Below are 56,380 nucleotides of genomic sequence, written 5' to 3'. Positions count from 1 at the left end.
GTTCCTCGGCGCCGAAGCCGAGCGCGGCGGCGGCCTGGAGCGCCTCCGTTCCGTAGGTGTCCTCCAGCGGTGTCTTGAGGACCACTTCGGCGGGTGCGCCGTGCCGGGCGCGCCAGCGGGCGAGCGCCCGCAGCCGGTCGGTCTCCTCCCGGCCGGCCGTGACCGCTTCGGCCAGTTCCTTCCCGCCGTACCAGCGCCGCCTGGCCAGCACCGCCCGCCCCACCGAGACGCGGGGGCAGACCCGGGTGGCGTCACCCGAACCGCCCGCCGACGCGAGCCAGTCGCCGACGAAGTCCTCCATCAGCCGGCCGCCGCTGACCAGCCACGCCGCGATACGCACCGGGGCGGGCAGGAACTCGGGGTGGCCGCTGCCCAGGGTCAGCACCCGCAGGTCGCGGCCCTCGGCGTCACGGACGCACAGCGCGTCGGTGGCCGGATCGTGGGCGAGGCGCAGCGTGAACCAGCCGTCCGCGTCGATGCCGTGGGGCAGCACCCGGGCGTGCGCGTTGACGTTCAGCCGGTGCAGCCCGAGGTCCTCGGCGACCCGGCGGCCGTCCGCCCCGTACTGCCGCCGCAGCCGCTGTGCCAGATACGGCAGGGCCGGGCCGCCCAGCTCGCGGTCGGCGCCGAGGAACCGGCCGTAGAGCATGCCGTGCCCGGCGTACGCGTCGTTGTAGATCAGCCGGTCACGCCAGGGCTGCACCAGGACGCCGTAGGCCAACGGGTCCTGGCGGAAGCGGTCCGGGAGCGCGGCGACCAGGCCGCGGGCCTCCCGCGCGGTCAGGACCACGTCCCGGGCGTCGGGGCCCGCGTCCGTGAGCCTGCTCCGCATCCGGGCCAGGACGTCCACCCGCAGTCGGTGCAGCCGGCCGAGGGAGCCGTCGGCCGGGCCGCCGTCCTGGGGGATCTCGCCGTCCAGCGAACCGCCCCGCCGGTAGACCTCGGCGGCGATCCGTTCGGCGTGCTCGGCGAGCGGCACCTCGGCCCCCGCCCCGTACCACTCCACGAAGATCGCGGAGAGCACCGCGCGGATGTCGTGCAGCCGGTCGAAGACCGACAGGAGTTCCACCACCGCCGCCATGTCGTCCAGGGCGCCGTGCCAGGGGGCGGTGTCCACCGTCAGGGACGGCAGTACGTAGTCCTCCTCCACCAGGACCTGCGCGGGCCGGGCGGCGCGGTTGCTGAGGTCGGCGAGCGTGCCGCGCAGCCGGGTGAGCACGGCGGTCCGCCGCTCGGCCGGGGCGGCGGCGACCTCCGGGAGCAGCCCGTTCACCTCCGCCAGGAGCGGGGCGCTGGGCAGGCCGGGGCGGTCGAGCGCCGTACGGAAGGGCAGGTCGCCGTCCTCGGGGCCGTCGCTCAGGCAGAGGATTCCCGCACGCACGGCCCCCCGCACCGCGGTCAGCGCGTCCTCGGCCGGGCAGCCGAACTCCCCGGCCACCTCGGCCGCGACGGCGGACACCTGCCGGGCGCCCAGGGCGACGGCGTTCAGCATCGGACGCACCGGCCCCGCGACCGAGGTGGAGAGCCGGCGGATGAGGCCCCCGGAGGGCTGAAGGAACATCAGCTTCTCGCGCCCCGGCCCGAATTCGGAGGTCGGCGGCAGCTGCACCCAGTCCTCCGGCCGCACCGCCCGCCCCGGTTCGGCCTCGTACCTGAGTCCGCCGAGGACGTAGTGCAGCATGATCCGGTCCAGCCCGACGACCGGGACCGCGCCGTCGGGGGCCACGTCGTCGAGCGCGACGCCCCGTGGCCCGGGGCGGGCCAGCCCGACCGCGGTGAACCGGGAGAGCGGGCTGGTGCGGATCATGGCGCGGGTGACGTACTGGACCAGGCCGCGTTCGGACTTGCGCAGCCGGGCGGACAGCTTCCCCCCGCCCTCCAGGGCGGCGCGGTAGCGGTCGGCGCCGGCGGCCACCTCCGGTGCGACCAGGGCGAGCGAACGCCTGAGGTCGTCATCGGCGAGGAGCCCCGCCAGCCGCTTCCGCTCCCGGTCGGCGGCCTGCGGATACTCCCGGTCCAGCGCCTCGCGCAGCGCGTCCCGCTCGGAGCGGGCCGCCCGCCAGCGGGCCACCGCGGGCACCGGCTCGTCCCCGGTGCGCGGGGCGCGGTCGTTGTGGATGTCCCGGCGCAGTGCGATCAGGGGGCCGCGCCCGCCGGGGTCGGCGGTGGCGCCGATCAGCTGGTGCAGCTGCGCCGAGCAGACCTCCGCTGCGGCCTCGACCTCGTTCTCCGCGGCGCACACCTCGTCCAGCAGCGCGGCCAGTACGGGGTCCGCGAGCCGCGCCCTGGGCAGCGGGTTGACGCGCAGCATCCAGAGCGGTTCAGCGGCGGGGGCGTCCTCGCCCGTCGTCCCGGGCCTCACGCGACGGTCCCGGCAGTCCGGCCAGTGGCCGTCCGGGCCTGTGCCGTCCGGGCCAGGCGGTCGCTCCAGGATTCGCCCAGCACCTCGTCCACGGTCTCCGCGATGGCGTAGCACAGGTAGTAGCGGTGCATCGGGGACACGTCCAGCAGCAGCAGCTGCTGGTAGAACAGGTTGATCAACAGGCGGTAGGACGCGAACCAGTCGGTGGTGCCGGCCACGGCCCCGGAGGCGTTCACCGCGGTGTGGAAGTCGCTGCCCCGGTGGCCGGTGACGTCCTCCTGGCCGGGCGGTCCCATGGTGCGCCGGTCGAAGCCGCCCTCCCGTTCCTCCAGTGTCCGCAGGGTCAGCGTCTCCTGCGCGACGGCCGAGTCGAAGACCCCCATGCAGTAGCCGAACGCCTGACGCCAACGGGCCGCCGAGGGGCCACCGGTGTCCGCCAGGGTCTGCTCGACCAGGGCCCGCAGCAGCGGTGCGTCACCCGCGAGACGGCGGGCGAAGACCGGCCGCACGTCCTTGCGGGGCGCCGCCCAGGAGAGGAACGCCTCGGCGTGACTGCGCAGCGAGAACACCCCGAACGGGATACCGGAGTGGTGGGACGCCGCCAGCGCGACCATCGCCTCCGCCACCCGGGTGGGCAGGGTGCCCGCGCCCGAGGCGGCCTCCGCGACGGCCGCCGTCAGGGGCCGGTTGATCCGGGTCAGCGCCAGATCGCACAGGGCGTTCAGCGGTTCGGGCCAGGTGGCGGTCCGCGTGGCGTCCAGCCATTCGAGCCGGCCGTGCGGGCGCATCGGCAGATAGGGCGGCTCGACCCGCTCCAGCCTGCCGAACTCCCGTGCGCGGACGAGGTAGTCCTCCTCGCTCAGCTGCTCCTCAGGGACCAGCGGCCCGGCGTCCAGCTTCGCCGCGATGTCGTCCCAGGGCAGCACGGCCCCCGCCTCACCCCCGGCCGGCCGGGCCACCAGGTCCACATGGGGGCCGTGCAGCCAGCCCCGCCGCAGATACAGCACCGGGGCGTTCAGCTCCTCGTCGAGCGCCCGGACGGCGGGCAGGACGGCGTTCGCCAGCCACTGGGGATGGATGCCCCCTCGCGTGAAGAGCCGGACTCCGGTGGTGATGCCAGGGGCACGGGCCGGAATTGCAGCGGGTTCGGTATCCAGGTTCAAACCGTGTCACCTGCCGTGATCGGGGCGGTCGGGGCGAGCCGCCGCCGATCCTGCGTCGCCGCCGGGTGACCGGACAACGGCAGGGGGAGCCCGGCTGACATGCGTCACGGCTTTGATGACATTGATCACTTTCCGCAGGTGAGGAGTCGACGCGCGCGCGACGGCGGTGCATAGGATCGGCCGAATGCGCCGGCCGGACCGTGCGTCGTTGAACCAGCCCCGGAACAGAGGCCGGAGACGTCGACGCCCTGGTGCCTGCTACCGGACGGCCTCCGCCAAGTAACCCGCCAGCGCCCCGTACAGCGCCTCCGGCGCCTCCAGGTGTACGTCGTGTCCCGTGCCGGGGATGCTGACGGCCCTGGTTTCGGGGCGCAGGCGGAGCATCTCGGTGACCTCGTCGGCGGGGAGGAAGCCGGACCGGGCCAGGACGAGCAGGGTGGGGCACGTGACGCGGGTCCACGCGTCGTGGAAGGAGCGCTGGGCGTTCTCCGCCAGTGAGCGGACCAGGACGTCCCGGTCGAAGCGGGGCCACCAGCCGTCGGCGCGCTGTTCCAGGCCCGCCGCCCAGCCCGCGCCGAGGCTGCCGCCGCCGAAGAAGGCTGCCGCCGCCTCGGGGGAGGGGAACGGCGTCGGCCATGAGTCCAGCCAGTTGCCGATATGCGCGGGGAGGCCCGGGTTCGGGCCGCCGCAGCCGGCTTCCACGAGGGCCAGCGCGCCGATGCGGCCGGGGTGCGCGGCGGCGGTGAGCATCGCGGTGTGGCCGCCCATGGACTGGCCGACCAGGACGGGGCGGTCCAGGGCGAAGTGGTCGATGACGGCGATGACGTCCGCGATGTACGCGGCGCGGGAGACGTCGTGCGGGTGGCGTTCGGAGGCGCCGTGTCCGCGCTGGTCCACCGTGACGACGCGGTGGGTGGGGGCCAGCAGCTCGGCCAGCGCGTCCCATTCGCCCCCGTGCCCGGCCAACCCGTGCAGCAGCACCACGGGTTGGCCGGGTCCGCCCCGCTCACGGCAGGCGATCCGGGTGTCGTCCCGTACGAGCAGGTGTTCACGCCACGGCATGTCGGCTCCCCAAGTCCCCAAGGATCGGATGGCCTTGATCATGCCGGAACCATGGCGGGGATCTTCAGCTCTTCGGCCGGAGCAGGCCGCGCTCGTACGCCTTGCGCAGGTGCTGCGGGACCAGGTGGGTGGCGCCGTCGACGGTGACGGGGACCAGCGCCGGGGTGTCGGCCCGCCACTGGGCGCGGCGGTGACGGGTGTTGCTGCGGGACATCTTGCGTTTGGGGACTGCCATGACGGTCGGGCCTTTCGAGGGGAGGAACGGAGGAATGGAAGAGGGGATGTCAGACGGCCGGGTCGAGCAGGTGGTCGAAACCGGTGGGCCGCGACCAGGCGTCGGGCCCGGACGTCAGCTCGTCGTCGGTGAGCAGGCAGGCGTCGAGCAGTGCGAGCAGCCGTGCCCGGTCGAGTCCCGGTGAGGTGAAGACGAGGTGCTGGCAGCGGTCGCCGTGTTCGGGGTGCCAGTCCAGCGCGGCGGCGGTACGGCGTTCGGCGGGCATCAGCTCCCAGGCGGCGTCCGGCAGCGAGGCCATCCACGGTCCCGCGTTCTCCACGCACAGCGCGCCGCCCGCCGCGTCCCAGGCGAGCAGGGAGTCGGGCCGGTCGGCGAGCCAGAACCGTCCGCGGCTCCGGGCCGCCGCGCAGCACAGGTCTTCCAGCGCCTCGTAGAGCCGGCCGGCGTGGAAGGGCCGGCGGCGCTGCCACACGAGCGTGCCGACCCCGTGCGCGTCGCAGTCGTGGGGGAGCCGGGCGCAGGCCGGATGCTGTGCGGCCGCCGCTGCCGCCACGTCGAACCCCGCCGTCGCCGCCGCGGCCAGACGGCCGGAGCGGACGGGAATCCGGGTCGCGGTGGGGTGGAGCTGGCGCAGCAGCGCGAGATCGTCCGGGCCGGTGCCGGGGCTGTCGGTGACGGCGAGTACGGGGGCGTACTCCAGCTGCCGTGCGAAGGTGTCGCCGATCGTGCGCCGGTCCGTGACGGCCGCGGCGAGACCGGCCTCGGCGAGGTCGTCGCCGTTGGACAGGCAGGGCAGGACGAGCGCCGGGTCCACGGCGGTCACCACGTTGGTGAGCCGGAAGACGCCGTGGCCGTGGGCGGCGACGACCTCGGCCATGGAGCGGGGCTCGACGGAGTCCCACAGTTCCACGACCGCGAGCCGGGTCGTGCCGTCCTCGGCCAGGCGCACCAGCTCGGGCACGAGGTCCTCGCGCAGCGCGCAGCAGGCGCAGTCGTTGACCAGGGGCGTGTCGCCTGAGGCCGTCTCGCCGTGGGCGTCGCGCACGCTGCGGCGTACGGTGCCCGCCGGGCCCGCGGACAGGTCGTGGTGCAGGGCGACGCCGCCGGGCACCTCGCGCAGCAGTCGTTCGACCGTCTCGCGCCGGGCGTCGCCGTGCAGTCCGGCGACGATCACCACGGACATCGGGTCCGGGGGCGTCATCGCCGGCCTCCGCCCTGTCCGTAGCGGCGCTCGAAGCGTTCGACGCGGCCCGCGGTGTCCAGGACGCGTGCGGTGCCGGTGTAGAAGGGGTGGCTCGCCGAGGAGATCTCGACGTCGACCACCGGGTAGGTGTGGCCGTCCTCCCAGTCGATCGTCTTCTCGCTGGTCATGGTCGAACGGGTCAGGATGGCGAAGCCTGCGGCCTTGTCGCGGAAGACGACGGGGCGGTAGGCGGGGTGGATTCCGTGCTTCATGGGTGGTCGGTCCCTGGGTGTGGGTGGTCGCGGCGGGGCGGGGGCGGGGTCAGCGTTCCTCGCGGAAGTCGACATGGCGGCGGACCACCGGGTCGAACTTGCGCAGGACCAGCCGGTCCGGGTCGTTGCGGCGGTTCTTGCGCGTCACGTACGTGTAGCCGGTTCCGGCGGTGGAACGGAGCTTGATGATCGGGCGTACTTCGTTGCGAGCCATGGCGGGTAGCATACGACAATGATTTCCATTACCGGTAAGCCGGTGACGAGAGAGAGGCAGAGCCCCCGCATGTCCGCCCACTGTCAGCTGACCGGCGCCGAGCCGGTCTTCGGCAAGAAGATCTCCCATTCCCATCGGCGCACCTCGCGCCGTTTCGACCCCAATATCCAGAACAAGCGCTACTGGCTTCCCGGCGAGGGGCGTTACGTCCGCCTGCGGCTGAGCGTGCGGGCCATCAGGACCGTGGACGTCATCGGTGTGGAGGCCGCGGTCGCCCGGATCCGGGCCCGCGGGGAGCGTGTCTGATGGCGAAGCAGAGCAAGATCGCGAAGAACGAGAAGCGGAAGCGGATCGTGGCCCGCTACGCGCAACGGCGCGCCGAGCTGAAGGCCGTCCTGGTCTCGCCCCGGACCACGGACGACGAGAAGGCCGCCGCGCGAGCGGAACTGGGGCGTCAGCCCCGTGACGCGAGCGCCACCCGCGTGCGCAACCGTGACAGCGTGGACGGGAGGCCGCGCGGCCACCTGCGCAAGTTCGGCCTGTCCCGGGTGCGCCTGCGCGAGCAGGCCCACGCCGGATACCTGCCGGGGGTGACCAAGTCCTCCTGGTGAACCGCCGGATGGGGGCGCCGTGCGTACGTTCGCACGGTGCCCCCGCCGGTCACCCGCCTCGGCTCCGGCCGTCCCGCTCCGCCCGCATCCTTCGCTGTACGCGGGTGCCCCGCGCCACCGCCCACGGCAGGGCGCGCAGGCCGAAGCGGGGGAAGGCGTCCGCCAGGCGGACCTGCGCACCCCGGCCGCGGGGGAGCGTCGTGACCGGGCGCGGGCGGTCCAGGACCTTGCGTACCGCGGCGACCACCTCCTCCGGTTCGAGCAGCTTGCCCGAGAAGGAGAGCGCCGACGCCGGGTCGTCCAGCTTGTCGTGGAGCATCGGCGTCCAGATGCCGTCCGGGCAGACGCAGGAGATGTCGATCTCCGTGAACCCGGCCAGACGCAGGTCGGCCAGGGTGCTCAGGCTGAAACCGATCGCGGCGTGCTTGGACGCCGCGTACACCGCCTCGCCCGGGACCGGGGTCAGTCCCGCCAGCGACACGATGTTGACGATGTGCCCGCCCGTCCCGCGCATCGCCTCGATCGCGGCGACGGTCCCGTTGACGGTGCCGAGCGCGTTGACCTCCAGCATCAGGCGGCGCACCTCGGGACTCTGCTCCCAGACCGGGCCCGTCACGAGCACGCCCGCGTTGTTCACCCATACGTCGAGGCGCCCCGCCTCCGCGACGGCGCGGTCCCGGGCCGCCGCGACCTGCGCCTCGTCGCGCACATCGACCGCCGCCCATGACACATCGGGCCCGAGGCCGGCCGCCGCCGACCGTGCCGCGGCCTCGTCCACGTCGGTGACCAGGACGTGGTGGCCGCGCTCGACCAGGGCGGCGGCGATCAGCCTGCCGAGCCCGCGGCCCGCCCCCGTCACCACCGCGCCCGCGCGTGCCGCGCTCACCGGAGGCCGCCCTCGGCATGGCCGGCCCCCGGCACCGCACGCTCCGGCGGCCGGGCCCCCGGCGTGGTGTCCGCTGCTGTCATGACCCACTCCCTCGCGCTCGTCGTCCGGCCCGCAGCATGCCCGCCGGGACGGGGCGGGATTTGTTCCGGCGCGACAATTCCCGGAAGACGGCGGGGCGGCGGCCCTCGGCCTCAGGAGGTACCGCGTGCCAGCCGGCGCACCTCGCTCGGGCTCGTGCCCCGCCAGCGCCGTACCGCGTGACTGAGGCCGGACTGGTCGGCGAAGCCCGCCATCGCGGCCACCTGGCCGAGGGGCAGATCGGTGGTCGTGATGTAGCGCAGCGCGAGGTCCCGCCGCACGTCCTCCAGGATCTCGCCGAAGCCGGTCGATTCCGCCGCGAGGCGCCGTTGCAGCGTGCGCGGGTGCATCGCGAGGAGCCGGGCGATGTGGCCGATGGCCGGGGGCGTGATGCCCACGGTCTCGATCAGGGCGCGCCGCGCGTGCGTGGCGACCCGGTCCTCCGGGTCCGTGTGGTGCCGGGCCAGATGGTCGACGGCGAGCCGGCGCACGGCCGCGTCGCCGCTGCTGAACTCCCGCTCCAGCAGGCGCCGTTCCACCCGCAGCGCGCCGGCCGGGCTCCCGAACCGCACGTCCGCGCCGAAGAAGCCGGTGTACCGCGCGACCGGCGACAGCGGCTGGTGCGGCAGCTCCACCGACCGCAGCCCGCGCAGGCCGCCCACCAGCGCCGCCGCCACCCCGTGGAACAGCCCGATGCCCAGCTCCATGGCCTGCGGGGAGTACGGGGACTCGCGGGCGTCCTTGCGGTAGGTCAGCGCCACCACCTCGCGGCGCCCCCTCGGGTCCGGCTCCACACCGATGCTCAGCGCCGGGCTGTGCACGAACAGGAACCGCGACGCGCACTCCAGCGCCTCGGCCACCGTGGACGACGCCTCGATCGCGGGCGCCAGCCGGCCCAGGATGCCGATGTCCTGGGCGCGGGCCAGGCGGAGACCGAAGTCGGGGCAGCGCAGATCGCGGGCCGCCGCGTCGAGCATCGCGTCGTGCCCGGTGATCGGCACCAGCTCGTCGTCGGAGACCAGCGCCCGCAGCGGAATGGCGAACCGCCGGGCCAGCTCGACCGGGTCGCCGCCCAGTTCCTCCACGAGGCGCGTGAAGCCGCGCAGACTGGCTCCCCGGATCATCGCTCCCACGCGGCGATGCTAAGGGCTGCCCGGTAATCCCTGGTGGGCGCACGACGCGGCCACGGCACCTCGCCGGGTACGGGCCCCTGGCCGGCCGTGCCACCGGGCCGCCTGGATAATCCGTGCGGTGAACGATCGTGTGCGGTTGCCGGGCAGGCTGAGGCTGCGTCCCTGGGAGATGTCCGACGCGTCCGCCGTGCGGGAGGCGTTCGCCGAGCCGGGGATGGAGCGGCAGGCCGACGCTCCGGTCGTCACGGTGTCCGACGCCGAGGAGTGGATCGGGCGGCGGCAGGATCAGTGGAGCCGGGAGGCCGCCTTCGCGTTCGCCGTCGCGGACGCGTCGGGCACCGCGCTCGGCGGCGTCTCCGTGAGCGGCCCGGACGCACACGCCACCGGCTGGGTCTCCTACTGGACCGGTTCCGCCGCGCGCGGCAAGGGGGTGGCGACCCTCGGCTGCCGGGCGCTCGCCGACTGGTGCTTCGCCGAACTGGGCCTCTTCCGGCTGGAGTTGGGGCACCGTACCAACAACCCGGCCTCCTGCCGGGTGGCGCTCGCCTCCGGGTTCGTCGCCGAGGGGCTGCAACGGCGCAAACTCGCGTACGACGGCGTCCGCTACGACGTCGAGACGCACGCCCGGCTCGCGACGGACCCGCGCCCGGCCCCGTAGGAAGCGGCCCGGTGGTCTGTCCGTGGCGGGCGCTACTGTCGCCGGCATGGTCGAACACGATGCCCTCCGCGCCACCCGCGACGCCTACGACGCCGCAGCCGTCCAGTACGCCCAGCTGTTCACCGACTCGCTCCGCGACGCTCCGCTGGACCGCGCGATGCTGGGCGCCTTCGCCGAGTACGTCGGCGCGGCCGGCGGCGGCCGGGTCGCGGACCTCGGCTGCGGGCCCGGCCACGTCACGGCCCACCTGGCGGGGCTCGGCCTTGAGGCGTTCGGCGTGGACGCCTCGCCCGCGATGATCGAGCTGGCGCGCACGGCGTGGCCGGAGCTGCGGTTCGACGTGGGGACGATGGCCGCGCTGGACATCCCGGACGGGACGCTGGGCGGTGTGCTCTCGCGGTGGTCGGTCATCCACACCCCGCCGCCCGAACTCCCGGCCGTTCTCGGTGAGTTCCAACGAGTCCTGGCGCCCGGCGGCCACCTTCTCATCGGCTTCTCCGCGACCGAGGGACCGGACCGCCCCACGCAGTCCTTCGATCACGCCGTCGCGCTCGCCCACCGCTGGTCGCCCGGCCACCTCGCCGGGCTGCTGCGCGCGCACGGGCTGAACGAGGTGGCCCGGATGGTCCGCGAACCCGGGCCCGAGGACCGGCGCCGGTTCCAGGAAGTGCACCTGCTCGCCCGCAAGGAGTAGGGCCTGTCCGGGGCGCCCGCGGCGTCGGGAACACCCCGGAAGGCACCCACTCGGCGACGCGCTGATGTGACGGCTGTGGTCAGGCCAGGGAGAGGAACAGCTTCTCCAGGCGGGCCCGCATCTGGTTCCGGTCCGCCACCGGCTGCTCGCCGTCGGCCATGCAGTGCTGGAGGCCCGTCGCGATGATGGCGAAACCGGCCCGGTCCAGGGCGCGGGAGACCGCGGCCAGCTGCGTGATCACGTCCTCGCAGTCCCGGCCCTCCTCGATCATCCTGATGATCCCGGCGATCTGGCCCTGCGCCCGCTTCAGCCGGTTGAGCACCGACTTCAGCTCATCGGCCGCCATGTCGAGCTCCACGGTTCCTCCCTCGGCATACCCCTAGGGGTATATCGTACCGTGTTCGACGCGCTACGAGTCTGCCATCAGGGGCGTCCCCGTACGGCGGACACCGCTTGTGGGGCGTCGGGTGCCGGGTGAGGGTGGCGGTGCCCGACGAATGCTGGAGGACCGATGGCCGTACGGCACCGCCTGATCGAACGCCCCGTGAAAGACGTCTGGAAGGTCCTCGCGGACGGCACGCTCTACAGCGACTGGGTGGTCGGAACCTCGGACTCGCGTCCCCGGCGGGGCGCCTGGCCGGAGGTCGGCTCCAGCATCACCTACACCCTCGGGCTGGGGCCGTGGTCCATGCAGGGCACCACCTACGTCCGGCGGTGCGAGGCCCCGCACGTGCTGGAGCTGGAGGCCGACAGCGGCCGGATCGGCACCGCCCGGATCGCCCTGGAGGTGCGCCAGTGGGGCGAGAACGCCCTGGTGACCCTGGACGAACACCCCCTGCGCGGCCCCGCGGGGAAGCTGCACAACACCGCCGCCGACGCCCTGATCCAGCTGCGCCACCGCAGCGTTCTCGCCCGGCTGGCCACAACGGTCGAGACGTCCCCGAAGGGCACGCGCGAAGCGGTCTGACCGGGCCGGCCCTCACCCCCGGCCCCGAGAGCACGTGGAGGCACCGATGCCGGACGCCGTGGTCATCGGCGCGGGACCCAACGGTCTCGTCGCGGCGAACCTCCTTGCCGCGGCGGGGTGGAGCGTGGAGGTCCTGGAGGCCCAGCCGGAGCCCGGCGGCGCGGTCCGCAGCGACCGCGGCGTGCACCCCGACTACGTCAACGACCTGTTCAGCTCCTTCTACCCGCTCGCGGCGGCCTCCCCGGTCCTCGGCGGCCTCGGCCTCCAGGAGGAGGGGTTGCAGTGGTCGCGCGCCCTCCGCGTCCTGGCCCACCCGCTGCCGGACGGCCGGTGCGCGGTCCTCGAAGGGCGGGCGCGTGACACGGCGGCCGGTCTCGACGCGTTCGCCGAGGGCGACGGGGCGGCCTGGCTGGAGCTGTGCGCCACCTGGGACCGGGTGCGGCGCGACCTGCTGGGCGCCCTGTTCACCCCGTTCCCGCCGGTGCGCCCCGCCGTCCGCCTCGCCGCCCGGCTCCGGGCCGCAGACGGCCTGCGGCTGGCCCGGACCCTGCTGCTGCCCGTGCGCCGCCTGGGCGAGGAGCGGTTCGGCGGCGAGGCGGCCAGGCTCCTGCTCGCGGGCAGCGCGCTGCACGCCGACCTCGGCCCCGAAGCGGCGGGGAGCGGCGGCTTCGGCTGGCTGATGTCGATGCTCGGCCAGACCTACGGCTTCCCGGTGCCGGTCGGGGGCGCCGGTGCCCTCACGGCGGCGCTGGTGCGGCGACTGGAGCGGTACGGAGGCGTCGTCCGCTGCGGTGAGCGCGTGACCGAGGTCGTCGTACGCGGCGGACGCGCCGTCGGCGTACGCACCGCGAACGGCGAGGCCGTCCCCGCGTCCCGGGCCGTGCTCGCCGACGTGTCCGCGCCGGCGCTCTACGGCGGGCTGGTCGACGCCCGGCACCTGCCCGGCCGGCTGCTGGACGACCTGCGCCGGTTCCAGTGGGACTTCGCGACGTTCAAGATCGACTGGGCGCTGAACGGACCGGTGCCGTGGACCGCGCGAGCGGCGGCCACGGCGGGCACCGTGCACCTGGCCGAAGGCGTCGACGGCCTCACCCGGTTCGCGGCGCAGATCGCCATGGGCCGGGTGCCCGACCGCCCGTTCCTCCTCTTCGGCCAGATGACCACCGCCGACGCCACGCGCTCACCGGCCGGCACCGAGGCCGCGTGGGCCTACACGCATGTCCCGCACCGCGTCAAGGGTGACGCGGGGGAGGACGGCCTGACCGGGCGGTGGGACCCGGGCGAGCGGGAAGCCATGGCCGACCGCATGGAGAAGGAGGTCGAGCGCTGGGCGCCCGGCTTCCGCTCCCGCATCGTCGCCCGTCGCCTCCTGGCGCCCCCCACCATCGAATCCATGGACGCCAACCTGCCCGGCGGTGCGATCAACGGCGGCACCGCGGCCGCGCATCAGCAACTGGTGTTCCGCCCGACCCCGGGCACCGGCAGGCCGGAGACCCCGGTGAAGGGCCTGTACCTGGCCTCCGCCTCCGCGCACCCGGGCGGCGGGGTGCACGGTGCCCCCGGCGCCAACGCCGCCCGCGCCGCGCTGCGGCGCACCCTGCGCCCGGGGCCACTGGCCTCGCGCGGAGGGAAGCGCTGAGGCACCGGCTCACCGGCCCGCGCCGGCCGCCCTGCCGGAAGCACCGCCGCGCAGCCGCCCGCAGCGCCCTGTCGGCCCCGTCAGGTCCTCTCCGCCGCCCGGCCGCCCGCGCCGAGCAGACCGGTGGCCGTGAACTGCGAGCGGTTCAGCTCCTTGCGGGTCGCCAGGGAGACCACCCCCGGCAGCGCGGCCCGGACCGCCTGCACGCCGCGCAGCCACCCCGGGACGTACACCGCCGGGGAACGCCGCTCGACCGAGGCCACCAGGCGCCGGGCCACGTAGGGCGCCGGGTAGGTCCTGCGGGCGGCCGGCGGCATATGGGCCCGCAGCTCGCGGAGCACCGGGTGCTGGTCGGCGTCCCGGATCATGTCGGTGTCGATCCAGTTGAGGTACCCGATGCCCACGGTGACGCCGCGCGGGGCGAGTTCGGCCCGCAGGGAGTGGGCGAGGGACTCCACGCCCGCCTTGGAGGCGCAGTACGCGCTCATCATCGGCGCGGCACCGATGGAGGCCAGCGAGGCGACCTGGAGGTAGTGCCCGCGGGTGTCCAGGAGCTGCGGCAGGAACACCCGCGCGGTGACCGCGCTGCCGACGAGGTTGACCTCGATCACGCGCCGCCAGCTCACCGGGTCGGAGTCCGCGAACGGGCCGCCCTCGGCCACGCCCGCGTTGGCGACGACGACCGAGACGGGGCCCAGCCCGCGGCGTACGTCCTCGGCGGCACGGGCCATCGCCGCGTCGTCGGTGACATCGACGGGCCAGTGCCCGGACGGCGTGGGGAGCGTGGCGGCCACCCGGGCGAGCACGTCCTCCTCCAGGCCGAGCAGGGCCACGCGCACACCCCGGGCGGCCAGCTCACGGGCCACGGCCTCCCCGAGGCCGCGAGCCCCGCCGGTCACCACGGCCGTGCGGCCGTTCAGCGGGTGCTTCCGGTCAGTCACGGGACTCCTTCGCGGTCCGGGGAGGGGGGCGTGCCCGGCGGTTCGGGGCCGGGTCCGCCCTCGTACCGGTCATGGTCACCCGCAGGCCGGGGATGCGCGCGGCGGGAGCGGCCGGAGCCCGCCCCGGGCATGGGGGTACGGGCCCGGGGCAGGAGGCGGGGTACCGCCGTCCGAGTCGCGGCGGGCGGTCGGCCCGTTCACCCTGGACGGGATGAGCACGCGCCGGTGGGAAGCGAGGACCTGCCCGCCCCGCCCCGTACGTGTCCGCACGTGTGCGCACCCTCATGGAGGATCCGGATGACGACAGCCGTCGCACCACCCGTTGATCTGGGAAGGCTGTGGACCCTGCCCGGGGTCTACGCACCGCAGGCCGACACCCACCTGCTGGCGCGGGCGCTGCACGCCGAAGAGCTCACCGCGGACATGGACGTCCTCGACGTCTGCACGGGGAGCGGCGCCCTCGCCCTGCTGGCCGCGCGGAGCGGGGCCGGCGTCTTCGCGGTCGACATCTCGCGGCGCGCCGTGATGACCGCCCGCATGAACGCCGCCCGCGCCGGACACCGCGTCCGGGTGCTGCGCGGCGACCTCACCGGGCCCGTCGCCGCACAGCGCTTCGACCTGGTGATGAGCAACCCGCCGTACGTACCGGCCCCCGGCGCGCGCCGCTTCCGCAGCCACGGCCCCGAGGTCGCCTGGGACGCCGGTCTGTGCGGCCGCCAGGCCCTGGACCGGATCTGCGACCACGCCCCCGGCCTGCTCCGGCCGAACGGCGTGCTGCTCCTCGTCCACTCGGGCCTGTGCGGCGTGGAGGTGACGCGGGACCGGCTGACGGCCAACGGGCTGCGCTGCACGGTGACGGCCCGCGCCGCCGTACCGTTCGGGCCGGTCATGACCCGGCGGCTGCCCTGGCTGCGCGCCCGGGGGCTGATCGGGGCCGGCGAGGACACCGAGGAACTGGTGGTCGTCCGTGCCGAACGAAGCTGACCGCCCCCGCCGCCTGACGGTCGAGCCCAACGGCCCGGTGCTCATCGAGGGGCCGGTGGAGATCGTCCGCGACGACGGCACGATCGCCGCCTCCGACCGGTTTCTCGTCGCCGTCTGCACCTGTCGCCGCAGCCGGACGTACCCGTGGTGCGACACCAGCCACCGCCGTCGTACGAAGCCCCCGGGCACCGGCCGGTCCGGCTGACCGGAGGCGGCCGGTGCCCACCAGGGGACGGGACTTCGTCACAACGCCGCGGGCTGCGGCTCCCCGTCCCGCTCGGCCGCCTCGTCCCCGGCCGGCGACGGGGCGGGGGAGCGGTGCGGACGGACGCCGATCATGCCGACGCCGGTCAGGACGGCGGCCACGGCGGCGGCGATGCCACAGATGAGGAAGGCGTTGCCGAAGCCGCTGCCCAGCGCGTCCAGGGCAAGGGACCGTGCCCCGGCGCCCGGGGTGCCCGGAGGCAGACTGTTGACGGCGATCGGGCCGCCCTCCGAGGCGATCTGCCGTGCCGCCCTCCGGCTCTCCGCCGGCAGATCCGCCCCGCCCAGCTTCGAGGAGAACGCCGAGGCCGCCTTGGACAGGGCGACCGCCCCGACGACGACCGGGCCGAGCGCGAAACCGAGATCCCGGAGCATGTTGGTCGTCGCGCTCGCCATGCCGGCCAGGTGCGGGGGCACGCTGTCCAGTGCCACCGCCGTCACCGAGCTCACGCACAGCGCGAAGCCGACGCCGATCAGCAGATCGGGCACCACGAACGCGGTCAGGTCGAGGTCGCCGATGTCCAGCCGGGTGCACAGCAGGCAGCCGACGGCCATCAGGACGAAGCCCGAGGTCAGCAGCCAGGCCGGGGCGACCCGGTGCAGCAGCCGGGAGACGACGGGGATGAGGAGGAAGGCCGGCCCCTGGAGCAGCAGGAACGGGACGGCCACGCGCAGCGGGTCCTGGTGCTGGACCGGACCGAGCCACATGCTCGTCGCGAAGCACGCGCCGAGGAAGGCGAGCATGCCGATCACGGCGACCACCGAGGAGACCGTGAAGGCCCGGTTCCTGAACAGGGTCAGGTCGAAGATCGGGGACTTGGCGCCCACTTCGACCAGGACGAAGCCGGCGAGGAAGCAGAGCCCGAGCATGGCGGAGAGCAGCACCGGCAGGGTCGTCCACCCGGCCTCGGGGCCCTCGACGGCGGCGTACAGCACAAGGATCAGGCCGATGGCGAAGGTGATCTGGCCCGGTACGTCCAGCTCGCGGCCCTCCGCCGACTTGGACTCCGAGGTCAGCGCCAGGGTGAGCACCACGCTCAGCAGGGCGAGCGCGACGAGCACCCAGAAGGAGCCGCGCCAGGAGCCCACCTTCGCGAACGCCCCGCCGATCAGCGGCGAGACGGCCGCGCCCGCGGACAGGAACCCGCTCCAGAGCGCGACGGCGTGGGCCCGCTCCCGGGGGTTGCGGGTGACCGAGGCGAGCATGGTGAGCGAGCCGGGGAACAGGGCACCCGCGCCGAGCCCGTTGATCGCCGCGCCCACCCACAGGACCTGTACGGACGGGGCGAGCGCGGCCACGGCGCTGCCGGCCGCGATGAGCGCGGCCCCCGTGGTGATCAGCCGCTTGCGGCCGAACCGGTCGCCGAGCACGCCGAAGGTGAACTCGAAGCACACCACGGCGACCATGAAGGCCGAGGTGATCCAGGTCAGCTGCGAGCCATGGGTGTGGAGGTCCTCCTGGAAGAGGCCGTTGAGGGAGGCCGGCAGCGCGTTGGCGACCTGCGCCACGAACACCGCGCAGCTGGTGGCAGCCAGCGTGGCCGCGTAGCCCGGCTTCCGGGCGGCCCCCGCGGTTGGGCCCTGGGACGTCGTCGTCCCGTTGTTCAGCGTCATTGCTTTCTCCCTGGCTGGGAAGGGGAATCGGTCCGCGCACGGCGGGACCTGGCTCCGGCGGACCGCCGGAGTGGGGGAGAGGGGGGAGAGCGCCGCAGCAGTCAGGCGCGTGCTGAGGAGAATGACATCTGCTTTACGCAACGTCAACGAAATGTTCGTGGCTTAAATTAGTTTCTCGCGACGTAAGCCGCGCGCCGGCCGCGCTCCCCCGCGGCCCGGCCCGTGGGCGGGGCCGGCGGCCCCGGCGGGCTCAGCGGGCCTCGGCCAGGTCCGCTTCCAGGGCCCGTGCCGCGAGACTCAGTGCGGCGACCAGGGACCGCAGGCCGTGCGGGTCGTAGCGCACGCTGGGCATCGAAACCGACAGGCCCGCCTGCGCCGACCCGTCCCGGTCGCGCACCGGAACCCCCACGGCGACGAGCCCGCGCTCGGAGCGCTCCTGGTTCACGGCGAAGCCGCTGCGGGCGATCAGGTCCAACTCGGTCCGCAGCCGGCCCAGGTCCGGCCGCTCCGCCGGGCGGTCGCGGTAGCGCGCGGGGGAGTAGATCTCCGCCAGTGCCGCGTCGTCGAGCCCGCAGAGCAGGAGCAGGCCCGCGGTGGTGCGGTGCGCGGGGAACACCATGCCCTCGCGGGAGCCGACCCGCAGCGCCTGCCCGCTTTCGACGCTGGCGATGAACCGGGTCGTGTCCCCGGTCCTGATCGTGAGGTTCGCGGTCTCGTCCAGCAGATCGACCAGACGCCGCAGATGGGGCAGTGCGGCCGTCCGCATCCGGGACACCCGCGACTGCGAGTGCGCCGCCAGTTCCAGGACGGGGCCCGCCCGGTAGACGCGGTTCTCGTCCTGCACGGCGAAGTCCCGGTACACGAGCATCGCCAGGAGCCGGTGGGCCGTGGACCGGGCGACCCCCAGCCGCTCGGCGATCTGCGAAACCGTGGCCCCGCCCTCCAGCTGAAGGATGGTCGCCGCCCGCAGGGCGTGGTCGACGCTCGCGACGGGATACGGGGGCGGCGTCTTGAGGGGCTTGTCCACCGGTCCTCCTGAGGTTCTCGGGGCGGCCCGCCGGCCGATCGGTTCTGCTCTCCAGAATCTACATGTCTTCTCTGCGCACACGACGCACGCTGACTCCGTGACTCAGCCCTCCGTTGCACAAGACCCCGCCCCGGGCTCCCCGGTCCGGCTACAGGCCGTTTCCGCCGTGGGCCAGCCCGAGGTCACCCCGGCGCTCCGCGAGCTGTACCGGGGCTTCGAACAGGAACTCCTCGTCCCGCTGTGGACCGAGATCGGCGACCTGATGCCCGCGCACCCGCGCTCCCGCGCCACCCCGCACCTGTGGCGGTGGGAGAACCTGCGGGAACTCGCGGCCAGGGCCGGCGAGCTGGTCCCGGTCGGTCGCGGCGGGGAACGCCGCGCCATCGCCCTGGCCAATCCCTCGCTGGGCGGCCGGCCCTTCGCGACGCCCACCCTGTGGGCCGCCATCCAGTACCTCATGCCGGGGGAGGACGCCCCGGAACACCGCCACACCCAGCACGCGTTCCGGTTCGTCGTCGAGGGGGAGGGCGTGTGGACGGTCGTCGGCGGTGACCCGGTCGCCATGCGGCGCGGCGACTTCCTGCCGCAGGCCGGCTGGAACCCGCACGCCCACCACAACGCCACCAGCGAGCCGATGGCCTGGATCGACGGGCTCGACATCCCGTTCCAGTACGCCAACGAGACCCAGTTCTTCGAGTTCGGCCGGGACGAGATCAGTGACGCGGAACGCACCACCCCGGACCGCTCACGCGCCGAACGCCTGTGGGGCCACCCCGGTCTGCGCCCCGTCTCCGCCGGCACCCCCGGGCCCGGCACCCCGCTGCTCGCGTACCGCTGGGAGCACACCGACCGGGCCCTCGCCGACCAGCTCGCCCTGGAGTCGGAGGGCCACCCCGGCACCGTCGGGCCGGGCCACGCCGCCGTCCGGTTCAGCGACCCGTCGACCGGTGCCGACGTGCTGCCCACCCTGCGCGCCGAGATGCACCGCGTCGCCCGTGGCACCGAGACCGCGCCGGTCCGCGAGACCGGCTCGTCGGTCTACCAGGTCTTCGACGGCTCCGGCACCGTCGCCGTCGGGGACAGCACCTGGTCCGTGACGCGCGGCGACCTGTTCGTCGTCCCCTCCTGGCAGCCGCTCTCCGTGCGCTCGGAGGCGGGCGCGAGCGACTCCGACTCCGGCGCCCTGGACCTGTTCCGCTTCAGCGACTCCCCGGTCTTCGAGGCCCTGCACCTCAGCCGCACCCATGTGGAAGGAACCACCCGATGAAGCTCGCCACCCTCCGTACCGGCGGAACGACCCGGGCCGTCCGGCTCGACGGTGACACCCTGGTCGACCTCGGCGCCCCGGACGTCGGCGCGCTGCTGGCCCGCGACGACTGGGCCGCGTACGCCGCCTCGGTCACCGCGCAGGACGCCACCACCTACGCGGCGGCCGGGGCCGCCTACGCGCCTGTCGTCCCCGGGCCCTCCAAGGTGATCTGCGTCGGGCTCAACTACCGCAACCACATCCAGGAGATGGGCCGGGACCTGCCCGAACACCCCACCCTCTTCGCGAAGTTCGCCGACACCCTGACCGGACCCGGCGACGACATCCTCCGGCCTCAGGAGACGGACCGGTTCGACTGGGAGGCCGAACTCGCCCTCGTCATCGGCCGGCCGGCCCGCCGGGCCCGGGGCCAGGAGGCCGAGCGGGCCATCGCCGGCTTCACCGTGCTGAACGACATCACCTGCCGCGACTGGCAGTTCCGCACCCGGGAATGGCTCCAGGGCAAGATGTGGGACGCCAGCACCCCGGTCGGCCCCTGCCTGGTCACCCCCGACGAACTGCCCGGCGGTGTGCGCCCCGCCCTCGGCATCCGGCTCACCGTGGACGGCGAGGTCATGCAGGAGGACACCACGGGCGACCTGCTCTTCGACCCCGTACACCTGGTCGAGTACGTCTCGACCGTGGTCCGCCTCAACCCGGGCGACATCATCGCCACCGGCACCCCCGGCGGCGTCGGGCACGCCCGCACACCGGGGCGCTACCTGCTCGGCGGTGAACACGTCGTCGCCGAGATCGACGGCATCGGCCGCCTGGAGAACCGCGTGGTCGAGGAGAGGGCCGCCTGATGCCCCGCACCTTCGAGGAGGCCCGCGGCTGGGCACGGCTCGGCACCGCCCTGTTCATCGAGGCCGCCGGCCCGGACGAGGACGGGCTGAACGCGCCGAGCGCGCTGCCGGGCTGGACCCGCAAGCACCTGGTCGCGCACGTGGCCGCCAACGCCGACGCCCTGGGCAACCTCGTCCACTGGGCGGCCACCGGCGAACGCACCCCCATGTACGCCTCCCCGCAGGAGCGCGCCGCCGGGATCGCGCGGGGGCCCGCAATGGGGGCCGCCGAGCTGACCGCCTGGCTGCGCGGGTCGGCGCGGGCCCTGGCCTCCGCGGCGGCGGCGCTCGGCGAAGAGCAGTGGCGCTCCGAGGTCGTGACGGCCCAGGGCCGTACCGTGCCCGCGACCGAACTGCCCTGGATGCGTGCCCGCGAGGTGTGCGTCCACGCGGTGGACCTGGGCACCGGGCCGGGCTTCGCGGACCTGCCGGCCGGCTTCCTCACCGCACTCTGCGACGACGTCGTGGCCAAGCGCGCGGGCGAGAGCGGCCCGGCGCTGGTCCTGGAGGCGCCCGGCACCCGCTGGACGCTTCCAGGTCCGGGCGAGCCGGTCGTGCTGACCGGTGACCTCCCCGCGGTCACGGCGTACCTCACCGGGCGCGACCACCCCCTGACCGCCCCCGGCGGCGGCCCCGCCCCGGCCCTCACCCCCTGGCTCTGACCCCCTCCCGCCCACCACGCGCCGGCCCCCTGCGGCACGGGCTTCCGCGACACGAGGAAGAGACGATGACGACCCCTGCGAACCCTCCCACCGGCGGCCGACCCGACGTGATCATCGTCGGGGGAGGCATCGGCGGCCTCAGCTCCGCGTTCGCCCTCGCGCGCAAGGGACTGCGCGTGCGCGTCCTGGAACGCGCGCCGGAGTTCGGCGAGGTCGGCGCCGGCATCCAGATCGCCCCCAACTGCACCCGCATCCTCCACGAGTACGGCCTTCTCGACGAGGCCAAGGAGCTGGGGGTGCTCCCGGAGAACATGGTGATGCGCGATGCCCTCGACGCCCGGGAGCTGACCCGGCTCGACCTGCGGGACCTGGAGCGCCGCTACGGCTTCCCGTACATGGTGATCCACCGCAGCGACCTGCACGGAATCTTCCTGCGTGCCTGCCGGCGGGCCGGGGTCGAGCTGCTCACGGACCGTACGGTCACCGGCTACGAGCACACCGAGGGCGGTGCCCGCGTCCGGCTCGCGGACGGCCGGACCGAGGAGGCGCCGGTCGTCGTCGCCGCCGACGGGCTCCACTCGGTGGCCCGGCGCGAGCTGGTCGGTGACGACGTGGTCAGCTCCGACTACGTCGCCTACCGGGCGGCCGTCCCGATCGGCCGGGTGCGCGACAACGGCATCGCGGAGAAGGACGTCACCGTGTACGTCGGCCCCCGCTGCCACTTCGTGCAGTACGCCCTGCGGGGCGGCGAGATGTTCAACCAGGTCGCCGTGTTCCGGTCGCCGAAGGCGGTGGCGGGCCAGGAGGACTGGGGGACGCCGGACGAGCTGGACGCGGCCTTCGCGGCCACCTGCGACCCCGTACGCAAGGGCATCCCGCTCATGTGGCGGGACCGCTGGTGGCAGATGCTCGACCGGGACCCGGTCGAGACCTGGGTGCACGGCCGGATCGCGCTGCTCGGCGACGCCGCCCATCCGCCCCTCCAGTACATGGCGCAGGGCGCGGTCATGGCCATCGAGGACGGCTGGGTCTTCGCCGAGCACGTCGCCCGGCAGTCGGGCGGGGCCGGCGGAGCACCGGACTGGGACGCCGTGCTCGCCTCCTACGAGGCGGTGCGCGTCGAGCACTGCCGCCGGGTGCAGTCCACCGCCCGCGACTGGGGCGAGCTGTGGCACCTGGACGGCGAGCAGCGGCTGCGGCGCAACGCGGTCATGCGGGACCTGGCCACCGACGACTACGGCTTCACCGACTGGGTGTACGGTCCCACCGCGCTGACCCCCGACGAGGAACCGGCGATGTTCACCCCGATCCCGCTCTCCTCGGCCCCGGCCCCCCTCGCGGGGGTGGACGCCCGATGAGGACGGCCATCGCCGCGACGGCCGACGAGGCCGTGGCGGGCATCGAGGACGGTTCGACGGTCCTGGTGGGCGGCTTCGGCCTGGCGGGGATGCCGTTCGACCTCATCGACGCGCTGATCCGGCAGGGCGCGGGCGACCTGACCATCGTGTCCAACAACGCCGGCAACGGGGACGTGGGCCTGGCCGCGCTGCTGGCGGCCGGCCGGGTGAGCAAGGTGATCTGCTCCTTCCCCCGGCAGAGCGACTCCTACGTGTTCGACGCGCTGTACCGGGCGGGCCGCGTCCGGCTGGAGGTCGTGCCGCAGGGCACCCTCGCCGAACGCATGCGGGCCGCCGGGGCCGGTATCGGCGCGTTCTACTGCCCGGTCGGGGCCGGCACGCCGCTGGCCGAGGGCAAGGAGACCCGGGAGATCGACGGGCGCGCCCACGTGCTGGAGTTCCCGGTGAAGGGGGACGTGGCCCTGATCGCGGCGCACCGCGCGGACACCCTGGGCAACCTCGTCTACCGGAAGACCGCCCGCAACTTCGGCCCGGTGATGGCCACCGCCGCCACGACGGTCGTCGCCCAGGTCACCGACATCGTGCCCGCCGGGCGGATCGACCCCGAGTCCGTGGTCACGCCCGGCATCTACGTCGACCGTCTCGTGCGGGCCGAGGCCCGACGACTGACCGTGCAAGGAGCCCGCTGATGACGGCCGCCCCCACCGCCCCCGCCGCTGTCGAGCACACCGGCCGGGGCCCGCTCACCACCGACGAGCTGGCCGCGCGCATCGCCCGCGACATCGAGCCCGGCTCCTACGTCAATCTCGGCATCGGGCAGCCCACCCGGGTCGCCGAGCACCTGCCGGCGGACGCGGGGATCGTCCTGCACACCGAGAACGGCATGCTCGGCATGGGGCCGGCCGCGGTGGGCGACGCCATCGACCCCGACCTCACCAACGCCGGGAAGGTGCCGGTCACCGAGCTTCCCGGGGCGGCGTACTTCCACCACGCCGACTCCTTCGCGATGATGCGCGGCGGTCATCTGGACGTGTGCGTGCTCGGCGCCTTCCAGGTCTCGGCGCGGGGCGATCTGGCCAACTGGCACACCGGGGACCCCGACGCCGTACCGGCCGTCGGCGGTGCGATGGACCTCGCCGTGGGAGCCCGGCGGGTGCTGGTGATGATGAGGCTCTTCACCCGCGACGGCGCCCCCAAACTCGTGCCCGACTGCACCTGCCCGCTCACCGGCACCGGCTGTGTCGCCCTCGTCTACACCGACCACGGGATCTTCGCCCCGGGGCCGGACGGGGTGCGGGTCCTGGAGACGTACGGCACCACGGTCGCGGAGCTGCGGGAGCGGCTGGAGGTCGACCTGCTCGGATGACCTGCCGGTTTTACGCGATGTCAGGGACGAACGCGCCGCGTAACGTACGGAGGCGGGGTGCCCGTACGGCGTACACCACCGCGTTAGGATCCGGGCATGGCGAACCTTCGTGAGGCCCAGAAGCGGATGACCCGCCGTCTCCTGCTGGAGTCGGGACTCGGACTCTTCAAGTCCAAGGGGTACGCCGCCACCACCGTCGACGACATCGCGACGGCGGCCGGCACCACACGGGTGACCTTCTACGCGTACTTCCCCTCCCGCAGCGATCTGATGAAGGCGCTCATCGACGAGCAGCTGAACGATGCCTTGCAGCGCGTCGGCTCCGCGGAGCACGGCTCCACGGCCCAGGACCTCGTCGCCACGGTCGCCGACGGCTCCCCGGAGGCGATCATGGCGTGGCTCCGGCGTACCGCCGAGAGCTGGCCGGAGATCCGTCCCATCATCCGGATCGGGCGTGACGCCGCGGTGGTCGACCCGGACCTCACCGACCTGGTCGAGCGCTGGATGGAAGAGGCCATCAGCGACATCGAGGACGGCTTGTCCAGGGCCGGCCGGCTGGAGCCCCACCAGCGCCATTTCCGGGGTGTCCTGGCGATGGCTCAGCTGGACTACGTGGCCCAGAACTGGGGCCGCGCCGACTGGAAGCTGACGCAGGCGCAGATGCTCGACGAGCTCGGCGCCAGCTGGTCCCGGCTGCTGAGCTGACCTCCCCCGTGTGACCTGTTCCGTACAGGTCCGACCCGCCCCGCGCAGGCAGCGCCGCGAGGGTTTTCGGCATGCCCCGAAAAGACTCCGGCCGGCCCGGAAAAGGCATTCGGGTGAGATCCGGGCAACTCTCAGTACATTATTTTTTCGCGATGTCGAATTCATTGACGGCATGTAAAGCAAATGGCTACCGTGCTTGCAGCCACAGGGTGCTTGAGCACCCCACCCGTACATGTGAGGGCAGGCATGAGCGTCAAGAGCAACACCGTGAACACCGTCCTCGGCCCCGTGCCGGCGGAGGAACTGGGTGTCGTCTCGGTCCACGAGGCACTGCTGTCGGTGGTGCCGGGCGCGGAGCACGCCTTCGACATCACCTTCGACCGCGCCGGGATCTTCGAGACCCTGGCCGCGAAGCTGCGGGACTTCCGCGCCCACGGCGGCGGCACGATCGTCGACAGCACCGGCATGTTCCACGGCCGCGACGTCCCGCTGTACGAGTCGCTGTCCCGGACGACCGGCGTCCACATCGTCGCCTCCACGGGACAGGGCCCGGAGGAACTGCTCGGCGGCTACTTCCTCACCCCGCAGACCAACCCGCCGACGCCGTGGCCGGCCGAGAAGTTCGCCGAGCTGTTCACCCGGGAAGTCACCGAGGGCATGGTCGTGCCCCGCGTGGAGCGGCGCGGCGCCGCCGGCCTGGTGGCCACCACCGCGACCCCGGCCGGCCTGACCGCCACCGACGAGAGCCTGCTGCGCGGCGCGGCCAGGACCGCCCTCACCACCGGCGTCCCGCTCTCCCTGCGCTTCGGCGGCGACGCGGTCCACGATCTCGGCATCGCCCTGGACGAGAAGCTGCCCGCCGACCGCGTCGTCGTCGCCGGACTCGACCGCCGCGACGCCGCGCCCGGCGCGGCCCACGACATCGCCCGCCGGGGCGCGTACGTGGCCCTGGACCACGTCGGCGTCCACGACGAGGCCCACCTCACCGACGCCGAACGGGCCGCACAGGTCGCCGGCCTCGTCCGGGCCGGCTTCGGCGACCGGATCCTGCTCTCCAGCAGCGCGACCGGGGTCGCGAAGGGCCACCCGGGCAACGGCCTTCCGTACAGCTACGTCCTGACCACCTTCGTCCCGCTCCTCGCGGGACAGGGACTGGAGCCCGAGGACACCCGGCGGATTCTCGTGGAGAACCCGCGCGCCCTGCTGACGGTGCGCTGAACGCGCAGCCGCGCACGACCATCAAGTCTCTTACTCAAAGGTGAGTGTTGTGTCGAGAGTGAACACCGTCCTGGGGCCCGTCCCGGCCGAGGAGCTGGGACTCGTCGCCGTCCACGAGCACATCGGCTACGGCATGCCCGGCTCGGAGCTGGACACGCGGTGGTGGAAGACGCCCGAGGAGCGGTACGAGGAGACCGTGCCCAAGCTCCGGCGCTTCCACGAGTACGGAGGCGGGACCTTCGTCGACGCCACCGGCATCTGCAACGGCCGGGACGTCGACTACTACAAGTCGCTCTCCGCGAAGACCGGCGTACACATCGTCGCCTGCACCGGCTTCGTCGGCGGCGACACCGCGCTGCCGCACTTCGCACGGGCCGGCGTCGACTACCTGACCCGGCAGTTCGTCCACGAGATCACCGTCGGCATCGGCTCCACCGGCAGCCTCGCCGGAGTCATCAAGGTCGGGGTGAGCCGAGGCGGCCGCATGACGGACCTGGACAAGCGCATCTACCGCGCCGCCGCCCGCGCCGCGCTCACCACCGGCGTGCCGATCCTGACCCACCTCGCCATCGACGCCGAGAACGCCGTCGCGATCTTCGCCGAGGAGGGCCTGCCGCTGGACCGGGTCCTGTTCGGGCACGTGGACGACGGGGTGAACGCCGACAAGACCCGCGACGTGTGGATCGCCGAGCAGGGCGGCCGCATCGGCTTCGACACCTTCGGCTACGAGACGGAGCTGCCGGACCCGCCGTTCTGGGCCCGGCCCCGGCAGGAACGGCTCGACCACTTCCTGCGGTTCATCGGCGACGGCCGGATCGGCCAGGTCCTCGCCTCCGCCGACGCCAACTGCAGCCCGCTGGGCTGGCCGGGCGTGAAGGGCCACACCGTCAACTACATCTTCGAGGACCTGATCCCCGACCTGCGCGCCGCCGGCCTCGACGAGGCCGACATCAAGACGATCTTCGTCGACAACCCCGCCGGCTTCCTGACCATCCAGAAGTAGAGAGAACCACCATGCAACTCTCAGACCTGAAGAACCTGAAGATCGCCGTCGTCGGAGCGGGGTACGGCGGCGCGGCGGCGGCCAAGGCGCTGAGCCTGCTCGGCGCGCACGTAGACGTGTACGAGCAGGCGAACCAGATCCGGGAGGCCGGCGCCGGCATCGGCCTGCGCCCCTCCACCATGAACCGCTTCCGCCAGTGGGGGATCTTCGACGCCATCGCGGCGGTCAGCTCGCCCAGCGAGCACTTCGAGATCCTCGGCCCCACCGGTGACCCGATCATGAAGGAGACCTGGCCGGCCGAGGGCGAGCAGACCCACACCCACCTCATCCACCGCGGGGACTTCATCGACGCGCTGCTCGGCGTCCTCCCCGAAGGCATGGTCCACCTCGGCCACAAGCTGGAGACCGTCCGGGACCACGGCGACCGCGCCGCCCTCACCTTCGCCAACGGCGCACGCGCCGAGGCCGACCTGGTCATCGGGGCCGACGGCATCAAATCGGTCGTCCGGCGGCAGCTGTTCAGCGACAGGGAACCGGTCTTCTCCGGCGAGCACGCCTACCGCGCGGTCATCCCGCTGTCCGACGCCCACGGCATGGTCACCGACGACGACCTGCGGATGTACATCGGCCGCGGCACGAAGATCTACCTGCTGCCGCTGCGCCACCGCGACCAGGTCTCCTTCGACATCACCGCCCTGTGCCCGGACGGCACCTGGGTGCCGGAGGTCACCAAGGACGACATCCTGGCGACGGTGCGCGGCTTCGACGAGCGCCTGGTGGACATCACACGCAACCTCGACATGGACACCGTCAACATCCGGGCCGTCTACGACATCGACCCGGTCGACACCTGGCACTCCGACTCCGTCGTCCTCGTCGGCGACGCGGCCCACTCGATGCTGCACCACCAGGGCCAGGGCGCGAACTCGGCCGTCGAGGACGCCGGGGCACTCGCCGACGCCCTGCGCGACGCGGACTCGGTGAAGGAGGCGCTGGCCCTGTTCCAGGCCACCCGCAAACCGGTCACCGACCAGCTCCAGGCGGTCTCGCGCCAGGGCTGGACCGCGGACGAGATCGAAGAGGTCTTCCCCGGCCAGCGGCCCTCGACCACCACGACGAAGGGCTGAACCATGGCACTGCACCCCGAGATCGCCGGCTTCCTCGCCCGCCTGCCCGCCCCGCCCGAAGGCCCGCTCGACCCGGCCGCCATGCGCGCCGCCGAAGAGGCGCACGTCGCGCCCCCCGCCGAACGCCTCCCGCTCCACTCGGTCGAGGACGTCACCGTGCCGGCCGCGACGGGCGGCGTACCCGTCCGGATCTACACCCCGGCCGCGTCCGGGAGCCACGGCGTCCTGGTCTACTTCCACGGCGGCGCGTTCTTCCTCGGCAGCCTGGAGACCCACGACCACATCGCGCGCTCCCTCGCGAAGGAGACCGGCCTCAAGGTCATCTCCGTCGGCTACCGCCGCGCCCCCGAAGCGGCCTTCCCGGCCGGCCTGGAGGACTGCTACGCGGTGGTGCGCTGGGCCGCGGGCGACGACACGGGCCTGGCCTGGGACGGCACGACGCTGGCCCTGGCCGGGGACAGCTCCGGCGGCACGTTCGTCGCCGCCGTCGCCGCCCTGGCCCACGACGACGGCTTCGACCGGATCACCCACCAGGTCCTCTACTACCCCTCGCTCGACCTGGACTTCGACACCGACCGCTACGGCTCGCTGCGCGAGAACGCGGTGGGCTACGGCATGGAGACGGCGGCCCTGAAGCCGTTCAACGCCTTCTACGTCGACAGCGGCGCCGACCCCGCCGACCCGCGCGTCTCGCCGATCAGGCGGACCGACCTGACCGGGCTGCCGCCCGCCCTCGTCGTCACCGCCGAGCACGACCCGCTGCGCGACGAGGGCGAACTCTACGGACGGCGGCTCCGGAGCGCCGGAGTGCCGGCCGTGGTGAGCAGGTACGAGGGCGCCGGGCACGGATTCGTCCAGCACTTCTCGTGGATCCCGGAGTACCACGAGGTCTTCGCCGAGACCCGGGAATTCCTCGGCCGGGACTGACCCGCCCGCCCGCGTACGAGCACGGAAAGAGAGCCATGACGACGCACGCAGCCGACGTCCACCCGCTGGTCTCGCCCTGGGGCCGGTTCGGTCTCTACAGCTTCTACATCGACGCACCCGAACCGGCCGTCGTCGACACCGGCATCGCCACCTCGCCCGCCGAGGGCATGGCGCCCGCGCTCGAAGCGATCGGACGCCGCATCGAGGACGTGCGCTGGATACTGCTGACCCACGGTCACATCGACCACATCGGCGGGGCGTTCGCCCTGTGGGAGATGACCGGGCGGCGCGCACGGGTGGTGATCCACGAGGCCGACGCCCCGATGCTCCGCTCCCGGCGGGCCCACGCCGACGACTACCTCGCGGGGCGCGGCCGGTATCTGAACGACCCCGAGGGCGAGGCGAAGGTGAGGGCCGCGACGCACGCCGTCATCTCCGGCGAGATGGAGCCCACCGTGCTCGTCAGGGGCGGCGAGACCCTCTCACTCGGCGGGGACGTCACCGTGTCGGTGCACGCGGTCCCGGGCCACACCCCCGGATCGGTCGCCTACGTCCTCGACGGGCAGCGCGCGGTGTTCACCGGCGACGCGGTGCAGGTCCACGGCGCCGCCAACGGCTTCCCCGGCTACACCGACCCGGCGGCCTACCGCGCGAGCCTGACGTACCTGCGCGACGAGATCCGCCCGCGCCACCTCTACCTCGGCCACCCCTACCGCAGGGCCGACGGCACCGCGTACGGCGTCGAACTGGACGCGGCGGCGGCCGAGGAGGCCCTGGAGCAGAGCCTCGCCGCCGAGGGCCGCGTCGGCGCGGCCGCCCGCGGCTGCCTGGCGGCCGGGCTGCGGGACACCGACTCCCCGTACTCGCCGTTCGCCCCCGCCGCCGGGGAACTCGGCTACACCGGCGACCCCACGCTCGAACCCTCGCCGTTCTTCACCTCCATGCACGGCTACCGCACCCAGCACGACGCGGCTTCGCAGGACAGGAGTTCCTCCTCATGACCGACTTCCGGACGATCCGCGCGGGCGGGCAGCGGATCGCCGTCCGCAAGGACCTGCGGGTCCCGATGCGCGACGGCGTCACCCTGGCGGCCGACACCTACAGCGGCCCCGACGACAGACCCCGCCCCGCCCTCGTGGCGCTCAGCCCGTACGGCAAGGAACTCCAGGCCCTCGCCCTCACCACCCCGCCGCAGCGGCGCCCCAGCCCGATGTGGGACGGCTGCATCGAGGCGGGCGACATCGCCCGCGTCGTCGCGGAGGACTACGTCCACGTCATCGGCGACCTGCGCGGCTCCGGAGCCTCCGGGGGCGAGCACATCGGCAACTACAACGCCGGCGGCGTCCCGCTCGGAGAGGACGCCCACGACTTCATCGAGTGGGTCGCCGCGCAGCCGTGGTGCGACGGGAACGTCGGCATGATCGGCATCTCCTACTTCGGCTCGATGCAGGTCCTCGCGGCGGCCGAGCGGCCGCCGAGCCTCAAGGCGATCTTCGTCAGCGGGGGCCACTTCGACTTCTACGAGACCACCTACCACGGCGGCGTCATGTGGTTCATGCCGCGCGCCGCCCGCGAGGGCCGCGGCGGCGACTCCGGCTGGGCCTTCACCGACCGGGTCAAGTCCCGCATGCTGGAGACGTATTCCCCCGAGGAACTGCGGGAGCGGGTCGCCGCCCGGCTGCGCGACCCTGACGTGGCGGCCTGGCCCAACCTCTTCCACGTACTGAACTACCCGAAGAACCACGAGGCCTGGTTCGACATCGTGATGAACGACCTCGACGGCGAGTGGTACGAGGAACGCAACCCCATCACGCTCGCCCCCCGCATCGACATCCCTGTCTGGCTCCAGATCGACCAGGGCCGGGGCTGGACCATGGACGGCACGATCGAGCTGTACAAGGCGCTGAAGGGCCCCAAGAAACTCGACATCGGCCCCTACCCCCCTATGCAGTCGCGCCCCTTCGTCGAGGAGCACGACAAGATGTTCCGCTGGTACGAGTACTGGCTCAAGGGCATCGACAACGGCGTCATGGACGAGCCGGCCGTCAGCGTCCACGTCGAGGGCTCACGCGAGACGGTCACCGCCGGGCAGTGGCCCCCGAAGCCGGTCGAGCACCGCCCCCTCTACCTGCGCCCCCGGCACGCCCTCGCCCACGATCCCGAACCGATGGGCCCCGAGCACGCCGCGCCCGACGGCTTCTACCAGGCGCCGCTGACGGTGACCGACAAGGTGGAGATCCTCACCTGGCGCACCGCGCCCTTCACCGAGCCCACCGAGATGATCGGCCAGGGCGCGGCCCACCTCTTCGCGGAGATCGACCGGAGCGACACCAACTTCATCCTCCGCCTCTGGGACGAGGCCCCCACCGGCGAACGGCAGCTCATCACGACCGCCTACCTCAAGGCCTCGCACCGTGAACTCGACGCGTCCCGCACCACCGACGGCGACCCCCACCACCCGCACACCCGCGCGGTACCCGTCGAGCCGGGCGTGATCGAGGAGTACGTGCTCCGCGTGTACCCGTTCGCGGCGGCCTTCCTGCCCGGCCACCGGCTGGTCGCGGAGCTGTCCAACAACGAGCCGCTGTCCGACGCCCACAACGCCCTGCTCCCCCCGGACGCCTTCCACCTCCCGGTCGGCAGCCCCGTCACCCACAAGATCTACCGGGACGCCGACCACCCGTCGCGGCTGGTGCTGCCGTTCGTCACGGCGCCGGAGCGGTAGGCCTCCGGGCGAGTACGGATACGGACGGCGGCCCGCGCCTCCCCCGAGCGGGCCGCCGTCCGTATCCGCGCGTGCCGGTGCGGATCAGTCCGTGGCCGGGCGGAGCCGGACCGGCAGGGTCTGGTGGCCGTTGCTGATCAGGGAGGGCAGGGGAAGCAGATCGGCCGCGGGCACGGCGAGTTCGATGCCGGGGAAGCGGTCGAAGAGCTGCTGGAGGGCCGTGGCGATCTCCAGACGGGCGAGCGGGGCGCCGAGGCAGAAGTGGACGCCGTGGCCGAAGGCCAGGTGGTCCTTGGCCGGGCGGGTGAGGTCGAAGTCGTCGGCGGTGGCGCCGTGCCAGTCCGGGTGGCGGTTGGCGACGGCGTACGAGGCGAGGATCGCCTCGCCCTTGGCGATCGTCCGTCCGTCGGGCAGCGGGATGTCGGACAGCGCGTAGCGCAGCGGCACGTGCTTGACGGCCGGCTCGTGGCGCAGGGTCTCCTCGACCACGTCGTTCCAGCCGGCGCGGCCGGCGCGCAGGTGGGCGAGCTGCTCGGGACGGGTCAGCAGGGCGGTGATGGCCTGGTCGATCACGTTGACCGTGGTGTCGTAACCGGCGGAGATCATCAGGAGCAGGGTGTCGCGCAGCTCCTCGGCGGTGAGGCTGCCGCCGTCGCCCTCCTCGTCGCGGGTGGCCAGCAGGAGCGAGGTCATGTCGTCGCCCGGCCGGGCGCGCTTGGAGTCGATGAGCTGGTCCAGCGCCTGGTACAGACCGGCCGTGTTGGCGGTGGCCTGCTCGACGGTGAGAGTGGTGTCGAAGACCCCGTCGACCACGGCGCGGAAGCCGTCGAGCTGGTCGTCGGGGACGCCCATGAGGCGGCCGATCACGGCTATCGGCAGCGGGTAGGCGAGGTGCGTGCGCAGGTCGACCGCCTCGCCGGACGGCTGCGCTTCGAGGCCGTCGAGGAGTTCGGAGACGACCTTCTCGATGGAGACGCGCAGGTCCTGGACGCGGCGGGCGCTGAAGGCGGGCGCTATCATCCGGCGCAGCCGGCGGTGGTCACCGCCGTACGCGGTGAACATGTTGTTCACGGCGACCCACAGGGCGAGCGGCCAGGTGGCCACCGTCTCGGCGAAGGCCGGCCAGTGGGCGCGGGCGTCCTTGGAGACCTGGGAGCTCGTCAGGAGCTCCTTGAGGAGCGCCGGTTCCGTGATCGACCACGCGGTCACCCCGAGGACGTCCACCCTGGTGGCGGGGCCGCGCTCGCGCAGCGCCCGGTACTCGGCGTGGCGGTCGGTGCCTGCGGGGTCGAGGACGAGGATCGACTGCTCGGTCATGGTGTCTTCCTTCAGTGGGAGGCGGTGAACACGATGGGCAGGGATTCCAGCGCGCGGTGGAAGGGGCCCGGCCGCCAGCGCAGTTCGGCGGCAGGAACGGCGAGGTCCATCTCGGGCAGGGCGTCCAGCAGACAGGTGACCGCGGTCTCCGCGATGAGATACGCGTGGGAGCGGGCCGGGCAGTTGTGCGGGCCGATGCTCCAGGCCAGATGGGCGCGGTTGCCCGCGATGCCGCCCGGCGACTGCGCGATCGCCGGGTCGTTGTTGCAGGCGGCCATGGAGATGAGGACCGGCTGGTGGGCCGGGAGGAGCACCCCGTCGATGTCCGCCGGGTAGGGCGGGTAGGTGATGCAGTAGTTCGCCATCGGCGGGTCCGTGTACAGGACGGTGTCGAGCGCGTCCCGCACGGTGGACTGCCCCGCGTGCAGCCCGGCGGAGAACTCCTCGTCGGTGAGGATCTTCAGCTGGGTGTTGGCGATGAGGTTGGTCAGCGGCTCGATGCCCGCCCCGTACAAGGTGACCAGCTGGTGCCCCATCTCCTCGTCGGTCAGCTGCGCCGGGTGGGTGACGAGCCGGGAGGTGATGTCGTCGGCGGGGTGGCGCCGGCGCAGGGCGACGAGGTCGGCGACGGCCTGGCCGAGGATCTCGTTGCCCCGCTGGGCGTCGGTGGCCTCGAAGATGCGCGACATCCCGTCGGCGATGCGCGCCCCGATCTCGTCCGGGCAGCCGAGCAGTGAGCTCAGGACGCGGAAGGCGATCGGCCAGGCGTACTGGGTGAGCAGATCGGCGCTGCCCGCGGTGATGAAGTCCCCGATGGCGTCCTCGGCCAGCTTCTCCACCCGGGCCCGCAGCTCGTGCTGGTCGACGGCGTCGATGGCGGCGGTGTTGGCGGAACGGTAGCGGGCGTGTGCGGTGCCACCGCTGCGCAGCGCGTTGGGCCGCCACTCCATCATCGGCCGCACCGGGCACGAGGCCGGCACCTGCTCCTGCCAGACGCGCGGGTCATGCGGGAAGTAGAGCGGGTCGTTGAGGATGCGCCGGGCCTGGAAGTAGCCGATCACCAGTGTCGCCGGGACGCCCGGGGACAGGTCGACGGGCACCAGGGCGCCGTACGCCGCCCGCATCCGCGCGTACGCGGCGTGCGGGTCGGCGGCGAACTCCGGTTCGTACAGGGCGACCCGGCCCGGCCGGGCCGACGACACGGTGCTGCTGGGGGAGGTCATGGCATGGGCTCCAGGGCGAGGGCCGCGCGGTGCGAGGCGAGGTATTCCGTGAGCGTGATCAGGGCGTACACACAGGAGGTACGGTCCCGTGCGTCGCAGGTGGTCAGAGGAGTCGCCGGGTCCAGGGCGAGGGCCTCACGGATCTCGGGGATGCCGTACTCGGGGGCGCCGGGAAAGACGTTGATCGCGACCGCGTACGGGATGCCCTGGTCCTCCAGCAGCCCCAGCGCCTCGTGGCTCGCGTCCAGGTCCCGGGTGTCGGCCAGGACCAGGCAGCCCAGGGCGCCGTGCGCCAGGTCCTCCCACAGCGGCTGGAAGCGGGCCTGTCCGGGCAGCCCGAACAGGTACAGGGCGAGGGCGCCGCCGGCCAGGTGGATGCGGCCGAAGTCCATGCCCACGGTCGTCGTGGTCTTGTCCGGCGCACCGCGCAGATCGTCGATCCCGACGCTGTCCTGGGTGATCGGCTCCTCCATCCGCAGCGGCCTGACCTCCGAGACGCTGCCGATGAAGGTCGTCTTTCCGACGCCGAAACCGCCGGCGATCACGATTTTGGCGGACTGGGTCACCGTGGACGGTACGTACGAGACGCCGTTCGGTGAGTCAGACCAGTTCTCGCAGTCCATCAAGCACCTTCTGCAGGAGGTCGTTCTCGGGCTGGTCGTCGACGGCCGGGGCCGGACTGGCCAGATGGCCGCTGTCCATGAGGGAGGACACGATGATCCGGACGGTGGAGGGCGGCAGCTGGAGCGCCGCGGCGATGTCGGCGACGGCGAGACCGCCCCGGCCCACCGCGAACAGGCTCATCACCCGCCGAGCGTCGGGCCCCAGCTCGCCGACCGGGCCGGACGCGGCGACGACCACGCTCTCCAGGCGTACGTCCCGGTCCGGGCGGACTCGCCCGCCCGTACGGACGTAGGGCCGGACCATGTCCGGATCGTGCCGTGGTCCGCTCATGCGGCGGGGCCCCCGTCCGGCTGGAGGACCGGGGTGCGTTCCCGCGTGCCGAGCTGCTCGCCGAGGCGGACGACGAGCAGGGCCATGTGGTGGCTGATCAGACCGACGTCGGCGTGCGGTCCCGTCGTGACCACCGAGAGCATCGTGTGCTGCCCCGCCGCGGTCGTCAGCCCGATCGTGGAAACGGACTCGATCAGCTGCTGGCGTACGCCCTGCCCGCCGGTGAACTCGTCCCACGCGCGGCCCGACGCGCGCAGCGAGGCGGTCAGCGCGGCCAGCTTCTCGCCGTCCTCCTGGCTGATGGTGCGGGTCCGGGCCTTGAGCAGACCGTCGCCGCTCATCAGCACGGCGTACCGGACGCCGTCCACCGATCCGAGCGCCTCGTCCAGCAGCCAGCCCAGGGTGTTCGCGTGCGTGTCCGACATGATCAACGTCCTTCGTCCGTACGAGGGGGGTTCTGGTTGTCCCGGCTGCGGCGGCTGCCCGCCATCCACGCGGCGGCCACCGCGGGCCTGCCCGGCTCCACCACCGGTTCGGGCCCGGACCGGGCCGCTGCGGGCCGCTCGCCGCGCCGGCGGACGGTGAGTCCGCTGGCCGTGGTCGTCTGCGCCGGCCGGGACCCGGGCCGCGGGTCGGGCTCGGGTGCGGGTGCGGGCTCGGGGGTGGGTGCCGGCTCCTCGGTCCGTGCCCACGCGGGCTCCGCGACCGGCTCGGGCGTGGCCGGGGTCATGGGCTCCGGCTCCGGCTCCGTCAGCAGGGCGGGTAGGGGCGCCGGCGGGACGGCCGCCGGACGGGCCACGGGCACCGTCTGCGCCGGAACCGGCCGGGAAGGGCCGGGCGTCGTCAGCAGCTCCTGCGGGAGCACGATGATCGCGCGCGTGCCGCCGTACAGGTTCGGCGCCGTCAGCTCCACCCGGAAGCCGTACTGGTGGGCGAGGACCGAGGCGACGCGCAGACCCGTCTGCGGGTAGGCGCCCAGCCGGGTGATGTCGTCCCGCTGCTCGCCGGACATCACCTCCCGGGCCCAGGTCAGCCGCTCGTCCTCCATCCGGAGACCGGCGTCGTCCACCACCAGGAACGCCGCGTTCGCCCCGTGCTCCAGGGAGACGTGCACCCGGGCGTTGGGCGGCGAGTAGCGCAGGGCGTTGTCCAGCAGCACGGCCAGGGCGTGGACGACCGCCTCCACGGCCCGGCTGCGCACGGCGAAGGACTCCAGGTCCGTGTGCTGGACGCGCTGGTAGCCCTCGACCCGGCCCATGGCGGTGCGCACGACATCGGTGAGCGTGGTGGCCGGCCAGCGGCGCGACAGCTTGTCACCGGCCAGGACGCCGTACCCGGACGCGGTGAGCAGCATCTGCTGGGCCAGATGATCCATCTCGACCAGCGTCGCGTACGCCTCGTCCGAGACATGGCGGCGTACACCGGCGCTGATCGTGCTGCTCAGCTTCGCCGCGCGGTGCACCGTGCTGGAGGCGAATGCGCGGACCGCCGCGCGCGCCACGTCCACCGACTCCTGACGGGCCTGGGCGACCTGACGCTCCGTCTCCGACCAGACCTGGGCGAGCTGTTCCTCCGCCGCGTTCTGCGCGAGCCGGCTCGTCATGGTGATGGCGGAGCGCACCTGGTTGGCCAGCGCGCTCAGCCCGTTGGCGAGCTGCGTGTGCGCCAGCTGCGGCGGAACCGCCGGGTCGAGCTGGTAGGGACGCCCGGTCTGCGCCTCCGAGGCGGCCGCCTGGACGACGGTCTGCGCGATGTACGCGACGAACTGCTCGGCGGCCCGCAACTGCTGCGCGAGCTGCTCGCGCTGCTGCTGCGACTCGTCCGCCCGCCGCTTCTCGGCGCGTGCCCGGCGCAGGAAGTGGAGCGATACGCCGGCACCGGCCGCCGACGCGAGCAGGATCAGTATCAGTTCGGTCATCGGGTCCTCGCGAGAATCAGGGGGACGGTTCCTGCGGCCGGGGCCTGTCGGGCGGCCGTGCCGGTCCGCGGGCCGTCGAGGCCGAAGCACCCGCTGCCGGGGGCGTGTCGCATCGTGTCTGTACTCCGTAGTGCCCGGACTCCCGGGATCTGGCCGCGCTCGGCACGGCCGCCCGGGGAAGGGGGCGCATCGCTCGGGGCGCGCCCTCGATCAGTTGCGGACGGGAACGGCGAGGCGTCTTCGCAGCGGGTCCGGGCCGACGCCGGAGCCGGCCGGCGCGCGGTGTTCTGAGCATCTGACCGGCGAGGGGGACATGACAGAACCCTAATCCGAAACAGTCAACGAGCGCACAGGAACCGGAGTCTGACAGAGAGTCCGCAACGAAAAGAAACGGAATCACCTGCGACGTCCGCCCGTTGGGCACCCCTCGATAGGATTCCGTTCGAGCCCCGACCGAAAGGAACGGGCCAACCAGCGGCAATGCAAGCGAACTTCCGAAAAGCCGTCCGGCGGTGAAGCGGCCGTGCGGGCATTTCGGGACATCAAGTGAGTGGAGAGCCAGACATGCGTGGAGGCAGCATCGCCGTGGTCGGCGGGAGCATAGCGGGGTGTGCCACGGCCCTGGCAGCGACGCGCGGAGGCGCGGAGAGGGTCACCGTCTTCGAACGCGCCGACGCCGAACTCCGGGACCGGGGCGTCGGAATCGCCCTGCAGAGCGACCGCTACAACGAGCTGAAGGACGCCGGATACGTCGCCCCCGAGATGCCCTGGGCCCCGCTGACCCGGCGGGTCTGGAGCGTACGCGATGGCGAAGCCGCCAACGGCCGGGCCATCGGCGAACAGCCGTTCCCCTTCCGCGCCTACAACTGGGGCTCGCTCTGGAGCGAGCTGCGCCGCCGGGTGCCCGAGGACGTCGACTACCGCTCCGGCGCCGTCGTCAGCGCCGTGCGGCCCGACGACGAGGGGGCGACGCTGCGGCTCGCCGACGGGCACGAGGAGCACTTCGACCTGGTCATCGGGGCCGACGGATACCGTTCGGTGGTCCGCGAGGCCATGTTCCCCGGGGTCAGCGCCGAGTACGCCGGCTACATCGGCTGGCGGGGCGCGTCGGCGGACATCGAGGGGCTGCCCTCGGACGGCCTCGACGCGCACAACATCGTCTTCCCCGGCGGCCACTGCATGATCTACCGGATCCCGGACGGCACCGGCGGCCACCGCCTCAACTGGGTGCTCTACACCGCGCCCCCGCAGACCGACGGCCTCCACCCCGACCTGCGCACCCCCACCTCGCTGCCGCCCGGCCGCCTCAATTCCGAGCTCACCGACCACCTGCGCACCCTGGTCGCCGAAAACTTTCCGCCATTCTGGGCGGCCAAGGTCCTCGGCACGCCCGCCGAGACCACTTTCATACAGCCCATCTACGATCTGGCCGTCCCGCACTACACCTCGGGGCGCATGGCGCTCGTCGGCGACGCCGCCAGCGTCGCCCGGCCGCACGTCGGCGCCGGCAGCGTGAAGGCGCTCCAGGACGCCACCGCCCTGGAGGCCGCCTGGATCGCCGGGGACAGCTGGAAGGACGTGCTGGAGCGGTACGACAGCGGCCGGGGCGCGGTCGGCTCCGCCATGGTCACCCTCGCCCGCCGGATGGGCAGCACCCAGGTCGAGAACACCCCGGACTGGTCCGCCATGGGCCAGCCGGAGTTCGACGCCTGGTGGCAGGACCAGAACAGCGGCTCCGACCGCAGCAGCGGCTTCGGCGGCCACAGCCTCAAGGTCAAGTAGCGCCGGACGCGGAGGGGGGCGGTGACCGGAACCCGGTCACCGCCCCCCTCCGCGTTCCGCGCGCGCCGCGCCCGTCAGGCCGGCGTCGGCGCGAGTTCGAGCGCGGCGTGCAGCGCGGTGGGGTCCGTACGGGCCTCCGCCCCGTCCAGCCGCAGTCCCACCCGCCCCGACGTCAGCACCGTCAGCGTGTGCGCGCACTCGGCCGCCTGGGCCGGACTCGGCGACACCAGCAGGACGGCGATGCCCTCGTCGGCCAGCGTGGTCACCAGCTCGTGGACCTGGCGGACCAGAGCCGGGGCCAGGCCCTCGGTCGGCTCGTCGAGCAGCAGCACACTCGGCGAACCGAGCAGCGCGCGGGCCAGGGCCAGCATCTGCTGCTCGCCGCCGGACAGGTCCGAACCCCGGTTGTTCCGGCGCTCGCCCAGCCGGGGCAGCAGCTCCAGCACGCGGGCGGGCGTCCACACGCTCGGGCGCGTGGTGTCGCCCCGGCGCGGCGGGCGGTGGGAGAGCCGCAGGTGTTCCGCGACGCTGAGGTTGGCGAAGACCCGGCGGCCCTGCGGCACGAGACCGATTCCGGCGCGGGCGGTCCGGTGGGCCGGCTGCCCCGTCACGTCCCGGCCGTCCAGCCGTACGGTGCCGGAGCCGGGGCGCATCAGACCGGCGACGGTGTGGACGAGCGTCGTCTTGCCCGCGCCGTTGTGGCCGACGACGGCGTGGACCGTGCCGGCGGGGACGGACAGATCGAGGCCGTGGAGGACGGTGCCGCCGTGGTAGCCGGCGGTCAGGCCGGTGAGTTCGAGCATCGGGGGTCGGTCATCCTCTCGCTTCGGTGGTGCCCGTGACGAGGTCCGTGGCCCCGTGCTCCGGCTCCTCACCGGCCATCGGGCCCGTGTTGTGGTACGCGTCGCGGACCTCGGGGTGGGCGAGCGCCTCCCGGGTCGGACCGGTGACCAGCACCCGCCCCGCCGCCAGCACGGTGACCGACGTCGCGAGCTCGGCGACCACCTCCACGTGGTGCTCGACCAGGACGATCGCCACGCTCGCCGGCAGGGCGCCGAGGATGGCGAGCAGCCGCCCGATGTCGCCGTCGGTCAGCCCGGCCGCCGGCTCGTCCAGGAGCAGCAGACGCGGATCGCCCGCCAGGGCGGCGGCCAGGTCGAGCATGCGGCGCTGCCCGTGGGAGAGCGTGGAGGCCGGGCGGTGCGCGAGGTCCGCGAGCCCGACGGTCTCCAGGTGCTGTGCCGCGGACTCGGCGTGCTGCCGGTAGCGGGACGGGCTGCGCCAGGCGCCCCGGCGCTTCGGGTGGTGCGGCCAGCCGGCCAGGACGATGTTGTCCAGCACCGTCAGTTCCGAGATCACCGACGGCTGCTGGAAGCTGCGGGCGATGCCCAGCCTGCTGCGCCTGGCGGTGGACGCGCGGGTGACGTCCGTCCCGTTCAGCACGATCGTGCCGCGGTCGGGCCGGTCGGTGCCGGCGATGAGGTTGAGCAGGGTCGTCTTGCCCGCGCCGTTGGGGCCGATGACGGCGTGCCGGGCGCCCGCGGGCAGCCGCAGGCTGACGTCGTCGACGGCGGTGAGACTGCCGTACCTGCGGGTGAGGCGGTCGAGGTCCAGCACGGGGGCCGCCGGTGCGGCGGTCGGTGCGGGCGTCATGGGGAGACCTTCCCGGCGGGGGACGGGGCGGGCGTGGCTACGGCGGGAGGCGTCCCGTCCGGCGCCGGCCGGCCGATGGCGGTGCGCAGGCCGGCCAGACCGCGCGGCAGCAGGTACACGGCGGCGATGAACAGCATCCCGAGCAGCAGCGGTCCGTGGCCGGGCCAGGAACTCGCGACCCAGTCCCGGGTGAAGACGATGAGCCCGGCGCCCAGCAGGCCGCCGATCACGGATGTCGCGCCGCCGATGACGACGGCGAGCAGGGCGAACGCGGCGATCTCGAAGCCGACGTCGGCGGGGGACAGGTACTGCTGGACGGTGACCATCAGCGAGCCGCCGACGCCGGCCAGCGCGCCCGCGCAGATGTGGGCCACCAGCAGATAGCGCCCCACGGGGTGGCCCGAGGCCCGCATCCGCGCCTCGGCGCCCCGCGTCCCGGTCAGCAGCTTGCCGGCCGGGGAGCGCAGCACCAGCAGGGTCAGGGCCACGGCGACGACGGCGACGACGAGCGCGTAGACGTACAGCTCGCTCTCCTCGGTCATGCCCTCACCGCCCCACAGCGCCTGGGTGGCCGGGAAGCCGACCAGCCCGTCGGCGCCGCCGGTGACGGACTTGACCTGGTTGATCACCGCACTCGTCAGCTCGCCGACGGCGAGCGTGATCATCAGGACGGTGGTGCCCCGGGCCCGGATCACGGCGGGCCCGGTCAGCGCCGAGAACACCGCGGCCGCCAGCGCCGAGAGGACGATCTGGACCGGGCCCATCGTCCACCCGGCGTCCGCGAGATTGGCGGTGGCGTACGCGCCGACGGCGAACGGGGCGGTCTGCCCGAGGGTGGGCAGTCCCGCGTAACCGGTCAGCACGGTGACACTGACCGCGAGCAGCCCCAGGGCCAGGGCGGACCCGGCCAGCGAGATGCTGTACGCGTCGAGCATGCCCGGCAGCGCGAACAGCAGGGCGAGCAGTACGAGCAGCGGGACGGCCTGCCGCCACCCGGACCCGCGCAGCCACGCCCCGAACCGCCCCGGAGCCGCTTCGGCGGGCTCCCGGGCCGGTGCCGCGACCGTGCGGGAACGGTTCTGCAACCGCGCGGCGAGGAGACGTCGGAGCCGGGTGAGCGGGTCCGACGACGGGCCCTGCTCCTCGTGCGCCGCGGGCTCCGCGAAGCGGGAGCGGAACACCAGCACCGCCGCCATCGCGGCGAACAGCAGGTACGGGGCCAGATCCGGCAGCAAGGAGACGCCCAGGGTCTGGACCTCGCCCACGGCGACCGCCGCGAAGAGCGTCGCCCACAGCGAGCGCAGCCCGCCGAGGACGACGACCACGAGGGACAGCATCAGGACGTTCTCGGAGGTGCCGGGCCCCGGGCCGATGATCGGCGCCCCGAGCACGCCCGCCGCACCGGCCAGCGCACCCGCCGCCGCGAGCACCCCGGTGTGCACGGCACGGGGGTTGTGCCCGGTGGCCGCGAGCATCTGGGGATCGTCCGCCGAAGCCCGTACCGCGGCCCCCACCCGGGTCCGGGTCAGCACCCAGGTACCGAAGGCGGCCAGGACGACGGCCATGGCGATGAAGCAGAGCCGGTAGGCGGGGTAGCGGTGGCCCAGCAGGTGGACCGAGGAGTCGAGCGCGCCGGGGACGCGCACCGGCAGCTCGTCCGCTCCGAAGAACTGGATGAGCAGATCACCGCCGACCAGCGCTATCCCGAAGGTCAGCAGGGCTTGAGCGAGATGCCCACGCCGGGCGAGCGGAACCGTCGCGGCGGACAGCCCCGCCCCGGCGAGGGCGGCGGCAGCCGTTCCGGCGGCCAGCCCGATGACGAGGCCGCCCCAGGTTCCGTCGCTCAGCTCGGCGCCCGTGTAGGCGCCGATCGCGTACAGCATGCCGTGCGAGAGATTCAGTACGCCGGCGGTGCCGAACGCGAGGCTCAGGCCGGCGGCGACCACGAACAGCAGCAGCCCGTAGGCCACTCCGTCCACCGCCGGCACGAGGTGGGCATCAAGAAGCTCCATGTCAGCCGCCGAGCGTCGCCAGGTCCTGGACCATGACGTTGGACAGCTGGTTGCCGTCCGGACGCACCTGGCGCAGGTACCAGGTCTGGACCGGTGCGTGGCTCTTCGCGCCGAACTCCCACGCGCCGCGGGGGCTGTCGATCTGGCCCAGGCCGTCGATGGCCTTGTTGATGGTCTGCGGCGTCACGTCGCCCTTCTTCGCGGCGTCCGCGATCGCCTTGTCCAGCACGGCGGCGGCGTCGTAGGACGACATCGCGTACGTGGTCGGCTGGGTGTCGTGCTCGGCGGTCCAGTCGGCGGCGAACTTGCGATTGGCCGCGTTGTCGAGGTCCGGCGCGTAGTTCAGGACGGAGTAGATGCCCTTCGCGGCCTGGCCCTCGGCCTGGAGCACGCTGCCCTCGGTGACGAAGGCGGTGTACAGCGGCAGGTCGGCGATGTCGGACTGCGCGTACTGCTTGGCGAAGTCGATCGCCGCCTTGCCCGCGTAGAAGCAGTAGACGGCCTTGGCGTCCGTCTTGGCGATCTCCGCGAAGTACGGCATGAAGTTGGTCGTCTGCGGGAACGGCGTCCACTTGGTCTTGCCGTCGGGGTTGGCCAGCTCACCCTTGATGCGCTTGAACTCGTCGGTGAACCCGCGCAGTTCGTCGTAACCGCCCTGGTAGTCGGGGCCGATCGCGTAGACCGGTCCGTTCACCTTCTCCTTGACGTACGGGGCGATGGCCTTGCCCGGCTCGTCGGACATGAAGCTCGTCGTCCAGACGTACGTGTCGTCCTTGACCTCGGGCCGGGCGTTGGAGCCCAGGAACGGGATCTTGGCCTGGTTGACCAGCGGCAGCACCGCGTTGACCGAGCCACCGCCGACGAGGCCGGTCAGCACGTCGACCTTGTCCTTCTTGACCAGCTTGGTGGCGGCCGGAACCGCGGTCGGCGGACCGTCGCCCTCGTCGGCGACGATCAGCTCGACCTTGCGCCCGCCCAGCTTGTTGCCGTGCGTCTTCAGGTAGAGGTCGAAGCCGTCCCGCAGGTCGGTGCCGACCGACTTGTAGGTGCCGGACAGGGAGGCGACCAGGCCGACCTTGATGGTCTTGTCGCCGGAGCCGCTGTCGCTGCTGCATCCGGTGACGGCGGCCAGGCCCAGGGCGAGGGCGGCGGCGCCGGCCGGGCGCAGGAATCTGCGGTGGCGGGTACGGCGGGGTATGTCGAAGAACATGGGAGCTCTCATCGGGGGAGTGTCGGACAACGGTGTGACCCGACCGCGGAGTCGGCTCCGCGGACGGGTCGGTGCGGCCGTGGGGGGACGGCCGACGGTCAGTGCGTGGGGGAGTGGTGAGAGGAACGGACCTGCGGGGACAGCGAGTCGCCGACCTGGTTGATCAGCTCGGACATCATGTAGCTGACCTCACCGATGTCCGCGTCCCTGGTGGTGGTCACCAGGAGCGAGGCACCGCTGGAGACGGCCATGGAGAACATGTAGCCGCCCTCCATCGCGGTGAGGCTGTGCTCGACCGGGTCGGTGTTCGTCAGCTGTGCTGCCGCGGAAAGCAGGTTGACGACGCCGGAGGCGATGGCGGCCAGCCGGTCGGCGTCGTCACGCTCCACACCGGTGTATGCCAGCGCGAGTCCGTCCACGGACACGGCTATCGCCTGGGTGACTTCCGGGATGCGTCCGGCGAAGTCGCTCAGGATCCAGCTCAGGTCGGTGGGTGAGGTCATTTCTTGGTCCGTTCGGTGTTGTCATCGGTGGCGGAACGCCCGCGGGGGTTCGTGCTCCGGCTGATGCCCTGGGCGTAGGCCGCGAGGACGTCGGAGACCTGCCGGGAGTCCCGGCGGCGGGGTGACGGCCTCGGCGTGGCGGTGCCGGACCGCTGATCGGTGCCGCCCCGCTTGCCCAGGGTGGGCCACTGCTGGGGCGTGTTGCGCTGCCGCAGGGGCAGACCGGACGCGCTGACCCCGGCGATCCGCGAGACCGGCTCGTCGTGCACGGGGTGCGGGGAGGGCGTGGAGCCGCTCTCGCGCCTGTCCTCGCCCTTCTCGCGCGCCGGGCCCTCGTGGTCGTCGCGCTTGTCCGCGTCGGAGGGGCGGTCCGGGCGGGAGCCGATGCTCGCGCCGACGGGACGGCCGGGCCGGCCCTGCACGTCGCGCGTCGGGCGGCCGGCGGTGACCGGGCGCGGCGCCTCGTAGCGGACCTCGTCGCGCCGGTCCTCACCGGGCGCGCCCTGGACGGGGGGAGCCTCGACGGCGACCTCGGCCAGCACGGTCTTGGGCAGGGTGACCTCGGCGATGGTGCCGGGGCCCGAGGAGTCGCGGAGTTCGACAACGATGCCGTGCCGGGCGGCCAGCCGTGCCACCACGTGCAGACCCATGGAACGTACGTCCCCGATGCCCGCCTTGGGCTCGCGCAGCGCGGCGTTGTGCACGGCGCGGCGCTCGGCGGAGATGCCCACGCCCTCGTCGACGATCTGGACGACGGCCCGGTCCCAGAGCCGCCAGACGGCGACCCCGACCTGCGCGTCGGGCGGCGAGAAACGGGTCGCGTTGTCCAGGAGCTCGGCCAGGATGTGGGCGACGTCGTGCACGGCGCGGGCGGCGATGCCGATGCCGGCCTCGATGGCGCCGAGGGAGACCCGGTCGAAGCGTTCGATCTGCTGGGCGGCGGCCACGATGACGGTGGAGCAGCCGATGTCCGCGGAGCGCACCCGGGCGTTGCCGTAACCGCCGAGGACCAGCAGGTTGTTGGTGTTGCGCTCCATGCGGATGGCGAGGTGGTCGAGCGCGAAGAGCGTCTTCATGCGCTCCGGGTCGGCCTCGTCGCGCTGCACGGTGTCCAGCTCGGACACCATGACGCTGGTCAGCTGGGCGCCCCGGCGGGCGACCCGGACCAGGGTCTCGGCGAACTGTTCGTGCACGCGCGCCTGTTCGGCGGCGAGCCGGACGGCCTCGTGGTGGACGGCGTTGAACGCCTCACCGACCTCACCGATCTCGTCCCCGCCCGTGGTCTCGATCGGGTTGCCGGTCCGCTCCGCGACCTGCTCGGGCGTGGAGCCGCTCAGCGCGCCGGGCTGGGACAGCTCGCTCATGACGGCGGGCAGCCGGGTGTGGGCGACCTCGTGCGCGGCGTTGCGCAGGTCGCGCAGCCGGCGGATCATGACGCGGCCGAGGCGGATGGCGACGACGACGACGCCGACCAGGGTCAGCAGCACCAGGGCGACTTCGCCGCCGGCGGTCCACAGCAGCCTGGTGCGTTCCTTGTCGACGGTCGCGGCGACGGACGCGTCGATCCGCTTCTCGACCGAGTGCAGCAGGGTCTGGCGGTCCTCGGACGCGGTCACCCACTCCTTGGGGGTGACGCCGATGGCCTTGCTGGTGTCCGTACGCCCGATCTTGTCCTCCAGCTTGCGGGAGGCCAGGGCCTTCGGGCCGGAGAGGGTGCGCTCCAGCCAGGTCCGCCACTCCGCCGGGCCGAGACCGAACAGCTTGCCGGTCGACTCGGTGTAGCCGAGCCGGGTGGCGTCGAACGTGCGCTGCGAGGCGACCGTGAAGCCGCCCGCGGCCTGCGCCCTCATGACGGTGACCTGCTGCTGGGCGGTGTACTCGGCGGCCTCGGACAGGGCGGCGGCCGCGCGGATGCGGTCGGCGATCTCGGCGTCGACCCCGTCGGCCTGCGCGATGCCGTCGCGGTAGCCGTTGAGGTCGGCGATCACGATCCGGTAGCCGAAGGCGAGCGCGGAGATCGTGGTGCTGCCCGAGCGCACCTGCGCGCGCAGGGCGGGGAGTTCGTCGATGAAGCGGTCGATGCGGTCAAGCGCCTCCTGGGCGCTTCCGGGCACCTCGGACAGGTGCTTGATCCGGCTGTTGAAGGTGGCGATGCTCTTATCGGTCGCCTGAGAGGTTTCCTGGAAGGCGGCCGAGTCCCCTTGGTTCGAGACCAGGGCGGTGGCTGCCGCGCGTTCGCGCTGCAGCTGATGAGTTAAATCGGCGGCGCCGGCGGCTACATCGACCATGGAGGCCAGCCGGTTCGCCTGGAGCGCCTGGTTGGTCGCGGGTGCGAGGGCCAGGGCCGAGAAGGTGACCGCGACGGTGAGGGGCGCGGTGACCAGCAGGACGAGACGACGATTGATTTTCACTGCGCGGCTCCATCGCCGGAACCGGTGCTGAGTATCGGTGACACGCAGATACCTGTTAACGGGTTGTGGGGTGTCGGTAGGGACGCTCGTACATCATGTGCACAGTTGCGGATGGGACAGGCGGGGCGGGCGGGGCTCCAGTGGCGCGGCTTGATCCTATGCCCAGTGCACAACCTCGGATGCGGGCAGTGTCGAAAATTTGCGTTCACGCAGAAGCGCGGAAACGATCCGCTCCGATCAAACCTGTCTCCGAGGTGGATGTCGAGAGGCTAAGCGGAATGGTCAACTCCCGCTTGTACGCGCCCGTCCAACCCTTGTGTCACCGGGAGGTACGGCGCCCCGCCTCCTTGAGGCGGAATGATCGGCCGGTCCCTGCTCCGGCCCGTTTCGCCAACCCCCATCAGGGGGCGCGTCGTTGCGGAAAGGTTAGATCCGATTAGCGAAGGTGATTGTTCTGGATCGGCCCCGCCGCCCGGCCGGTCGCGCGACGCCACAGGTCGGCGACCATGAGTGGTTCAAGGTTCAAGTGGCCCACCGTGAAGGGTTGGTGGCGGTATGACATGGTTCATCACTCCACGCACACGGCCCACTCCGGTGCGAATCGGCCATCTTGAAAAGGCTCATGGGTTCCACGGCCCGTCGTCTTGACCCGATCGGGCATCCAGTCCGGCCACCGCCCGTCCGACGGGCACGGAGAAGCGCCTGCCCGGCCGCCACGGGCCGGGCAGGCGCCGCGATGTCACTCAGGCGCCGACGTACCGCGCGAGGTGCTCGCCCGTCAGCGTGGACCGGGCGGCGACGAGTTCGGCGGGGGTGCCCTCGAAGACCAGCGTGCCGCCGTCGTGGCCGGCGCCGGGACCCAGGTCGATGATCCAGTCGGCGTGCGCCATGACGGCCTGGTGGTGCTCGATGACGACGACCGACTTGCCCGCGTCCACCAGCCGGTCGAGCAGCCCGAGGAGCTGCTCCACATCCGCGAGGTGGAGGCCGGTGGTCGGCTCGTCGAGCACGTACAGACCGCCCTTCTCGCCCATGTGCGTGGCGAGCTTCAGCCGCTGGCGCTCACCGCCGGAGAGCGTGGTCAGCGGCTGGCCGAGGCTGAGGTAGCCGAGCCCGACGTCCGCGAGGCGTTCGAGGACGCGGTGCGCGGCCGGCGTACGCGCCTCGCCGGAGCCGAAGAACTCCTCCGCCCGGTCCACCGGCATCGCGAGCACCTCGCTGATGTCCCGCCCGCCGAGCCGGTATTCGAGCACGGAGGCCTGGAAACGCCGGCCCTCGCACTCCTCGCAGACCGTGGCGACACCCGCCATCATCGCCAGGTCCGTGAAGACGACCCCCGCGCCGTTGCACACCGGGCACGCGCCCTCGGAGTTGGCGCTGAACAGGGCGGGCTTCACTCCGTTGGCCTTGGCGAACGCCTTGCGGACCGGGTCGAGCAGCCCGGTGTACGTCGCCGGGTTGCTCCGCCGCGAACCGCGGATCGGGCTCTGGTCGACCGACACCACCCCGTCCCGCCCGGACACCGAGCCGTGGATCAGCGAGCTCTTGCCGGATCCCGCGACACCCGTGACGACGGTCAGCACCCCGAGCGGGATGTCCACGTCGACACCGCGCAGGTTGTTCGCCGTCGCACCCCGCACCTCCAGCGCCCCGGTGGGCTCGCGGGTGACCTCCTTGAGCGCGGCCCGGTCGTCGAAGTGGCGGCCGGTGACGGTGTCCGAGCCACGCAGCCCGTCGACCGTGCCCTCGAAGCAGACGGTGCCGCCCGCCGTACCGGCGCCCGGACCGAGGTCCACCACATGGTCCGCGATCGCGATCGTCTCCGGCTTGTGCTCCACGACCAGCACCGTGTTGCCCTTGTCCCGCAGGCGCAGCAGCAGGTTGTTCATCCGCTGGATGTCGTGCGGGTGCAGACCGGCGGTCGGCTCGTCGAAGACGTACGTGGTGTCGGTCAGCGAGGAGCCGAGGTGGCGGATCATCTTGACGCGCTGCGCCTCACCGCCGGACAGGGTGCCGGCCGGACGGTCCAGCGCCAGATAGCCGAGGCCGATCTCCACGAACGAGTCCAGCGTCTGCCCGAGCGCGCCGAGCAGCGGCGCCACCGAGGGCTCGTCCAGACCGCCGATCCAGGCGGCCAGGTCGCTGGTCTGCATCGCGCAGGCGTCCGCGATGCTGATCCCGGCGATCTTCGAGGACCTGGCGCCCTCACTGAGCCGGGTGCCCTCGCAGGCGGGGCAGGTGGTGAAGGTGACCGCCCGCTCCACGAACGCCCGGATGTGCGGCTGGAGCGAGTCCTTGTCCTTGGACAGGAAGGACTTCTGGATCTTGGGGATGAGTCCCTCGTAGGTGAGGTTGACGCCCTCCACCTTGACCTTGGTCGGCTCCCGGTGGAGGAAGTCCCGCATCTCCTGCTCGGTGAACTTCGCGATCGGCTTGTCCGGGTCCAGGAAGCCGGACTCGGCATAGACCCGCACGGTCCAGAAGCTGTCCGACTTCCAGCCGGGGATGGTGAACGCGCCCTCCGCGAGGGACTTGGAGTCGTCGTAGAGCTGGCTGAGGTCGATGTCGGAGACGGTGCCCCGGCCCTCGCACTCGGGGCACATGCCGCCGGTCCGGCTGAAGGTCGCCTTCACGGCCTTCCTGTTGCCGCGCTCGACGGTGATCGCGCCGCTCGCCTTCACGGACGCGGTGTTGAAGGAGTACGCGCTGGGCGGGCCGATGTGCGGGGAGCCGAGGCGGCTGAAGAGGATGCGCAGCATGGCGTTGGCGTCGGTGGCCGTGCCCACCGTGGAGCGGGTGTCGCCGCCCAGCCGCTGCTGGTCGACGATGATCGCGGTCGTCAGCCCTTCGAGGACGTCCACCTCGGGCCGGGCCAGGGCCGGCATGAACCCCTGGACGAAGGCGCTGTACGTCTCGTTGATCAGCCGCTGCGACTCGGCGGCGATGGTGTTGAACACCAGCGAGCTCTTGCCCGAACCTGACACCCCCGTGAACACCGTCAGCCGGCGCTTGGGGATCTCGATGCTGACATCCTTCAGATTGTTCACGCGCGCCCCGTGCACACGGATCAGATCGTGGCTGTCGGCGGTGTGCGGCCGCGTGCCCCTGCTCATCGTGTCTCCCTCGGTTGGCGGGGCCGCCCGGCCGCCCCGTCGTCGCCGCCCGGTCCCGGCCGGCGGTCCTGCCCGTAAACCCCGGCGTACCCGCGGCGCCGGACGTTCCTCACGCTAGCGGCGGACCCTGCGGCCGTGCTTCTCGATTCCTGACCGGACGGGTCACCTGCTTCGCCACGCACGACGGGATCCCCACCGTCGAGCGCGCCGCCTCCTGCCGGTAGGTGCTCGGCGGCATCCCGACCAGCTCGGTGAAGCGCGTGCTGAATGTGCCGAGCGACGCGCAGCCGACCGCGAAGCACACCTCGGTGACGCTGAGGTCCCCCCGCCGCAGCAGCGTCATCGCCCGCTCGATGCGCCGGGTCATCAGGTAGCCGTACGGTGACTCTCCGTACGCGCGCCGGAACTCGCGGCTCAGATGGCCGGCCGACATGTGCGCCCCGCGCGCGAGCGCCTCGACGTTCAGGGGCTGGGCGTACTCCCGGTCGATCCGGTCCCGGACCCGGCGCAGCCGGGCGAGGTCGCGCAGATGCTGCGCCGCGTCGGTTCTGCTGGTCACGGTCGAAAGCGTACGGGGTGGGGGCGTCGTCCGCCCGGCACCGACGGGCGGACGGCGGAGATCACGTACGGGTGTAGGTGCCGCACTCCGCGTCGCCCCTGCCCTGCGTCAGGTCGTCCATCGTGGCGCTCCGGTCGTACGGGTCCACAGGAGGCCCCTCGCCCGCGCCGGTCCCCTCGTCGAAGGTGGGGACGAAGTAGCCGGTGTCGTTGTCGCAGCCGCCGTTGGCGGAGTCCACCTTGTAGGACAGCAGAGTGAAGGTCCCCGGCTCGGTGATCACCTTCGACGGGTCGTCCCAGCTCATCACGATCTCCCGGCGCACGACCGTGCGGGCGATGTCCTCGCCGCCGCCCGCCGCCCGCACGAGCGGATAGACGAAGGTGACATCGGCGGTCACCTCGACCGCACCGCGCTCGCCCTCCCGGTAGGTGATCCGGCCGCGCGTCCTGACCACGTCCCCGGCCAGGCGCGCGTACGACGGATCGAAGCGGCTGAACAGCAGCAGCGGATTGTTCTTCCGCGACGGGCTGTCGAAGGCGCTCGCCAGGAACGCCTTGGTGTCCGCCTGCTTCGGATTGAGCACCGCGATGGCCTTCTCCGGGCGCTCCCCGCGCAGCACACCGGGGTCCACACCGGCGTCCACGAGGAAGGCGAGGCTGTCGTCGAGCGCCCGCGCCACCTGCTGCTCGCTCATCCAGCCGGTCGCCCGCGCCTTCGGCAGCGTGATCCCGGCCGCCCCGTCCGCCCAGCGCGCCGCCGGGGACCCCCTGAACGGGTCGTCGGGCGTGGGGCGTTGGAGCGCGGCCTCGGTGGCCGGCGGCGCGCTGGGGCGCACCGACTCCGCTGTGAGCGGGGTATCGTCCTCGCCGGAGCCGAACCAGCCGGTCACCAGGTCCGGCTTGAGGGCCACGACGAACAGCGCGACGACGAGCAGCATGCCCACCGCGTACCAGCCCCTGCCGCGCCGCCGGGGCGGCTGATGGCCGCGCCAGGGTTCGGGCGGGCCGGTCTCCTCCCGCAGTCGCTGGGACACCATCCGGGCCCGCGCCGACGGCTCCTCGGGGGCGTCGGCGGTTCCCGCCTCGGCCTCCCGCAGGAAGCGCTCCCACTCCTCGTCCGGTATGGATGACCCGCCCTTGTCCACGCTGTGCCCCCGCCCCTTCCGGCACGCCGCCGGGGGCTGTGAACACCCCGGCCGGTCCGTTTTCCGTGCATCATCACACAGCCCGGCGGCACCCGGCGCGGGGGCTTCTGGCGCCAAGTGCCCACCGGGCCGGTGCGGATGGGACGGGGTGCGCCGGGGTTACGGCTTGCGGCCGACCGCCACGTACCCCGGGGTGACGGCGTCACCCGTGCCGGGGACCGGCTCACCGAGCTCCGGGTGCCAGGCCTCGGCGGCGACGATGCCGGGCTCCACGATCTCCAGTCCGTCGAAGAACGCGGCGAACTGGGCGCGGCTGCGCGGCGCCAGCGTGAGGGTGTTGGCCCGGTACATCTCGTCCACCTGGCGGGCCTCCTCCGGGTGGAAGTCGGCGGTGATCTGCGAGATGACCATGTAACTGCCGGGCGCGAGCACCTCGGTGAGCCGGCTGACCAGCTCGTACGCGCCGTCCTCGTCGCTCACGAAGTGCAGCAGCGCGATCATCGACAGGGCCACCGGAGCGCTGAAGTCCAGTGTCTTTCCGGCGCGTTCGAGGATCGTGTCGACGTTCCGCGCGTCGGCCTGCACGTAGTCGATGACACCCTCGGGCGTGCCCTTGAGCAGCGCCTCGGCGTGGGCCAGCACGATCGGGTCGTTGTCGCAGTAGACGACCCGGGTGGTGGGCTCGGCCGCCTGGGCCACCTGGTGCAGGTTGGGCTCGGTGGGTATCCCCGTGCCGATGTCGAGGAACTGGCGGACGCCCTGGGTGGACAGCCAGCGGGTGGCCCGGTGCATGAAGGCCCGGTTGATCTTCGCCATCACCGGCACATTCGGTTCGACGGCCAGCATCTGACGGCCCATGGCCTCGTCCACCGGGTAGTTGTCCTTGCCGCCGAGGAACCAGTCGTACATCCGCGCGGGGTGCGGCTTGCTGGTGTCGATGAGCGGGGATGTGGCGTCGTTCTCCGGTCGGGACATGGCGAACTCCAGGGTGCGGGAGGCTGCGGATGATCAACTCGGACCAAGGATAGGCAACTCGGCAACCGGCGAACGATAGTTACCACAGCGTAACTTACTCATGGGTTACCTGTGGTAACTACCGCTGCTAGTTTGCGCTCACCCGCATTTCGGAGCAGAGCGAGGAGTGAGCTGTGAGCCGCAAGGACAGCCGTTCCACCGTCCCTTTGACCCCCACCCGCCGCCGGCGCCCCGGCACCCTGCGCGCGGCGGCCGTCGCGGTGACCGCGGCGGCCTGCGTGGCCGCGTACGCCGCACCCGCGTCCGCCACGGACGGAACCGAACCCGTCGTCTCCCGGGGCGTGACCATCCCCGTCTTCTACAACCCGCCCGCCGAACTGCCCGCCGCCAACGGGGCGCTGATCCGCCAGGAGCCGCTGCCGCTCGGCGCGAGCCTGCCCGGCCTCGACGGCCGCCCGATGCCGGGCACGGCGACCCGCCTGATGTACCGGTCGACCGACTCGAACGGGGAGCCGGTCGCCGTGACCGGCGCCTACATCGAACCCTCCGCCGCCTGGAAGGGCAGCGGCCCGCGCCCGCTGGTGGCGCTGGGCTCGGGCACCATGGGCCAGGGCGACCAGTGCGCGCCCTCGCTGGCACTCCAGAACCCGCTCACCCTGACCGGTGACACCGTGTCGGTCGGCTACGAGATCCTCGCCGTCTACCGGCTCCTGTCCGCGGGCGTCTCCGTCGTCGTCACCGACTACGTGGGCCTCGGCGCCACCGACCGCCTGCACACCTACGTCAACCGGGTGGACGAGGGCCACGCACTGCTCGACGCGGCCCGCGCCGCGCACGCGCTCCCCGGCACCTCGCTGACGCCCGAGTCCCGTACCGGGCTGTACGGCTACAGCCAGGGCGGCGGGGCCAGCGCGGCGGCCGCCGAGCTCCAGCCCTCGTACGCCCCGGACGTCAACCTCGCCGGTACGTATTCCGGGGCTCCGCCGGCCGACCTGACCGCGGTCATGAAGGGCATCGACGGCAGCGCGCTGGCCGGCGCCCTGGCCTGGTCGATCAACGGCTTCGCGCAGGCCGACCCTGATCTGCGCGACGTCGTCGAGGCCAACATCAACGACGCCGGGCGGGCCGCGCTGAAGGACGCGTCGACCATGTGCGTGGGCGACGCGATCCTCGGCTACGGCTTCGCGAAGAGCAGCAAGTGGACCACCACCGGCAAGTCGCTCGGCGACATCATCGCCGCCGAGCCCAAGGCACAGGCCGCCCTCGACAAGCAGCGCATCGGCGCCCTGAAGCCCGCCGGCCCCGTGCGGCTGGCCACCGGCGTCCAGGACGACATAGTCCCGCACCGTCAGGCACGTCAACTGGCCCTGGACTGGTGCGGCAAGGGCGCCGACGTCACCTACGACGCCGTCATCCTGCCCAACCTGGGCGACAAGATCCTCACCAACCACCTGGTCCCGCTCATCACCGACCAGGGGAAAGCCATCTCCTGGATGACCGACCGCCTCTCGGGCAAGCCGGCCTCCTCCAACTGCTGGTCGATGCCGATCCAGCCCTGACACCACCCAAGCCCGCGCCCGCACCCCGGCCCACCGGAGTGCGGGCGCGGACGTGCGCCGTCCCAGTGGGACCGTGAGGGGCGTAGCCCACCCGGCAGGGTGTGCGCCAGGTCACGGGAACCCTCCGCTTCCCGCGGAGAGGTACAGGATGTGAGACACACCGAAGACGCGGGCAGCCTGCGCCGACGCCTGCGGGAGGGCGACCGCGAGACGTTCGCCGGCCTGTGCGACGCCCACGCGCGCCGTGTACAACCACGCCCTGCGGCTGACCGGCGACTGGTCGGCCGCCGAGGACGTCATGTCCGAGACCTTCCTCGCCGCCTGGCGCACCCGCGACCGGCTGGAACCGGAGGGCGGCTCGGTCAGACCCTGGCCGCTGGGCATCGCCACGCACAAGGCGGAGAACGCCAACCGCTCCCGCCGCGGACGCCTCGCCTTCCTGGCCCGGCAGCCCCGGCCGCCCTCGGTCGCCGGCTTCGCGTCCGAGGCCGCCGGACGCATCGACGACGCCCGCCGCCTCGCCGCCCTGCCCGCCGACCCGGACGAGCTGCTGGCCTACCTGGGTGCCAGGACGCGGTACGAGAAGGGCGAGGACCGTGACCAGGCGCTGTTCGACCGCATCGGCGGTCTCATCCAGGGCCAGGTCATGCCGCCGAGCACCGGGGCGGCCCTGTACCGGGCGGCCGCCCGTATCCCCGGAGTCATCGAGGTCGACGAGGCGACGGACGCCCTGGGCCGGCACGGGCTCGGCATCGCCCGCGACGACGCGCACTCCACGGAGCGCTCGGTGTGGGTCTTCGACGAGCGCACCCTCGCCTTCCTCGGCTCCCGCACCTTCTTCACGAAGGACACGCCCATGGGACCGGCCGGGACGCTGTTGTACAGCACGGCGGTGCTGGAGCAGGGCGTGGTGGACGAGGAGGGCCGCCGGCCCACCGGCGACCAGGTCCGGCTGGTGACCGACGGCGCGACGGCCGCGAGCTGACGGACCCGGGCCCCCGCCTCCGCCCGGCCCCTCCGCGCACGGGAAAAACAGCGTGCGCGCGGGCCGGGCGGAAGTTAGGCTCGCACCATGAACATCTGCCAGCTCTACGGCTGACGCGGACGGGGCAGGCCCCCGACCCCGTCCGGCACACCGCATCCGCGCGCCCACGGCCCGGCCCCCGCCGGGGTGGCCGACGCGCCGGTCTGCCGTATCCACTTCCGCCGCAGAGCTGAAACGAGTGATCCCTCATGTCCCGTCGCCGTGCCCACATCGCCATGGTCGGTATCCCCGCCGTGAGCCATGTCCTGCCGAGCATCGAGGTCATCCGCGAACTGGTGGCCCGCGGCCACCGCGTCACCTACGCCAACGACCCCGTGATGGCCGAGCGCATCGAGGCCACCGGCGCCACCTTCGTCCCCTACGACTCCGGGCTCCCGGTGGCCGACAACAACTGGCCCGACGACCCCATCGCCGCGATGGAGCTCTTCCTCGACGACGGCATCCGCGTCCTGCCGCAGCTGCGCGCCGTCTACGACCGGGACCCGGCGGACCTCTACCTCTACGACATCGGCGCGTACGCCGCCCGCGCGCTCGCCGAGTCGCAGAACCGCCCCCTCATGCAGCTGTCCCCGACCTTCGTCGGGTGGCGGAGCTACGAGAAGGACGTGGCGGCGCACCTGTGGGCGCTGCCGGGCGCCGACGACTACCGGGCGAAGTTCACGCGGTGGCTCGCCGGCTGCGGCGCCACCACCACGGACATGGACGTCTTCCCCGGACGCCCCGACCACGCCCTGGCCCTGATCCCCCGGGCGATGCAGCCGCACGCCGACGACGTCGACACCGACACCGTCACCTTCGTCGGCCCCTGCTTCGCCGGGCGCGGCGACGAGCAGAGCTGGACCCGTCCCGCCGGGGCGGAGAAGGTGCTCCTGATCTCGCTGGGGTCGGCGTACACCGACCGCCCCGAGTTCTACCGCCACTGCCTGGCGGCCTACGGGGACCTGCCCGGCTGGCACGTCGTGCTCCAGATCGGCAGCCGGACCGACCGGGCGGAGCTGGGCGCCATCCCCGGAAACGTCGAAGTGCACCGCTGGGTACCGCAGTTGGCGATCCTGCACCAGGCCGACGCCTTCATCACGCACGCCGGCATGGGCGGCAGCTCCGAAGGGCTGTACACCGGGGTGCCGATGATCGCCGTCCCGCAGGGCGTCGACCAGTTCATGAACGCCGACAAGCTCGTCGAGCTCGGTGTGGCCCGCCGCATCGACACCGACGACGCCACCCCCGAAGCGCTGCGCGAGGCCCTCGCGGCGCTGGTCTTTGACCCGGAGGTCGCACGGCGCTCGGCCCGGCTGCGCGACGAGGCCCGCGCGGAGGGCGGCACCGGGCGGGCCGCCGACCTGGTGGAGGAACTGCTCGGCTGATACGACGCGGCCGGGGCGGTGAGCGGGTCTTCCCCGTTCACCGCCCCGGCCGGTCGAGCCCGTGGGGTCAGCCCTTGCGGGTGTTGATCTCCTCGGTCAGCTGGGGGACGACGTCGAAGAGGTCGCCGACGACCCCGTAGTCCACGAGGTCGAAGATCGGGGCCTCGGAGTCCTTGTTGACCGCGACGATCGTCTTCGAGGTCTGCATGCCCGCCCGGTGCTGGATCGCGCCGGAGATGCCCGAGGCGATGTACAGCTGCGGCGAGACGGACTTGCCGGTCTGGCCGACCTGGTTGGTGTGCGGGTACCAGCCCGCGTCCACCGCCGCGCGCGAGGCGCCGACGGCGGCACCGAGCGAGTCGGCGAGGGCCTCGATCACCGCGAAGTTCTCCGCGCCGTTGACACC

The 56,380-nt window shown here is 73.0% G+C and carries 54 protein-coding genes and 1 pseudogene (1 of these 55 cut by a window edge); 25 read left to right on the top strand and 30 right to left on the bottom strand.

Annotation, left to right across the window (positions count from 1 at the left end; translation table 11 throughout):
• The 7 genes from B082_RS0120045 to rpmG all read right to left on the bottom strand — a co-directional run.
• Positions 1–2,362: the 5' portion of a lantibiotic dehydratase gene (locus tag B082_RS0120045; protein ID WP_018553602.1), read on the bottom strand. Its footprint begins 206 nt before the window's first position; only the first 2,362 of its 2,568 coding nucleotides appear in the window; it begins with the start codon at positions 2,360–2,362; its stop codon lies beyond the left edge, outside the window.
• Positions 2,359–3,525, bottom strand: coding sequence for a hypothetical protein (locus B082_RS0120040; RefSeq protein WP_018553601.1), 1,167 nt, complete (start codon positions 3,523–3,525; stop codon positions 2,359–2,361). The genes B082_RS0120045 and B082_RS0120040 overlap by 4 nt, the downstream gene beginning before the upstream one ends.
• Positions 3,526–3,783: 258 nt before the next feature.
• On the bottom strand, positions 3,784–4,587 hold the full coding sequence (locus tag B082_RS0120035) for an alpha/beta fold hydrolase (RefSeq protein WP_018553600.1): 804 nt from the start codon (positions 4,585–4,587) through the stop codon (positions 3,784–3,786).
• A gap of 64 nt (positions 4,588–4,651) precedes the next feature.
• Positions 4,652–4,822: a 50S ribosomal protein L32 gene (gene rpmF, locus B082_RS0120030; protein ID WP_018553599.1), complete on the bottom strand. Its 171-nt coding sequence runs from the start codon at positions 4,820–4,822 to the stop codon at positions 4,652–4,654.
• A 49-nt stretch (positions 4,823–4,871) separates the two neighbouring features.
• A complete protein-coding gene (locus B082_RS0120025) occupies positions 4,872–6,023 on the bottom strand; it encodes a GTP-binding protein (protein WP_018553598.1) in 1,152 nt (383 codons plus the stop codon).
• Positions 6,020–6,277 carry a type B 50S ribosomal protein L31 gene (locus B082_RS0120020; RefSeq protein ID WP_018553597.1) on the bottom strand — a complete coding sequence of 86 codons (258 nt, stop codon included), beginning with the start codon at positions 6,275–6,277 and terminating at the stop codon, positions 6,020–6,022. The genes B082_RS0120025 and B082_RS0120020 overlap by 4 nt, the downstream gene beginning before the upstream one ends.
• A 49-nt stretch (positions 6,278–6,326) precedes the next feature.
• Positions 6,327–6,491: a 50S ribosomal protein L33 gene (rpmG, locus tag B082_RS0120015; RefSeq protein ID WP_018553596.1), complete on the bottom strand. Its 165-nt coding sequence runs from the start codon at positions 6,489–6,491 to the stop codon at positions 6,327–6,329.
• Positions 6,492–6,560: 69 nt separating this feature from the next.
• Between rpmG and rpmB the strand changes: the two genes are divergently transcribed.
• Both rpmB and rpsN read left to right on the top strand, forming a co-directional pair.
• A complete protein-coding gene (gene rpmB, locus B082_RS0120010; RefSeq protein WP_018553595.1) occupies positions 6,561–6,797 on the top strand; it encodes a 50S ribosomal protein L28 in 237 nt (78 codons plus the stop codon).
• A complete protein-coding gene (gene rpsN / locus B082_RS0120005) occupies positions 6,797–7,102 on the top strand; it encodes a 30S ribosomal protein S14 (RefSeq protein WP_018553594.1) in 306 nt (101 codons plus the stop codon). Before rpmB ends, rpsN begins: the two co-directional genes overlap by 1 nt.
• A 49-nt stretch (positions 7,103–7,151) precedes the next feature.
• Here rpsN and B082_RS0120000 read toward each other — a convergent pair whose 3' ends face one another.
• Together B082_RS0120000 and B082_RS0119995 are read right to left on the bottom strand one after the other, a co-directional pair.
• Positions 7,152–7,988: an SDR family oxidoreductase gene (locus tag B082_RS0120000; protein ID WP_018553593.1), complete on the bottom strand. Its 837-nt coding sequence runs from the start codon at positions 7,986–7,988 to the stop codon at positions 7,152–7,154.
• Positions 7,989–8,182: 194 nt separating this feature from the next.
• Positions 8,183–9,193 (bottom strand): AraC family transcriptional regulator, encoded by a 1,011-nt coding sequence (locus B082_RS0119995; RefSeq protein ID WP_018553592.1) that lies wholly within the window; start codon positions 9,191–9,193, stop codon positions 8,183–8,185.
• 127 nt (positions 9,194–9,320) lie between these two features.
• Between B082_RS0119995 and B082_RS0119990 the strand changes: the two genes are divergently transcribed.
• Both B082_RS0119990 and B082_RS0119985 read left to right on the top strand, forming a co-directional pair.
• Positions 9,321–9,860, top strand: a complete 540-nt coding sequence (locus B082_RS0119990; RefSeq protein WP_199783823.1) for a GNAT family N-acetyltransferase — start codon at positions 9,321–9,323, stop codon at positions 9,858–9,860.
• 46 nt (positions 9,861–9,906) lie between these two features.
• Positions 9,907–10,554 carry a class I SAM-dependent methyltransferase gene (locus B082_RS0119985; RefSeq protein ID WP_018553590.1) on the top strand — a complete coding sequence of 216 codons (648 nt, stop codon included), beginning with the start codon at positions 9,907–9,909 and terminating at the stop codon, positions 10,552–10,554.
• 79 nt (positions 10,555–10,633) lie between these two features.
• Here the strand turns inward: B082_RS0119985 and B082_RS0119980 are convergent, their stop codons facing one another.
• On the bottom strand, positions 10,634–10,912 hold the full coding sequence (locus B082_RS0119980; RefSeq protein WP_018553589.1) for a metal-sensitive transcriptional regulator: 279 nt from the start codon (positions 10,910–10,912) through the stop codon (positions 10,634–10,636).
• A gap of 153 nt (positions 10,913–11,065) precedes the next feature.
• Between B082_RS0119980 and B082_RS0119975 the strand changes: the two genes are divergently transcribed.
• Positions 11,066–11,521, top strand: coding sequence for an SRPBCC family protein (locus B082_RS0119975; RefSeq protein ID WP_018553588.1), 456 nt, complete (start codon positions 11,066–11,068; stop codon positions 11,519–11,521).
• Positions 11,522–11,567: 46 nt separating this feature from the next.
• Positions 11,568–13,160 carry a phytoene desaturase family protein gene (locus B082_RS0119970; RefSeq protein WP_018553587.1) on the top strand — a complete coding sequence of 531 codons (1,593 nt, stop codon included), beginning with the start codon at positions 11,568–11,570 and terminating at the stop codon, positions 13,158–13,160.
• Positions 13,161–13,240: 80 nt separating this feature from the next.
• On the opposite strand, the gene B082_RS0119965 is transcribed toward B082_RS0119970, so the two are convergent.
• Positions 13,241–14,101, bottom strand: coding sequence for an SDR family oxidoreductase (locus tag B082_RS0119965; protein ID WP_018553586.1), 861 nt, complete (start codon positions 14,099–14,101; stop codon positions 13,241–13,243).
• 297 nt (positions 14,102–14,398) lie between these two features.
• On the opposite strand from B082_RS0119965, the gene B082_RS0119960 reads away from it, so the two are divergent.
• Both B082_RS0119960 and B082_RS0119955 read left to right on the top strand, forming a co-directional pair.
• Entirely contained in the window at positions 14,399–15,085 is a 687-nt protein-coding gene (locus B082_RS0119960; RefSeq protein WP_018553585.1) for a HemK2/MTQ2 family protein methyltransferase, read from the top strand.
• On the top strand, positions 15,069–15,290 hold the full coding sequence (locus B082_RS0119955; RefSeq protein ID WP_018553584.1) for a CDGSH iron-sulfur domain-containing protein: 222 nt from the start codon (positions 15,069–15,071) through the stop codon (positions 15,288–15,290). Before B082_RS0119960 ends, B082_RS0119955 begins: the two co-directional genes overlap by 17 nt.
• Positions 15,291–15,328: 38 nt before the next feature.
• Here the strand turns inward: B082_RS0119955 and B082_RS0119950 are convergent, their stop codons facing one another.
• The gene (locus tag B082_RS0119950) at positions 15,329–16,963 is read right to left on the bottom strand and encodes an MFS transporter (protein WP_018553583.1); all 1,635 of its coding nucleotides are present in this window, start codon (positions 16,961–16,963) and stop codon (positions 15,329–15,331) included.
• 250 nt (positions 16,964–17,213) lie between these two features.
• Positions 17,214–17,990, bottom strand: coding sequence for an IclR family transcriptional regulator (locus B082_RS0119945; protein ID WP_018553582.1), 777 nt, complete (start codon positions 17,988–17,990; stop codon positions 17,214–17,216).
• 97 nt (positions 17,991–18,087) lie between these two features.
• On the opposite strand from B082_RS0119945, the gene B082_RS0119940 reads away from it, so the two are divergent.
• From B082_RS0119940 to B082_RS0119880, 13 genes are all read left to right on the top strand, one after another.
• Positions 18,088–19,257 carry a cupin domain-containing protein gene (locus B082_RS0119940; RefSeq protein ID WP_026249978.1) on the top strand — a complete coding sequence of 390 codons (1,170 nt, stop codon included), beginning with the start codon at positions 18,088–18,090 and terminating at the stop codon, positions 19,255–19,257.
• Positions 19,254–20,102, top strand: a complete 849-nt coding sequence (locus B082_RS0119935) for a fumarylacetoacetate hydrolase family protein (RefSeq protein WP_018553580.1) — start codon at positions 19,254–19,256, stop codon at positions 20,100–20,102. Before B082_RS0119940 ends, B082_RS0119935 begins: the two co-directional genes overlap by 4 nt.
• Positions 20,102–20,803 (top strand): maleylpyruvate isomerase family mycothiol-dependent enzyme, encoded by a 702-nt coding sequence (locus B082_RS0119930; RefSeq protein WP_018553579.1) that lies wholly within the window; start codon positions 20,102–20,104, stop codon positions 20,801–20,803. The genes B082_RS0119935 and B082_RS0119930 overlap by 1 nt, the downstream gene beginning before the upstream one ends.
• Before the next feature lie 65 nt (positions 20,804–20,868).
• Positions 20,869–22,161, top strand: coding sequence for an FAD-dependent oxidoreductase (locus tag B082_RS0119925; RefSeq protein WP_018553578.1), 1,293 nt, complete (start codon positions 20,869–20,871; stop codon positions 22,159–22,161).
• Entirely contained in the window at positions 22,158–22,850 is a 693-nt protein-coding gene (locus tag B082_RS0119920) for a 3-oxoacid CoA-transferase subunit A (RefSeq protein WP_018553577.1), read from the top strand. Before B082_RS0119925 ends, B082_RS0119920 begins: the two co-directional genes overlap by 4 nt.
• A complete protein-coding gene (locus B082_RS0119915; RefSeq protein ID WP_018553576.1) occupies positions 22,850–23,527 on the top strand; it encodes a 3-oxoacid CoA-transferase subunit B in 678 nt (225 codons plus the stop codon). Before B082_RS0119920 ends, B082_RS0119915 begins: the two co-directional genes overlap by 1 nt.
• Before the next feature lie 96 nt (positions 23,528–23,623).
• Complete coding sequence (locus B082_RS0119910) at positions 23,624–24,232, top strand: TetR/AcrR family transcriptional regulator (RefSeq protein ID WP_018553575.1); 609 nt, start codon at positions 23,624–23,626, stop codon at positions 24,230–24,232.
• Positions 24,233–24,478: 246 nt separating this feature from the next.
• A complete protein-coding gene (locus B082_RS0119905; RefSeq protein ID WP_018553574.1) occupies positions 24,479–25,450 on the top strand; it encodes a phosphotriesterase in 972 nt (323 codons plus the stop codon).
• A 49-nt stretch (positions 25,451–25,499) separates the two neighbouring features.
• A complete protein-coding gene (locus tag B082_RS0119900) occupies positions 25,500–26,453 on the top strand; it encodes a phosphotriesterase family protein (RefSeq protein ID WP_026249976.1) in 954 nt (317 codons plus the stop codon).
• Between the two features lie 11 nt (positions 26,454–26,464).
• The gene (locus B082_RS0119895; protein ID WP_018553572.1) at positions 26,465–27,580 is read left to right on the top strand and encodes an FAD-dependent oxidoreductase; all 1,116 of its coding nucleotides are present in this window, start codon (positions 26,465–26,467) and stop codon (positions 27,578–27,580) included.
• Between the two features lie 3 nt (positions 27,581–27,583).
• Positions 27,584–28,507, top strand: a complete 924-nt coding sequence (locus B082_RS0119890; RefSeq protein WP_018553571.1) for an alpha/beta hydrolase — start codon at positions 27,584–27,586, stop codon at positions 28,505–28,507.
• A gap of 35 nt (positions 28,508–28,542) precedes the next feature.
• The gene (locus B082_RS0119885; protein WP_018553570.1) at positions 28,543–29,508 is read left to right on the top strand and encodes an MBL fold metallo-hydrolase; all 966 of its coding nucleotides are present in this window, start codon (positions 28,543–28,545) and stop codon (positions 29,506–29,508) included.
• Positions 29,505–31,232: a CocE/NonD family hydrolase gene (locus B082_RS0119880; RefSeq protein ID WP_018553569.1), complete on the top strand. Its 1,728-nt coding sequence runs from the start codon at positions 29,505–29,507 to the stop codon at positions 31,230–31,232. Before B082_RS0119885 ends, B082_RS0119880 begins: the two co-directional genes overlap by 4 nt.
• 84 nt (positions 31,233–31,316) lie before the next feature.
• Here B082_RS0119880 and B082_RS0119875 read toward each other — a convergent pair whose 3' ends face one another.
• Genes B082_RS0119875 through B082_RS0119850 form a run of 6 tightly spaced genes read right to left on the bottom strand, consistent with a single transcriptional unit; the run spans position 31,317 to position 36,644 of the window.
• Positions 31,317–32,549, bottom strand: a complete 1,233-nt coding sequence (locus B082_RS0119875) for a cytochrome P450 family protein (protein WP_018553568.1) — start codon at positions 32,547–32,549, stop codon at positions 31,317–31,319.
• 11 nt (positions 32,550–32,560) lie between these two features.
• Positions 32,561–33,772 carry a cytochrome P450 gene (locus tag B082_RS0119870; protein WP_018553567.1) on the bottom strand — a complete coding sequence of 404 codons (1,212 nt, stop codon included), beginning with the start codon at positions 33,770–33,772 and terminating at the stop codon, positions 32,561–32,563.
• Complete coding sequence (locus B082_RS0119865) at positions 33,769–34,395, bottom strand: GTP-binding protein (protein ID WP_018553566.1); 627 nt, start codon at positions 34,393–34,395, stop codon at positions 33,769–33,771. The genes B082_RS0119870 and B082_RS0119865 overlap by 4 nt, the downstream gene beginning before the upstream one ends.
• Positions 34,373–34,699 carry a DUF742 domain-containing protein gene (locus B082_RS0119860; protein WP_018553565.1) on the bottom strand — a complete coding sequence of 109 codons (327 nt, stop codon included), beginning with the start codon at positions 34,697–34,699 and terminating at the stop codon, positions 34,373–34,375. Before B082_RS0119860 ends, B082_RS0119865 begins: the two co-directional genes overlap by 23 nt.
• Positions 34,700–34,722: 23 nt before the next feature.
• Entirely contained in the window at positions 34,723–35,151 is a 429-nt protein-coding gene (locus B082_RS0119855) for a roadblock/LC7 domain-containing protein (RefSeq protein ID WP_018553564.1), read from the bottom strand.
• 2 nt (positions 35,152–35,153) lie between these two features.
• The gene (locus tag B082_RS0119850) at positions 35,154–36,644 is read right to left on the bottom strand and encodes an ATP-binding protein (protein WP_018553563.1); all 1,491 of its coding nucleotides are present in this window, start codon (positions 36,642–36,644) and stop codon (positions 35,154–35,156) included.
• Between the two features lie 564 nt (positions 36,645–37,208).
• Between B082_RS0119850 and B082_RS0119845 the strand changes: the two genes are divergently transcribed.
• Positions 37,209–38,426: an FAD-dependent monooxygenase gene (locus B082_RS0119845; RefSeq protein WP_018553562.1), complete on the top strand. Its 1,218-nt coding sequence runs from the start codon at positions 37,209–37,211 to the stop codon at positions 38,424–38,426.
• A 74-nt stretch (positions 38,427–38,500) separates the two neighbouring features.
• Here B082_RS0119845 and B082_RS0119840 read toward each other — a convergent pair whose 3' ends face one another.
• From B082_RS0119840 to B082_RS0119795, 10 genes are all read right to left on the bottom strand, one after another.
• Entirely contained in the window at positions 38,501–39,229 is a 729-nt protein-coding gene (locus B082_RS0119840) for an ABC transporter ATP-binding protein (RefSeq protein ID WP_018553561.1), read from the bottom strand.
• Positions 39,230–39,239: 10 nt separating this feature from the next.
• A complete protein-coding gene (locus tag B082_RS0119835; RefSeq protein WP_018553560.1) occupies positions 39,240–40,079 on the bottom strand; it encodes an ABC transporter ATP-binding protein in 840 nt (279 codons plus the stop codon).
• Positions 40,076–42,091 (bottom strand): ABC transporter permease subunit, encoded by a 2,016-nt coding sequence (locus tag B082_RS0119830; RefSeq protein ID WP_026249975.1) that lies wholly within the window; start codon positions 42,089–42,091, stop codon positions 40,076–40,078. The genes B082_RS0119835 and B082_RS0119830 overlap by 4 nt, the downstream gene beginning before the upstream one ends.
• Before the next feature lies 1 nt (position 42,092).
• Entirely contained in the window at positions 42,093–43,301 is a 1,209-nt protein-coding gene (locus tag B082_RS0119825; protein ID WP_018553558.1) for an ABC transporter substrate-binding protein, read from the bottom strand.
• 98 nt (positions 43,302–43,399) lie between these two features.
• A complete protein-coding gene (locus B082_RS0119820) occupies positions 43,400–43,804 on the bottom strand; it encodes a roadblock/LC7 domain-containing protein (RefSeq protein WP_018553557.1) in 405 nt (134 codons plus the stop codon).
• Positions 43,801–46,215 carry a nitrate- and nitrite sensing domain-containing protein gene (locus B082_RS0119815; RefSeq protein ID WP_026249974.1) on the bottom strand — a complete coding sequence of 805 codons (2,415 nt, stop codon included), beginning with the start codon at positions 46,213–46,215 and terminating at the stop codon, positions 43,801–43,803. Before B082_RS0119815 ends, B082_RS0119820 begins: the two co-directional genes overlap by 4 nt.
• A 743-nt stretch (positions 46,216–46,958) precedes the next feature.
• Positions 46,959–49,328 carry an ATP-binding cassette domain-containing protein gene (locus B082_RS0119810; protein ID WP_018553556.1) on the bottom strand — a complete coding sequence of 790 codons (2,370 nt, stop codon included), beginning with the start codon at positions 49,326–49,328 and terminating at the stop codon, positions 46,959–46,961.
• Between the two features lie 109 nt (positions 49,329–49,437).
• Entirely contained in the window at positions 49,438–49,887 is a 450-nt protein-coding gene (locus B082_RS0119805; RefSeq protein WP_018553555.1) for a helix-turn-helix transcriptional regulator, read from the bottom strand.
• Positions 49,888–49,948: 61 nt separating this feature from the next.
• Positions 49,949–51,031, bottom strand: a complete 1,083-nt coding sequence (locus B082_RS0119800; RefSeq protein WP_018553554.1) for a hypothetical protein — start codon at positions 51,029–51,031, stop codon at positions 49,949–49,951.
• 159 nt (positions 51,032–51,190) lie between these two features.
• Positions 51,191–52,006, bottom strand: a complete 816-nt coding sequence (locus B082_RS0119795) for an SAM-dependent methyltransferase (RefSeq protein ID WP_018553553.1) — start codon at positions 52,004–52,006, stop codon at positions 51,191–51,193.
• A gap of 173 nt (positions 52,007–52,179) precedes the next feature.
• Between B082_RS0119795 and B082_RS0119790 the strand changes: the two genes are divergently transcribed.
• The 3 genes and pseudogenes from B082_RS0119790 (at position 52,180) to B082_RS0119775 (ending at position 55,974) form a co-directional block, all read left to right on the top strand.
• Positions 52,180–53,565 carry a lipase family protein gene (locus B082_RS0119790; protein WP_018553552.1) on the top strand — a complete coding sequence of 462 codons (1,386 nt, stop codon included), beginning with the start codon at positions 52,180–52,182 and terminating at the stop codon, positions 53,563–53,565.
• 150 nt (positions 53,566–53,715) lie between these two features.
• Positions 53,716–54,550 (top strand): annotated as a pseudogene (locus B082_RS36335) (CU044_5270 family protein).
• A 248-nt stretch (positions 54,551–54,798) separates the two neighbouring features.
• Complete coding sequence (locus B082_RS0119775) at positions 54,799–55,974, top strand: macrolide family glycosyltransferase (RefSeq protein WP_018553549.1); 1,176 nt, start codon at positions 54,799–54,801, stop codon at positions 55,972–55,974.
• 67 nt (positions 55,975–56,041) lie between these two features.
• On the opposite strand, the gene B082_RS0119770 is transcribed toward B082_RS0119775, so the two are convergent.
• Positions 56,042–56,380: electron transfer flavoprotein subunit alpha/FixB family protein (locus tag B082_RS0119770; protein ID WP_018550888.1), on the bottom strand; the 339-nt coding region annotated here is incomplete at its 5' end.

It is taken from the genome of Streptomyces sp. ATexAB-D23 (assembly GCF_000373645.1).
Lineage (GTDB): Bacteria > Actinomycetota > Actinomycetes > Streptomycetales > Streptomycetaceae > Streptomyces > Streptomyces castrisilvae.
Note: the sequence above shows the minus strand (reverse complement) of the source record. Positions and strands in the feature narration are given on the sequence as shown.

Excerpts from the sequence above, each read along its gene's own strand:
- B082_RS0119820 (WP_018553557.1), bottom strand. The coding sequence starts at position 43,804 with ATGACCTCACCCACCGACCTGAGCTGGATCCTGAGCGACTTCGCCGGA.
- B082_RS0119960 (WP_018553585.1), top strand. The coding sequence starts at position 14,399 with ATGACGACAGCCGTCGCACCACCCGTTGATCTGGGAAGGCTGTGGACC.
- B082_RS0119835 (WP_018553560.1), bottom strand. The coding sequence starts at position 40,079 with ATGACGCCCGCACCGACCGCCGCACCGGCGGCCCCCGTGCTGGACCTC.
- B082_RS0119830 (WP_026249975.1), bottom strand. The coding sequence starts at position 42,091 with ATGGAGCTTCTTGATGCCCACCTCGTGCCGGCGGTGGACGGAGTGGCC.
- rpmG (WP_018553596.1), bottom strand. The coding sequence starts at position 6,491 with ATGGCTCGCAACGAAGTACGCCCGATCATCAAGCTCCGTTCCACCGCC.
- B082_RS0120025 (WP_018553598.1), bottom strand. The coding sequence starts at position 6,023 with ATGACGCCCCCGGACCCGATGTCCGTGGTGATCGTCGCCGGACTGCAC.
- B082_RS0119775 (WP_018553549.1), top strand. The coding sequence starts at position 54,799 with ATGTCCCGTCGCCGTGCCCACATCGCCATGGTCGGTATCCCCGCCGTG.
- B082_RS0119880 (WP_018553569.1), top strand. The coding sequence starts at position 29,505 with ATGACCGACTTCCGGACGATCCGCGCGGGCGGGCAGCGGATCGCCGTC.
- B082_RS0119910 (WP_018553575.1), top strand. The coding sequence starts at position 23,624 with ATGGCGAACCTTCGTGAGGCCCAGAAGCGGATGACCCGCCGTCTCCTG.
- rpmF (WP_018553599.1), bottom strand. The coding sequence starts at position 4,822 with ATGGCAGTCCCCAAACGCAAGATGTCCCGCAGCAACACCCGTCACCGC.
- B082_RS0119935 (WP_018553580.1), top strand. The coding sequence starts at position 19,254 with ATGAAGCTCGCCACCCTCCGTACCGGCGGAACGACCCGGGCCGTCCGG.
- B082_RS0119795 (WP_018553553.1), bottom strand. The coding sequence starts at position 52,006 with ATGTCCCGACCGGAGAACGACGCCACATCCCCGCTCATCGACACCAGC.
- B082_RS0119905 (WP_018553574.1), top strand. The coding sequence starts at position 24,479 with ATGAGCGTCAAGAGCAACACCGTGAACACCGTCCTCGGCCCCGTGCCG.
- B082_RS0119860 (WP_018553565.1), bottom strand. The coding sequence starts at position 34,699 with ATGGTCCGGCCCTACGTCCGTACGGGCGGGCGAGTCCGCCCGGACCGG.
- B082_RS0119950 (WP_018553583.1), bottom strand. The coding sequence starts at position 16,963 with ATGACGCTGAACAACGGGACGACGACGTCCCAGGGCCCAACCGCGGGG.
- B082_RS0120035 (WP_018553600.1), bottom strand. The coding sequence starts at position 4,587 with ATGCCGTGGCGTGAACACCTGCTCGTACGGGACGACACCCGGATCGCC.
- B082_RS0119850 (WP_018553563.1), bottom strand. The coding sequence starts at position 36,644 with ATGACCGAACTGATACTGATCCTGCTCGCGTCGGCGGCCGGTGCCGGC.
- B082_RS0119895 (WP_018553572.1), top strand. The coding sequence starts at position 26,465 with ATGCAACTCTCAGACCTGAAGAACCTGAAGATCGCCGTCGTCGGAGCG.
- B082_RS0119825 (WP_018553558.1), bottom strand. The coding sequence starts at position 43,301 with ATGTTCTTCGACATACCCCGCCGTACCCGCCACCGCAGATTCCTGCGC.
- B082_RS0119970 (WP_018553587.1), top strand. The coding sequence starts at position 11,568 with ATGCCGGACGCCGTGGTCATCGGCGCGGGACCCAACGGTCTCGTCGCG.
- B082_RS0119840 (WP_018553561.1), bottom strand. The coding sequence starts at position 39,229 with ATGCTCGAACTCACCGGCCTGACCGCCGGCTACCACGGCGGCACCGTC.
- B082_RS0119995 (WP_018553592.1), bottom strand. The coding sequence starts at position 9,193 with ATGATCCGGGGAGCCAGTCTGCGCGGCTTCACGCGCCTCGTGGAGGAA.
- B082_RS0119985 (WP_018553590.1), top strand. The coding sequence starts at position 9,907 with ATGGTCGAACACGATGCCCTCCGCGCCACCCGCGACGCCTACGACGCC.
- B082_RS0119845 (WP_018553562.1), top strand. The coding sequence starts at position 37,209 with ATGCGTGGAGGCAGCATCGCCGTGGTCGGCGGGAGCATAGCGGGGTGT.
- B082_RS0119870 (WP_018553567.1), bottom strand. The coding sequence starts at position 33,772 with ATGACCTCCCCCAGCAGCACCGTGTCGTCGGCCCGGCCGGGCCGGGTC.
- B082_RS0119855 (WP_018553564.1), bottom strand. The coding sequence starts at position 35,151 with ATGTCGGACACGCACGCGAACACCCTGGGCTGGCTGCTGGACGAGGCG.
- B082_RS0119810 (WP_018553556.1), bottom strand. The coding sequence starts at position 49,328 with ATGAGCAGGGGCACGCGGCCGCACACCGCCGACAGCCACGATCTGATC.
- B082_RS0119890 (WP_018553571.1), top strand. The coding sequence starts at position 27,584 with ATGGCACTGCACCCCGAGATCGCCGGCTTCCTCGCCCGCCTGCCCGCC.
- B082_RS0119915 (WP_018553576.1), top strand. The coding sequence starts at position 22,850 with ATGACGGCCGCCCCCACCGCCCCCGCCGCTGTCGAGCACACCGGCCGG.
- B082_RS0119975 (WP_018553588.1), top strand. The coding sequence starts at position 11,066 with ATGGCCGTACGGCACCGCCTGATCGAACGCCCCGTGAAAGACGTCTGG.
- B082_RS0119885 (WP_018553570.1), top strand. The coding sequence starts at position 28,543 with ATGACGACGCACGCAGCCGACGTCCACCCGCTGGTCTCGCCCTGGGGC.
- rpsN (WP_018553594.1), top strand. The coding sequence starts at position 6,797 with ATGGCGAAGCAGAGCAAGATCGCGAAGAACGAGAAGCGGAAGCGGATC.
- B082_RS0119920 (WP_018553577.1), top strand. The coding sequence starts at position 22,158 with ATGAGGACGGCCATCGCCGCGACGGCCGACGAGGCCGTGGCGGGCATC.
- B082_RS0119925 (WP_018553578.1), top strand. The coding sequence starts at position 20,869 with ATGACGACCCCTGCGAACCCTCCCACCGGCGGCCGACCCGACGTGATC.
- B082_RS0119865 (WP_018553566.1), bottom strand. The coding sequence starts at position 34,395 with ATGGACTGCGAGAACTGGTCTGACTCACCGAACGGCGTCTCGTACGTA.
- B082_RS0120020 (WP_018553597.1), bottom strand. The coding sequence starts at position 6,277 with ATGAAGCACGGAATCCACCCCGCCTACCGCCCCGTCGTCTTCCGCGAC.
- B082_RS0119930 (WP_018553579.1), top strand. The coding sequence starts at position 20,102 with ATGCCCCGCACCTTCGAGGAGGCCCGCGGCTGGGCACGGCTCGGCACC.
- rpmB (WP_018553595.1), top strand. The coding sequence starts at position 6,561 with ATGTCCGCCCACTGTCAGCTGACCGGCGCCGAGCCGGTCTTCGGCAAG.
- B082_RS0119875 (WP_018553568.1), bottom strand. The coding sequence starts at position 32,549 with ATGACCGAGCAGTCGATCCTCGTCCTCGACCCCGCAGGCACCGACCGC.